A 56,127-nucleotide genomic window follows, 5' to 3' on the forward strand; every position below is an offset into this window, starting at 1 on the left:
CGCGCCCGGGGCGGGGGGCGGGGCCCCCCGCGCCCCCCCCCCGGGCTTTACCCCCCCCCCCCGCGGCGCGGCCCCGGCGGCGCCGCCCCCCCGGCCGGGCGACAGCGTCCGTTCGGCGTCTCCCGGGGGTGTGGCCGGGCGAGGGCCCCGGAGGTCGACCCGAACGGCCGCCCCGGTCTGCCGCCTTCGGGGCGACCGGGTCGGCCCTGCGGAACGGCGGAGCCGCCGCAGGGCTGTTATGACTCTCGTGGGTGGCATTTGTGCCGCTCATCCCGTTTACGAGGAGGCATCCTCATGGGTGCTGCGACAACGAGCGCCACCGAGACCGACGTGGTGCACATTCTCTGGATCAACGCGGGGCTCAGCTGTGACGGCGACTCGGTCGCGCTGACCGCCGCGATGCAGCCGAGCATCGAGGAGATCGTCACCGGAGCCCTGCCCGGTCTGCCGAAGATCGCCGTGCACTGGCCGCTGATCGACTTCGAGTGCGGCCCGGTGCAGGGCGCGGACAACTTCGTCGAGTGGTTCTTCAAGGCCGACCGCGGTGAACTCGACCCGTTCGTGCTGGTCATCGAGGGGTCCGTCCCCAACGAGACGATCAAGCCGGAGGGGTACTGGTGCGGCTTCGGCGACGACCCGGAGACCGGCCAGCCGATCACCACCAGCGAATGGCTGGACCGGCTCGCCCCGAAGGCCACGGCGGTCGTCGCCATCGGCACCTGTGCGACCTACGGCGGCATCCACGCCATGGCCGGCAACCCCACCGGCGCGATGGGCGTGCCCGACTACCTGGGCTGGGACTGGAAGTCCAAGGCCGGCCTGCCCATCGTCTGTGTGCCGGGCTGCCCCATCCAGCCCGACAACTTCGCCGAGACCCTGACCTACCTGCTCTACCAGCTGGCGGGCTCGGCGCCGATGATCCCGCTGGACGACAAGCTGCGCCCGACCTGGCTCTTCGGCGCCACCGTGCACGAGGGCTGCGACCGCGGCGGCTACTACGAGCAGGGCCAGTTCGCCACCGAGTACGGCGCGCCCGAGTGCCTGGTCCGGCTCGGCTGCTGGGGTCCGGTGGTCAAGTGCAACGTTCCCAAACGGGGCTGGATCAACGGCGTCGGCGGCTGTCCCAACGTGGGCGGCATCTGTATCGCCTGCACGATGCCGGGCTTCCCGGACAAGTTCATGCCGTTCATGGACCCGCCGCCCGGCTCCCACGTGTCGAGCAACGCCAGCTCCGCGTACGGCGCGGTGATCCGGCGGCTGCGCTCGATCACGGCGAACACGCTCGACAAGGAACCCAAGTGGCGCCACTCCGGCCGCCGGCTGACGACCGGCTACCGGGCCCCGTGGTGACCCGGCGGGCCGCGCCGAGGGCGCGGCCCGCCTTCGCTGACCTCCCCTACGCAGAAGGGCACGACAGACACGATGGCGACACCGACGACGAAGGCGGCCGGCGACGGCAGCGGCCTGGTGGAGATGTCCTGGGATCCGATCACCCGGATCGTGGGGAGCCTCGGCATCCACACGAAGATCGACTTCAAGCAGAAGCGGGTCGCCGAGTGCTACAGCACCTCGTCCGTGTTCCGCGGCTACAGCGTCTTCATGCGCGGCAAGGACCCGCGCGACGCGCACTTCATCACCAGCCGCATCTGCGGCATCTGCGGTGACAACCACGCCACCTGTTCGGTCTACACGCAGAACATGGCGTACGGGGTGAAGCCGCCGCACCTGGGGGAGTGGATCATCAACCTCGGCGAGGCCGCCGAGTACATGTTCGACCACAACATCTTCCAGGAGAACCTGGTCGGGGTGGACTACTGCGAGAAGATGGTCCGCGAGACCAACCCCGGCGTACTGGAGCTCGCCGAACGCACCGAGGCGCCGCACGCGGGTGACCACGGCTACCGGACCATCGCCGACATCATGCGCTCGCTCAACCCGATCGAGGGCGACTTCTACCGCGAGGCGCTCCAGGTCAGCCGCTACACCCGCGAGATGTTCTGCCTGATGGAGGGCCGCCATGTGCACCCCTCCACGCTGTACCCCGGCGGCGTCGGCACGGTGGCCAGCGTGCAGCTGTTCACCGACTACCTGACCCGGCTGATGCGGTACGTCGAGTTCATGAAGAAGGTCGTCCCGCTCCACGACGACCTCTTCGACTTCTTCTACGAGGCCCTGCCCGGCTACGAGGAGGTCGGCCGGCGGCGCGTCCTGCTCGGCTGCTGGGGCAGCCTCAACGACCCCGAGCACTGCGACTTCACCTACCGCAACATGACGGACTGGGGCCGCAAGATGTTCGTCACCCCCGGCGTGGTGGTGGACGGCAAGCTGGTCACCAACGACCTCACCGAGATCAACCTCGGCATCCGGATCCTGCTCGGCAGCTCGTACTACCAGGACTGGCAGGGGCAGGAGCTGTTCGTCACCCACGACCCGCTCGGCAACCCGGTCGACCCCCGGCACCCGTGGAACCAGCACACCATCCCCGCCCCGCAGAAGCGCGACTTCGACGGCAAGTACAGCTGGGTGATGTCGCCGCGCTGGTTCGACGGCAAGGACCACCTCGCCCTGGACACCGGCGGCGGCCCGATCGCCCGGCTCTGGTCCACGGCGCTCTCCGGCCTCGTCGACATCGGCTACATCAAGGCCACCGGCCACAGCGTCAAGATCAACCTGCCCCGCTCGATGACCAAGCCCGAGGTCACCTTCGAGTGGAAGATCCCGCAGTGGTCCAACGCCATCGAGCGCAACCGGGCCCGCACCTACTTCCAGGCCTACGCGGCCGCCGCCGCCCTGCACTTCGCCGAACAGGGCCTGGCGGAGGTGCGCGCCGGACGCAGCCAGACCTGGGAGCGGTTCGAGGTCCCGGACGAGTCCATCGGCTGCGGCTTCACCGAGGCGGTCCGCGGTGTGCTCTCGCACCACATGGTGATCCGCGACGGCAAGATCGCCAACTACCACCCGTACCCGCCGACCCCGTGGAACGCCAGCGTCCGCGACAGCTACGGCACCCCGGGTCCGTACGAGGACGCGGTGCAGAACACACCGATCTTCGAGGAGAACTCCCCGGAGAACTTCAAGGGCATCGACATCATGCGCGCCGTCCGCAGCTTCGACCCGTGTCTGCCGTGCGGCGTGCACATGTACGTCGGAGGCGGCCGCACGGTGCAGAAGATGCACGTCCCCACCGGTCTCAGCGGGCTCGCCTGATGACGGCGGAGCAGACCGGACAGCGGGTCCAGGAGGCCCTGGACACGCTGGCGGGCCGGGGCGAGGCCGCCGTGGCCGAGGACCTGGTCCGCGAGCTGATGGCCTTCTACGGCGAAGGGCTCGCCCGGATCGTCGCGCTGCTCCCGGCGGGCGCGCTGGAAGCGGTCCTCGACGATCCGGCGGCGGCCGGGCTGCTGGTCCTGCACGACCTCCACCCGGAGTCCGTGGAGGCGCGGATCGGGCGGGCGCTCGCCTCCGTGCCGGAGCACCCCGTCCGGCTGCTCGGCTTCGAGGCCGGGTCCGGCACCCTCCGGCTGCGCCGGGACGGCGACGGCGGGTGCGGCTGCGGCGGCACCGAACAGGCCGCGCGGGAGGCGATCGAGAGCGCGCTCGCCTGCCACGCGCCCGAGGTCACGGCGGTCGAACTGGACCGTGCCCCCAAGCTGCTGCAGATCGGCGGCCGCCCGCCGGTCGGGGCGGAGGCCCGGTGAGCGCCACCCGCCAGGCCGCCCGCCCCGGCACGGCGCTGCTCCGCAGACTGCGTGAGCCGGCGCCCCCGCAGCCCGAGCGCTGCGCCTTCTGCGGCCTGCACCTGCCGTCCGGGCACCAGCACCTGGTGGACACCGAGGAACGCTCACTGGCCTGCGCCTGTACCGCCTGCGGAATGCTGTTCCGGCAGGCCGGCGCGGCCGGCGACCGGTACCGCGCGGTGCCGGACCGCTACCTCTCCGACCCCGGCCCCGGTCTGGACGAGGCCGCCTGGGCGACCCTGCGGATCCCCGTCAGCACCGCCTTCCTGTTCCGCAACGCGGTGCTGGACCGCCTGGTCGCGCTCTACCCCAGCCCGGCCGGCGCGACCGAGAGCGAACTCGACGAGGAGACCTGCCGGGCGGCGCTGACCGGCACCCGCCTGGCCGGGATGCTGGAGCCCGACGTCGAGGCGCTGCTGCTGCGCCGGACCGGCGGACGGATCCAGTGCCTGCTGGTGCCGATCGACGTCTGCTACGAGCTGGTCGGGCGGATGCGGCTGCGCTGGCAGGGCTTCGACGGCGGGGCCGAGGCCCGCGCCGACCTCGACGCCTTCTTCCGGCGCGTGACCGGCCGCGCCAAGGCGCTGCCCGAGGAGGAGCCCGCGTGAGCGACCTCGGTTTCACCTGCACCGGGGTACGGGCCGACCCGTACGCGGCCGGGCCGACTCTGGTGTTCCGGCTGCGGATCACGGCGGCCGAGGGCCTTCGGGTGCACGCCCTCGCCCTGCGCTGCCAGCTGCGGATCGAACCGGGCCGGCGCGGCTACGGCGAGGCCGAGGGCGAGCGCCTGGCCGATCTGTTCGGCGAGCGCTCGCGCTGGGCGACCTCGATGCACCCCGTCCAGTTCGCCCACGTCCCCCTGATGGTCCCGGGCTTCACCGGCAGCACCGAGATCGACCTGCCGGTGCCCTGCACCTACGACCTGGACGTCGCCGCCGCCCGCTACCTGCGGGCGCTCGACGACGGGGAGATCCCCGTGCTGCTGCTCTTCTCCGGTACGGCCTTCGCCGGCCCGGGCGGATTCCAGGTCCTGCCGGTGCCCTGGGACCAGGAGGCCGCCGTGCGGCTGCCGGTCGCGGTCTGGCGGGACATGATCGAACAGCACTTCCCCGGCTGCGGCTGGCTGCGACTGCCGGGCGACCTGATCGATGCGCTGCTCGCCTACCGCTCCCGGCGCGCCCTGCCGTCCTGGGAGGCGACCGTCCGTGAGCTGCTGACCGCGGCCCGGATCGAGGAGGCGGTCCGGTGACGGTCATTCCGCCGGGCCTGGCGGCCCGCTTCACGGCCGCCCGGCAGATCGCCGACGCGGTCCTGCTGGAGGGCTACGTCCTCTACCCGTACCGGGCGTCGTCGGCCAAGAACCGGTTGCGCTGGCAGTTCGGCGTGCTCGTCCCGCCCGGGTACGGAAAGGACCGGGCCGAACACTCGTACCAGCGCACCGAGTGCCTGATGGAGCCGCGCGGCGGCGACCGCCTCGCGGTCGAGCTGCGGTTCCTGCGCGCCCAGCGCCGTACCGTTCAACAGACCACCGCCGACGGGTCGTTCGAGACGGTGGAGCGGCTGTCGCTGGCCGACCGGGTGCTGGTGCCGTGGGACGAGGGCGTCGAGGAGCGGATCGAACTCCTCCTGCCGGTCGACGAGTTGGCCGATGGCGAGGTGGTCCGGGCGTTCCGGCTGCCCGCGGGTGCGGACGAGGAGGCGGTCCGCGAGGACGGCCGCCAGGTCGGGCGGCTGCTGCGCCGCCGCGAACAGCTCGACGGCGTCCTGCGGCTGAGCACCCAGGAGGTGCCCGGCCCCTACCGGGCGGTGCGGCTGACGGCGGTGGTCGAGAACACGGCCGACTGGCGGCCGCCCGACGACACCGGCCGGGATGGCGCGCTGCCCCGCGCGCTGGTCTCGGCACACCTGCTGCTCGGGCTCGAACGCGGTTCCTTCCTCTCCGTCACCGACCCGCCCGAGTGGGCCAGGGCGGCCGTCGCCGAGTGCCGCAACGAGCACACCTGGCCGGTCCTGGTCGGCGGCGAGGGCCGTGACGACATCCTGCTCTCGTCGCCGATCATCCTGGAGGACCACCCCCAGGTGGCACCCGAGAGCCCGGGCGTGCTCTACGACGCGACCGAGATCGACGAGATCCTCGCCCTGCGCACGGCCGCCCTCACCGACCAGGAGAAGCGGGAGGCCCGGGGCACCGACGACCGGGCGGGCGCCGTGATCGACCTCGCCGACTCGATGCCCGCCGAGGTGCTGGAACGCCTGCACGGCACGGTCCGGGCGCTGCGCGAGGTCACCGCGCCCCCGGCCGGCCCCGACACGGACCGGCCCTGGTGGGATCCGGGAAACGACCCGGCCGTCGACCCGGACCACGACCAGGTGCTGGTCGACGGCCGGCAGGTCGGTGCGGGCAGCCGTGTCCTGCTGAAGCCCGGCCGCCGCCGCACCGACGCCCAGGACCTCTTCCTGCACGGCCGGACGGCGCTGGTGGAGGCGGTGCTGCACGACGTCGACGGCTCGGTACACCTGGCCGTCACCGTCGAGGGCGACCCGGGCGCCGATCTGTGGCGGGCCCAGGGCCGGTTCCGGTACTTCCAGCCCGACGAGGTCGAGCCACTGGAGGGAGCATGAGCGCGGACCGGGTCCTGGTCGCCGGGGTCGGCAACATCTTCCTCGGCGACGACGGCTTCGGCGTCGAGACCGTGGCCCGGCTGCGTGCCCGGCCGCTGCCCGAAGGGGTGGAGGTGGTGGACTTCGGCGTCCGCGGTGTCCACCTCGCCTACCAACTCCTGGACGGCTACCGGACGCTGGTCCTGGTGGACGCCACCGCCCGTGGTGGTCCGCCCGGCACCGTCTACCTGATCGAGGCGGACACCGGCCCGGTGGAGCCGGCGGACACGGCCCTGCTGGACGGGCACCGGATGGGGCCGGACGCCGTTCTCGCCCTGCTCGGCACCCTCAGCGCGGGCACCGGGGGCGCACCTCCGGGCCGGGTGCTCGTGGTCGGCTGCGAACCGCGGCTGCTGGAGGAGGGCATCGGTCTCAGCGCCCCCGTCGCCGCCGCCGTGGACCGGGCCGTCGAACTGATCCTGCGTGTCCTCGCCGAGCCGGAACAGGGCCGCGAGGACACCCGTCAAGCGGAGAGAAAGGTCTCACCATGCTGAAGAACCTGATCGGAGCGGCCGTGCTGGCCGTCCTCGCGGCCGCGGTCTGGCAGAGCCTGCCCGACCTGAAGCGCTATCTGCGGATCAGCCGGATGTGAACGAACCGGCGCTGCTGCGAAAGGGGTAGCCCCACCGGCGGTGGCGGCGCGGCTGCGGGCCGGCGCCGCCACCGCGGCCTGTAATGGGAGCCGTTGCCCACCGGACCCGCAGGGACGAGGCCGATGCACGAGATGTCGATCGCGATGGCCGTCGTGGAGCAGGTGGCGGAAGCGGCCGGCGCCCACGGAGCCCACCGGGTGGCGGCCGTCCGGGTCCAGATCGGCGAACTGGCCGGCGTGGTACCCGAGGCACTCGGCTTCTGCTTCGAACTCGCCTGCGCCGAAACACCGGTGGAGGGGGCGGAGCTGCACATCGAGAGCGTCGCCGGACGGGCGGGGTGCGCGGGCTGCGATGCCCGATGGCTGACCGGGATGCCGCCGGACCTGTGCTGCCCCCGCTGCGGCGGAGCGCGGACGGAACTTCTGGCGGGGCGCGAGTTGCAGATTCTCGGGGTCGACTGGGCGGACACCCCGGTCCCTGCCCCGGCCGACCAGGAAGGCTGAAGCCGATGTGCCGCACGGCCGATCTCCGACAGGCGATCCTCGCCCGGAACGACGACGGCGCCCGCGAGTTGCGGGCGGAACTGACGGCGCGGGGCGCCGCAGCCGTCAACCTGCTCTCCAGCCCCGGAAGCGGGAAGACCGCCCTGCTGGAGGCGGAGCTCACACTCGCCCGCGAGCGGGGCGTACCGGTGGCAGCCCTCACCGCCGACCTCGCCACCGAGAACGACGCCGTCCGGCTGGCCCGTTCCGGGGTCCCCGTCAAACAGGTCCTGACCGACGGACTCTGCCACCTGGAGTCGGCGATGCTCCGGAGCCACCTCGCCGGCTGGCTGCCCGATCAGACCCGCCTGCTGTTCGTGGAGAACGTCGGCAACCTGGTCTGCCCGGCCTCGTACGACCTCGGAGAGACGCTGCGCGTCGTACTGGCCTCCGTCACCGAGGGGGAGGACAAGCCGCTGAAGTACCCGACGGCGTTCGGGCTCGCCAACCTGGTGGTGGTCACCAAGACGGACATCGCCGAGGCGGTGGAGTTCGACCAGGACGCCTTCCTGGCCAACGTGCGGCAGGTCAACCCCGGGGTGGAGGTGGTGTTCACCTCGGCCAGGACCGGCGCGGGCGTCGGCGCGCTGCTGGACCGGGCGCTGGCCGTGCTGGACGGCGCCGAGGTGCACCGGCCGGTGATGGCTCAGGCGTCGGCTCACGGGCACTCGCACGGGCACTCGCACGGGCCCGGGGGTGGGCATTCACACTCGCACGAGCACGTGGACGGCGGCGGGCTTCTGGCGATCCAGGTGTCCGACCCGGTGGGGGAGCAGTTTTGACGGTGCGTCACCCGGAGGCGTCCGAGCGGCGCCGGGTCGTGGTGCGTGGCGTCGTCCAAGGGGTCGGCTTCCGGCCGTTCGTCTTCTCGCTGGCCACCGGGCTCGGGCTCGCCGGGCACGTGACCAACACCGAGGACGGGGTGCTCGCCGAGATCGAGGGGCTGCCGACCGCCCTGGAGGCTTTCTGCCACCGGGTGGCGAGCGAGGCGCCGCCGCTGGCCGAGGTGGTGTCGGTACACCACGAGACCGTCCCCGCCTCGGGCGCGGAGGGGTTCACCATCTCCCCGTCGCGCAGTGCCGGGCGAGGTCGCACGTTCGTCCCGCCCGACGTCGCCACCTGCGCGGACTGTCTGGCAGAGCTGGGCGACCCGGCCAACCGCCGCCATCGGCACCCGTTCATCACCTGCACCAACTGCGGGCCGCGCTTCACCATCGTGACCGGGCTGCCGTACGACCGGGCCGCCACCACCATGGCCGGGTTCCCGATGTGCCCCGACTGCGCCCGCGAGTACGCCGACCCGGCCGACCGGCGCTTTCACGCCCAGCCGATCGCCTGCCACGCCTGCGGTCCGCGGCTGGCCCTGGTGCTGCCCGGCCGGGCCGACCTCGCCCGGGAGGAGGCACTGGTCCGGGCCAGGGAACTGCTCGCGGCGGGAGCGATCCTCGCCGTCAAGGGGCTCGGCGGCTACCATCTGGCCTGCGACGCGCGGAACGCCGGGTCGGTCGCCCGGCTGCGCCGCCGCAAGAACCGCGGCGACAAGCCCTTCGCGGTGATGGCCGGCGAACCGGACGACCTGGACGGGATGGTCCATCTCGACCAGGAAGAACGGGAGTTGCTCACCTCGGCCGTCCGGCCGATCGTCCTGCTGCGGCGCCGGAGCGGAGCCGTCGCCGAGATGGTGGAGAAAATCGCCCCGGGCAGCCCCGACCTCGGTGTCCTGCTGCCCTACACTCCGTTGCACCACCTGCTGCTCGGTCTGCCCGGCGATCCGGCCGGGCCCCGGCTGCTGGTGATGACCAGCGCCAACAGCTCCGGCGAGCCCATCGTGACCGGCGACCGTGAGGCCCTTGAGCGGCTCGCGCCGCTCGTGGACGGCTGGCTGACCCACGACCGGCCCATCCAGGTGCCGGTGGAGGACTCCGTCCTGCGGATCGTCGACGGGCAGCAGCTGCCGCTGCGCCGCTCACGGGGCATCGCCCCGCTGCCGGTTCCGCTGCCCGTCCCGGTCCGTCCGTCGCTCGCGGTCGGGGGCGACCTGAAGAACGTGTTCGCCGTCGCCGAGGGCGGCTACGCCTGGCTCTCCGGCCATGTCGGGGACATGGACGACCTCGGCACCCTGCGGGCCTTCGACCGGGCCGTCGGGCAGCTGAGCGGGCTGACCGCCATCACGCCGGAGCTGCTGGTCGCGGACCGCCACCCCGGCTACCGCTCGGTCCAGCGGGCCTTGCGCGGCGCCGGGACCAGGCCGGTGGCGAGGGTGCAGCACCATCACGCGCATGTGGCGGCCGCGATGGCCGAACACGGACTGGACGGTTCCCGGCCCGTCATCGGCATCGCGTTCGACGGCACCGGATACGGGGACGACGGGGCGATCTGGGGCGGTGAGGCGTTGGTGGCCGACTACGACGGCTTCGAACGGTTCGGACACCTCGGCTACGCCCAACTCCCCGGCGGTGACGCGGCGGTGACGCGCCCCTACCGGATGGCGCTGGCCTGGCTGCGCCGGGCCGCACTGCCCTGGACGCCGGAACTGCCGTGCGTGCGCACCTGCCCGGCCGGCGAACTGGTCGTACTGGAAAAGCAGTTGGAGTGCGGACTGAACTGTGTGCCGACCTCCAGCATGGGCCGTCTCTTCGACGCCGTCTCCTCGCTGGCCGGCGTTTGTCACCGGGCCGGGTACGAGGCGCAGGCGGCGATCGAGCTGGAGGCGGCGGCCGTCGCGTACGGCCCGGTGCGGGGAGGCGGCTACCGCTTCGCGGTGACGCCGGGGGAGGAACCGTCGCGCGCGGACCCGGCCCCGGTGCTGGCCGGCGTGGTGGACGACCTGTGCGCGGGCGCGCCGACCGGACTGATCGCGGCCCGGTTCCACGACGCGGTCGCGGAGCTCGTCCGGAGCTGGTGCGGCGAGGCGCGGGACCGGTACGGGATCGGGCTGGTGGTACTGACCGGCGGGGTGTTCGCCAACGCGGTGCTCGCCTCGGCCTGCGCCCGGGGCCTGCGCGATGACGGGTTCAGCGTGCTGCGGCACCGCAGGGTGCCGCCGAACGACGGAGGACTGGCCCTGGGCCAGCTGCTGGTGGCGGCGAGAGTCACCACCTGAGACGGAGGAAGCCCATGTGTCTGGCGGTACCCGGCAGGGTGATGGAGATCGAGGAGCGGGACGGTACCCGGATGGCCGTGGTGGACTTCGGCGGCGTGGTCAAGGAGGTGTGCCTGGAGTACCTGCCGGACCTTGAGGTGGGCGAGTACGCCATCGTCCACGTCGGGTTCGCGCTGCAGCGGCTGGATGAGGAGTCGGCCCGAAGGACGCTCGACCTGTTCACCGAACTCGGCCTGTTGCAGGAGGAGTTCGGTGACCCGTGGGAGGCGGCTGGTGGTGCGCCCGGGGCGTTCGACGCGGCCGGGCCGTCCCGGTCCGAGACGAAGGAGGAGTGGCGGTGAAGTACCTGGAGGAGTTCCAGAACCCGGAGCTGGCCAGGGGCCTGCTCGACGACATCAGAGCGGCGGTCACCAGGCCGTGGGCGCTGATGGAGGTCTGCGGCGGTCAGACGCACACCATCATCCGGCACGGCATCGACCAACTTCTTCCAGAAGGAGTGGAGTTGATCCATGGGCCGGGGTGCCCGGTCTGCGTCACACCGCTGGAGGTGATCGACAAGGCACTGGAGATCGCCGCCCGGCCCGAGGTCGTCTTCTGCTCCTTCGGGGACATGCTGCGGGTGCCGGGCACCGACCGTGACCTGTTCCGGGTCCGGAGCGAGGGCGGCGACGTCCGCATCGTGTACTCGCCGCTCGACGCGCTGCGGATCGCCCGGGAGAACCCGGACCGTCAGGTGGTGTTCTTCGGCATCGGCTTCGAAACCACCGCCCCGCCCAACGCCATGGCCGTCTACCAGGCCCGGCGGCAGGGGCTGCGGAACTTCTCCATGCTGGTCTCGCACGTCCGGGTGCCGCCCGCGATCGACGCCATCATGGCTTCGCCGGACTGCCGGGTCCAGGGCTTCCTCGCCGCGGGCCACGTCTGCAGCGTGATGGGCACCGACGAGTACCCCGCGCTGGCCGCCCGCCACCGGGTGCCGATCGTGGTGACGGGCTTCGAGCCGCTCGACATCCTGGAGGGGATCCGGCGCACGGTGCGGCAGTTGGAACGCGGTGAGCACACCGTCGACAACGCCTACCCCCGGGCCGTCCGCGCCGAGGGAAATCCGGCGGCCCGCGCGATGCTCGCGGACGTCTTCGAGGTCACCGACCGTGCGTGGCGCGGTATCGGCGTCATCCCGCAGAGCGGCTGGCGGCTCTCGTCGCGCTACCGCGAGTACGACGCCGAGTACCGCTTCGACGTTTCGGGGATCACCACCTGCGAGCCTGCGCAGTGCCGCAGCGGCGAGGTGCTGCAGGGGTTGCTCAGGCCGAACGAGTGCGAGGCCTTCGGCACGACCTGCACGCCGCGTACGCCGCTCGGCGCCACCATGGTCTCCAGCGAGGGGGCCTGCGCCGCGTACTACCTCTACCGCCGGCTCGGCACGCCGGCCGGCGCCCGGGAGGCGAGTCCCGTTGCCTGACACCGACCTTGACATCGACCTTGACCTTGGTCCGGGCCCCGACGGAGGGCTGGACGGCGGCATCTCGCCGGGCGGCGGTGCCATCACGCGCACGGCTGTCGTCGATTCGGACGGCGCCGGGGCGGATGCCGCGCCGGACTTCGCCGGGTGGACCTGTCCGGTGCCCTTGCGGGACCACCCGAGGGTGGTGATGGGCCACGGCGGCGGCGGTGCGCTCTCGGCGGAACTGGTCGAGAACGTGTTCGCGCCCGCCTTCGGAAGCCGGACGCTCGCGGCCCTCGGCGACTCCGCCGTCCTCACCCTCGGCGGGGCCAAACTCGCCTTCTCCACCGACTCGTTCGTGGTACGGCCGCTGTTCTTCCCCGGCGGCAGCATCGGGGACCTCGCCGTCAACGGGACGGTGAACGACCTCGCCATGAGCGGGGCCCGGGCGGCGTACCTCTCCTGCGGGTTCATCCTGGAGGAAGGCGTCGAGATGAGTGTGGTCGGGCGGGTCGCCGAAGCCCTCGGCGCGGCCGCCAGGGCCGCCGGGGTCGAGGTGGTGACGGGCGACACCAAGGTGGTGGAGGCTGGCCGGGGCGACGGCATCTACCTCAACACCGCCGGAATCGGCCTGATCCCGGCCGGGGTCGACATCCGGCCCCAACGGGCCGTGCCGGGCGATGTGGTGATCGTCAGCGGGGAGATCGGCCTGCACGGCGTGGCGATCATGAGCGTCCGGGAGGGCCTGGAGTTCGGGGTCGAGGTCACCAGCGACTGCGCCGCCCTGGGCGGTCTGGTCGAGACGATGCTCGCCGTCACACCCGACCTCCACGTGCTGCGTGACCCCACCCGGGGTGGGCTCGCCGCCGCGCTCAACGAGATCGCCACCGCGGCCGGGGTCGGGGTGGTGGTGCGGGAACGCTGCGTCCCGGTTCCCCCGCAGGTGGCCAACGCCTGCGCGATCCTCGGGCTCGACCCGATGTACGTCGCCAACGAGGGCAAGCTCGTCGCCTTCGTGCCGCGCGAACACGCCGACGCCGTCCTCGCGGCCATGCGGGCGCACCCGCTGGGCGCGGCGGCCGCGGTGATCGGTGAATGCGTGCCCGACCACGCCGGGATGGTCGTGGCCCGGACGGCCCTCGGGGGCACCCGGGTCGTCGACCTCCCGCTCGGGGAGCAGCTTCCGCGGATCTGCTGAGCCCCGGGGAGCTCCGGAAGCCCTGGGAGACCTGGGAGCCCGGGGGCTTCGGGAACCTGGGGAGCTTCGGGTGGCGGCGTGCCGATGCGGTCGTCGGCGCGCCGCTTCGGCGGGTGGCGCGGGGGTGCTTTGTGGTGGGCGGGTCAGGGGGCGGTCTGGGGGCGTGACCTGGCGCCGGGGGCGTGCGACAAGGCGGGCACGCGGCGGACGGTTCCGGTCGCGAGCAGGCGGTGCCGCGGGAGCGGCGGCGCTCCAGGACGTGGCTCAGGGCCTGGACGCGGTCGGCGCCGCCACCTGACCGGGACCGGCATCACCCGTCCTGATCGGTCACACGGTGGGGTGGGAAGCCCGGCGCGGATCCGGCTTCGGAGGCCTCGTCGGCGGCGTCCGACGGCGCTTCAGTCGCTCTGGCCGACCGGACAGGTCCGCTGCGAAGAACCCGTCCGGCGCACGGAGCACGACGGCCCGCGGGGAGGCGGGATTCTTTGCGGCACCGGCCCGTTCCACAGGGGCCGAGGGCTCCCGCGCCGGATGACGTGGCGCGGTGGGAGCGCCCCCCGGTAGCGGGTCGCGTCGGCCGGTCGACGGCCGGAGCCGGTCGGGTGGTACGTGACGGCTGTGCGGGTGACTTTGCGGCGGCGTCGAAGGCGACGCGCCGACAGCGGTGTGCGTCGGTAATGGGGCGTCGCTCGCGGGCGGCGCTTGTCATGTCGTCGAACCTGAGAGTCGCCCATGCCTTCCAACACTCGTCTGCGCCGCCTCGTCCCCGTTGCCTTGTGCACCCTGGCCGCGGCCTTCCCCGTCTCGGCGGCCCAGGCCGCGCCGCCGGGCGGGCCGGCCGGCGGCGACGGGGGCGGCCCGGTGGACTGGCACCGGCTGGCAGCGTGTGAGAGCGGGGGGAACTGGCGCATCAACACCGGCAACGGTTACTACGGGGGACTGCAGTTCGACCAGCCGACCTGGCGGGAGAACGGCGGCCTCGGCTACGCACCGCGGGCCGACCTCGCCGCCCCCGAGGAACAGATCGCCGTCGCCCAACGGCTGGCCGCGCGACGGGGCCTGACCCCGTGGCCGGTCTGCGGCGCCACGGCCGCGCGCCACCACGCACGGCCCCCGGTCCGCCCGGTCGTGCCGCCGCCCGTCGACGATGCCGTCCACGACCGGAGCGGGACCGTCGAGGAGGCTCCTCTCCCCGACGGGGACGCCACCGGTGCCTTGCCCGGACCGGGGGAGGTGTGGACGGTCGGTGAGGGCAACACGCTCGGAGCCATCGCCGAGCGGCTGGGCCTGCCGGGTGGCTGGCCAGCGCTGTACGAGCTGAACCGGCTGGTCATCGGTGCCGATCCGGACCTGATCGAGCCCGGTGAGCAGCTGCGAATTCCCGGCTGAGCCGCCGCGTCGGCTTCCGGCGGCGAGGCGGTGCGGGCCCTGGGCGGGCGCGCCGGTCGATCTGACGGGGCGTCTGCCGGGTCTCGTCCCATGAGTCGGAGGCGGGCGCCGGGGCGGGGCGATGCCCGGACAGCCACTGTCCGGGCATCGCCCCGCTCGTCGTTGACGAGACCGGGTGCAGGGGCGGCGCCGGGTTCAGGGGGTTCTCGCAGCCGGTTCCTGGCGCGCAGTAGGGTCCGTTCCGGGAAGGGGATCAGGTGGAACGGATGCGGGTCCTGCTGTTGGACGCGGCTCCGGGAGAGTTGCTCGACCGGGAGCTGGAGCGTCTGCTGGGCCACGGGCTGGCCGTCACGCTGAACCTCCGGCGGGTGGCCGACCGGGCCGGCGCGCGGGCCGCCTGGTCGGGCCGGGTGGACTTCGCCGACGTCGACGCCTTCGACGAGTCGGCGCTGATCGCCGAGACCGCCCGGGACGGACGTGGCTACCACGCGGTCAAGTCCCGCGCGGGCGTGCCGCTGCGGGCGGCCTTCCTCGTGGCGGCGACCGATCCCGTGCTGGACCACCGACTACGGGTGATCGGCCGGGCGGAGCTGGCACTGATGCGGCCGGGGTCGATCCTGCTGAACACCGCCCGGGGCGGGATCGTCGACGAGCAGGCGCTGGCCGACGCGCTGAGCGATCCGGCGCACCCGCTCGCGGCGGCGGCCGTCGACACCTTCGAACACGAGCACGCCGCCTTCGCCTCACCGCTCTTCGGCCTGCCGAACGCGCTGCTGACCGCGCATGTCGCCGGGATGACCAGGAGGAGCGCCATGGCCACGGCCGCGATCCGTTGTGCGGATCGCATCGCCGCCCTGCTCGCCGACCGCCCGGACGGTGTGCCTGTGGTGACCGGCTGACACCTGCGGTCCACCGGCGTGTCCCGGATGGTGATCGCACGGCGAGCGTGTCCCGGTGCGGGGTCGGGTGGACCGGCCGTCCGGCGTTGCGCTTCGCTACGGTGCCGCGCCGTCCGTGGCTTCGGCGCGGTCGTGCGCGGCGCGGACCGCCGAGGTGTGTGGATCGGTGCGACGGTCGTACCGCCAGAGGGCGGGCAGGGCGGCGGTGAGGACGCCGGTGGAGGCGACGCAGGCCAGGCCGCCGGAGCGGAGAGCGGTCCGGATCCCGTAGCGGGCGGCGAGGCCGCCGGCCCGGATGTCCCCGAGGGCGGGCCCGGCGGATCCGATGAGCGTCTCCAGCCCGGCCGCGCGGCCGCGCAGTTCGGTGTCCAGTCCCCGGCGCTGTACTGGCACTTCAAGAACAAGCGGGAACTGCTCGACCTGATGGCGGAAGCCATGCTGGCCGAGGCCCTGCCACCCGACCGCCGACCGGCTCCGGAGAACTGGCCGGACTGGATCGCCCAGGACGCGCGCGCCAAGCGCCGCGCCCTGCCCGCCTATCACGACGGCGCCCGGGTGCACGCCGGAACTCTGCCTACTGAGGACGAACTTCCGGCCGTCGAAGCCCAGTTGAGTGCTCTCTGTCGAGCGGGCCTGCGGCCGCGCAGTGCGCTGCGGCTGCTGCTCGCAGTCGACCGGTACATCATGGGCTGGGTCACGGAGGAGCAGGCGTGGCGGCAGGACGCCGATGAGCGGGCCCGCCCGCCGTTCCCGGACGAGGCGCTGCGTGACCTGCCACTGCTGCGGGAGGCGGCTGACGTCCTGCGGATGACCGACCATGACGCCGACTTCGAGTACGGGCTGCGCATCCTCATCGAGGGGTTCCGGGTGGAGGAGGGGCGTGCTGAAGGCGCGCTGGAGTGAGGGGCCTGTGGAGTGAGGTCCTCGGGGTAGGGGGTGGGGGTTTCGGGGGTGGCGGCAGTCCGGGGTCAGGCCTTGCGGGTGCTGAGTGCGAGCGCCTCGCGCAGTCGTCCGTCCGATGCGGCGAGCAACCGGGCGGCGGTCGGTGCGTCCACGTCGGCGAGGACGACCAGGACTGCGTCCTTCGCCCTGCCGTCGGTGGCGGCCAGCGCACGCCGGACGGTCTTCTCGTCGGCGCCGGTGGCCTGGGCGACGATCCGCTCCGCCCGATCGCGCAACTTCTCGTTGCCCGCCCGGAGGTCGACCATCAGATTTCCGTATGTTTTGCCGAGGCGGACCATGACGGCCGTGGACAGCAGATTCAGCACGAGCTTCTGCGCCGTGCCCGCCTTCAGCCGGGTTGAGCCCGCCAGTACCTCGGGCCCGACCTCCACTTCGATGCCCAGCGCGGCCGCGGCCACCAGGTCCGACCCCCGGGTGCAGGCCAGCCCGAGTGTCAGGGCCCCCGTCGTGCGGGCGTGCCGGACGGCCGCCACCGCGTACGGCGTACGGCCTGATGCGGAGATGCCCACCACGGTGTCGTCCGGCGTCAGCTTGAGCTCTTCCAGGTCGGCGAGGGCGAGTTCCGGACGGTCCTCGGCGCCCTCGACGGCGGAGACCAGGGCCTGCGGGCCGCCGGCGAGCAGGCCGACCACCTGGCCGGGCGCGGTGTTGAAGGTCGGCGGGCATTCACTCGCGTCCAGCACGCCGATCCGTCCTGCCGTGCCCGCCCCCGCGTACACGAGTCGTCCGCCCCGGGTCATCCGGGCGACGACGGCGTCGACCGCGGCCGCGATCTGCTCCAGCTGTCCGGCCACGGCCTCGGGCACGCTGCGGTCCTCGCTGTTCATCAGCCGGACGAGATCGAGCGTGGCCATCAGATCGATCCCGGCCCACTCCGGCCGCACCGCCTCCGTCACCGGTAGGCGTTCTCGCTTCGCTTCGGGCAGGGGTTCCGGATCCATGCAGGCAGCCTCCCCCGTATGTCCTCCGCCAACCCGAGCGGTTGCCGAGGGGTGTGCCATCCGGCGCGCGCAGCTATAGAGGCGGGCGGGGCGGTAGAAGGCTGGACGTGAGGCTGCCTTTGGAATCGGGAGTGACGGCGTCCCCGGTGGCTCCCGGCGAGTGTCACGCCATCCAGAAGAAGACCGCTGTCATCCGCCGTTCCTCCAGAGCGGTGCCGTAGTAGGTGGTGGCGCTGTGGATGAGGTTGGCGTGGTAGAGGAGAAGGCGGTTGAAACGGTTGGGGACGCGGACGTCCTCGGTGAAGGCGTCGACGGGGACGTGCCGGGTGCCGAGTGCCTCGACCAGGTTGTTGTGCGGAGGGTTGACGATGTTTCCGCCGAGGCGGCCGCCGGGGAACTGCTGACGGTAGAAACTGGTGCCGGCCTCCTTGGGGGCGTCGGGGCTGAGATAGAGGACGGCGGCGTAGCGGCACAGCACGCGGGAGTCGGTGTGCGGGCGGGACTCCGACTCGCCGGCGCCGACGAGTTGGACGCAGTTGTGGTTGAGGGTGCCGCCACCGGGGGCGCTCTGGACCCAGAGCCGGGGCGCGCCGGTGGCCTTGCGGACCAGCGCCTCGACACGGGCCAGCTCGCCCGGCTCCAGACCGGGCATGGTGCGCAGCCCGGGCCAGCTCTCGGGACGGTAGGGGTAGCCCTCGGTCCAGTCGCCGCGAGCGAGGCAGCGCTCCCGAACGGCGTCCGGGTCGGGCAGGACGTCGTCCAGGGTCCAGTAGTCCCGGCCGGGGGTGGGTTTGCGATAGGGCAGGACCGGTAGGGCCACTCGCCTGGTGGGCTGTTGGGGCATGGGCCGACCATAGGGGGCGGGGTCGCCAACATTCTGCCGTGAACAGGTCAACCTTTCGTCAACTGCTGCTCCTCTCCGGTGCCTTTCGGCCTCTGTGTGGGTTTCGCCGGCTTCAGGCCGGAGGTCTGATGGCGTACCGGCCGAGCGCGCTCTCCAGCTGGTCGAAGGCGCGGACGGCGGCCGGGCGGACCGCGGCAGCCACCGCGGCATGCTTCTCGCCGGCCAGGATGCGGCGGAAGACCTCGGCGAACAGTGCCCGGTGGACGGCGGCGAGCAGGCCGGCGGCGACACGGGCGGTGAAGTCGGCGGGTGGGGAGTCGGTGGCCGCGGCGAGGGCGGCGGCCAGGGCGTCCTCGCTCTGCTCGTGGATCTCGCGCAGCCGCGCGAGCAGGGTGGGGCTCTCGGTGATGGTGCGTGCGAACGACGGCCCGGAGAAGCCGAGGACGGGGTCGTGCCGGTCGATCGCGGCCAGGCACTCGCGGCGCAGCGAGGCCAGCGCCGACTCGCCCGGTGTGCGCTCGGTGACGGTTCGTGCGAGGCGGGCGGCCATCTCCTCGTGCAGGTCGAGGAGCAGGTCCTCCTTGCGTGGGAAGTGGTTGGTGACGGTCATTTTGGCCACCCCGGCGGCCGCCGCCACTTCGGCGATCGTCGTCCGGTCGAAGCCCCGCTCGATGAAGAGCCCGGTCGCGGCCCGGGAGATCGCGTCGCGCGTGCGGCGCTTGTTGAGCTCGCGCAGGTTGGGGGTGTCCTCGGTCATGGGGTGAGCGTAGCGCAAGGAGTCTGGGTCGAGCACAGAAATTATGCTTGACCCAACGAGTGGGCCGGACCTAAGTTCTATGACGTCTCGCCGTGCCATCACCTTTGAGAGAAGGAGCACCCATGGTCACCAAGCCCCCCGCACTCCGTCTGCTGAGCGTGCACGCCCACCCCGACGACGAATCCAGCAAGGGTGCGGCCACACTGGCCCGGTATGCCGCCGAGGGGGTGGACGTGCTGGTCGCCACCTGTACCGGTGGTGAGCGGGGAACCGTTCTCAATCCGGCGCTCGACCGTCCTGAGGTGCGCTCGGACCTCGCGCGGATCCGCCGCCGGGAGATGGCGGCCGCGCGCGAGATCCTCGGCGTGGAGCAGCGTTTCCTCGGCTTCACCGACTCGGGCCTTCCCGGCGCCGGAGAACGGCTGCCCGACGGGTGCTTCGCACGTCAGCCGGTCGCGGTCGCCGCGGAGCCGCTGGTCGCCCTGATCCGAGAGTTCCGCCCGCACGTGGTCGTCACCTATGACGAGACGGGCGGATACCCGCACCCCGACCACGTGATGGCCCACCGGGTCACCGTCGAGGCCCTCGGGGTGGCGGCCGATCCCGACCGCCATCCCGAGCTGGGGGAGCCCTGGCAGGTGGCCAAGCTCTACTACCACCTGGCGCTGTCCCGGGCCTGGTTCCAGACCCTGCACGACGCGATGACGGCGCGGGGCGTCGAGTCGGCCATGGGCGAGCTGCTCGCCGGGTGGCCCGACACCCCGCCCGCGCTCGCCATCACCACCCGGATCGCCTGCGCCGAGCAGTTCGCCGTACGGGACGCCGCCTTGCTCGCGCATGCCACCCAGATCGAGTCCGGCGCGGGATTCATGGCGCACCCGCGTGACATCGAGCGCGAGGTCTGGCCGACCGAGGACTACCACCTCGCGCGGAGTCTGGTGGCGAGTCGACTCCCCGAGACCGACCTGTTCGCAGGTCTGCGCCCCGGGGAGGCCGGCGGATGAGGGGCTTCAGCGGTCAGGGCCGCAGCCGCGAACGGTGCGTGGTGGCGCTGTCCTCGGGCGTGCCGGTGGCGCCGTGGACGGTGCGGCCGCAGGCGGTAAGGCCGGCACCACTGTTGGCGCCGCTGTCAGCACTGGCCATCGGCGAGGACGAAGTGGCCGGGGCCGGTGACTGCCCGCCAGGTGAGCGTGACCGAGTCGCTGCCGGCGGCGGTGGCGGTCAGCGTGGTGGGGCGCCGACAGAACAGCCATGGGGACTCCTGGTAGGGAGGAGTTCGATCGGATGCCGTGCCGCGTACGGGCGACGGGAGGTGCGTGACAGTCAGCCGCGCTCCGGCCACACGTCATGGCCGATGCCGCCATGGCGCGGCCACCACCGTGGTGTGGAATCGCACTTGAGTGCCGCAGGAGAACAGGGCAGGTTGATGGCATGACGACTTATGAGCTCGGTGACGAAGCGTCCCTGATGGACCAGCAGCCGCGCACGCGCACCCATCAGTGGTCGGCCGGCCCGCCGGTGTCCGCGTTCCCGCATCTCACGGGGGAGGAGATCCTGCGGGAGATGCTCGCGGGCCGGATCCAGGCGCCGGCGATCGGGAGCACCCTGGGCTTCCGTCTGGTCGAGGCGGGACCGGGTACGGCGGTGTTCGAGGGTGAGCTCGGTGACCACCTGTACAACCCGATGAACACCGTTCACGGCGGCTACCTCGCCACCCTGCTCGATTCGGCGCTCGGCTGCGCCGTGATGAGTCGGCTGCCCGCCGGTATCGGCTATACGACCACGCAGCTGAACGTCCATATGGTGCGTCCGCTGTTCGCCGATTCCGGGGCGCTGCGTTGTGAGGGTGTCGCCCTGCACGTCGGCCGGATGGTGGCGACCGCCGAGGCGCGGGTGACAGGCGTCAAGGACGGCAAACTGTACGCGCACGCCACCACCACCTGCGCGGTCCTGGCCCCGCGGCCGGCCGCCTGAGCCCACGGCCCGAGTGGTGATCGCAGGCGGGCTGTTGCCGCACAGGCCGAGACAGAAGGGCTCCGGTCGCCACGGGCGCGTCCGGGGCCAGGAAGGGCGAGGGCGTCAGAGTACGGCGAGCACCCCGCACAGTGCGAGGAAGCCGCAGATACCGAAGTTGACCAACCTGTGGGAGAGGAACACTGCGGCGAACTCGCGGATCGTCGCGCTCGGCCAGTAGTAGGCGGCCGTGGGCGAGCCGAACACCTGACCGTTCACACCGGACTTACGGGCGGTCAGCGCGGCACGGAAGGCGTGGAAGTTGTTGGTGACGATCACACAGCGGTACTCGGGGTTGGCCTGCTCCATGATCACCTTGCTGTACAGCAGGTTTTCCTCGGTGGTGCGTGAGCGGTCCTCGCGCTCGATGTGCTCCTCCGGAAAACCGCGCTCAAGGAGGTAGTCGGCCATCGCATGCGACTCCGGCAGCTTCTCGTCCGGGCCCTGCCCGCCTGAGGTGATCAGCACCGGGGGGTTGCCGCGGGCGGCCTGCCTCTCGTAGACGTCGCGTCCCCGGTTCAGCCGGCTGGCCAGGAGTGGCGGCACCCGGTCGCCGCCGATCAGGCCGGAGCCGAGCACCACCACGAAGTCCACGTCCCGGCGCGGCCGGTGACGTCCGTAGAGGAAGGCGTAGCCGACGAAGCAGACGAACAGGAAGGAGATGTATCCGACCACCAGCATGGCGGTGCCCGCGAGAATGCCCAGCCGATAGGAGCGGGTGAGCAGCGCCGCGCCGAGCAGCCCGATCACCGCCAGGATGCCGAGGCCCGCGAGGAGTGAGAGCAGGTTGGCCGGCCTCCTGCCCTCCTTGCGGATCATGGTCAGTCCATTGGTGATCAGAAAGCCGATCAGCGCCAGGGTGCCGATCGTCGGCAGCAGAACGATCGCGGCCGCTGCCAGCTCGACGATCAGAGTGGGGGCCTTGCGCAGTTCGGTGAGCAGGGCCAGAGCGAGGAGGGAGACGGCTATGCCGAGCAGGACGGCGTTGCTGAACTGGCGACGGTCGCGCAAGACCCCGAACCCGCACAAGACGAAGAACAGGGCAGCTGGAGCGTAGGCGATCATGCTCGTATCGTATGGGCCCCGCAGTCGACGGATGATCCCCCTGGGAAACGGACGCTCCCGGTCTCTCAACTCTCCCCGGCCTGCTCAGCCTTGCGGGACTCCCCGGTCTCCCCGGTTCCTCCGGTCTCCCCGGCGGGCGGCGGCTGCCCAGCTCGTCCGGCCCGGCGTACGCCCGGGACCGCTGCCGTACCCGCGCAGGCCAGCATCACCAGAGCGGCGGTGACCAGCAGTGGTCCGGTGCTGCCCCAGGCGTCGGCGGCCAGCGGGGCGAGCGTGTAGCCGAGTGGCGCGGCGGCCAGCGAGAGCAGCCAGTCGTAGGAAGTGACCCTGGCCAGGACCTGTGCGGGGAACTCCTGTTGAACCACCGTCTGCCAGACCGGGCTGAGGAAGCCGAGGCCGGCCATCGCGAGCGCGTACGCGGCGACGGTGGCCGGAGCCGGGGCGGCCGCCGCGAGGGCGAGCAGTGGCAGGGCGTAGAGGGCGAGACCCAGGTTGGCCAGCAGTACCGGGCGGCGCGGCCGGACCCGTCCGGCGAGCAGTGAACCGGCGAGCATCCCGATCGCCCCGGCCTGTGTCAGCGCGATCCAGACACCGTCCCCGCCCAGCCGCTCGGTGGCGATCAGCGGGCCGAGGGTGAGCAGGACCGCGGCGGCGCCGTTCCACGTGCCATGAGCGATCAGACTGGTCCAGTACCAGTCCCGGGAACGTAGTTCGACCCATCCCTCGGCGAGATCGGTGAGGAGCGAGCGACGCTCGGCCGGGGCGTGCCGGACGGTGATCCGGGCCAGGAGTGCGGCACTGACGACGAAGGAGACGCCGTCCAGGACGAACGCCCAGCCGGCGCCCGCCGTGTACACCAGTACACCGGCCAGTGCGGGGCCGCCGAGCCGCGCTGCGCTGCTGGCGGAGGCCAGCAGTGCGTTGGCCCGCATTCGGTGCGGGCCTTCGACGGTGGCCGCGACCAGGGGGGAGGCGGTCGGCATGGCGAACGCGGAGGCGACGCCGCCGAGTGCCTCGGCGACGGCGATGTGGGTCAGGCTCGGCTCCCCGCCGAGCAGTTCGACGCCGACGAAGAGCTGCGCGGCGGCCCGGACCAGGTCGGTGGCCAGGGCCACCACCCGCGGGTTGAAGCGGTCCCCGATCACGCCACCCAAGGGGAGCAGCAGCAGCCGCGGCACCATCGCGCAGCCCAGGACCAGGGCGAGCGCACCGGAGGAGCCGGTGGCCCGCGTGATGGCTATCGCGAGTGCGGCGGGGACGACGGCATCGCCGAGAGTGGAGATGGTCCGGCCGATGAAGAGCAGCCGAAAGCCACGGAGCCTCAGTGGGTGGTGGGTCACGCGAGCAATGTATTTCGGTGTCAAAAGTTCTGCAATGAAATATTCGGTGCCGAATATCTTGGTGGTGGTCGGCGATGCTTAGACTCGTGCCATGGAACACCCCGAGCGGCGACCGGATGAACCGCGTGACTGGACCGACGGTCACGTCGACCGCTGGCGGCCCGTCCTGCCCCACCTCGATCCCGACATCGAGGGAGCCGTCACCCGGATGAGCAAGCTCTCCCGGCACCTGGGACGCGTCCGGGAGGAGGGGGTCGCCGACTACGGCCTGCAGAAGCACGAGTTCGACACCCTCCATGTTCTCGCCGGTCGCGGTGGCCACGCCGCCCCGTCCGAACTGCGGGTCGACCTCAACCTGGCGCCCGCCTCGGTGACCGGCCGTCTGGAGGCCCTGGAACGCCGGGGGTTCGTGGTGCGCACGCCCTCCACCGAGGACCGCCGCCGGGTCGATGTCGGGCTGACCGAGGCCGGCCGGGCGGCCTGGCGGGAGGCCCTGGACGTCGTCGGCCGGGAGGAGCGCCGACTGCTCGGCGTCCTGGCGCCCGACGAGCGCCGACAGCTGTCCGACCTGCTGCGCCGGGTGCTCCTGGCGCAGGAAGCGTCCTCGGCCGAAGGCCGCCGGACGCGCCACCGTCGGGCCGGGCGGCACTCCTCCGGCCCCAACGTGGCGGACCAGGACTGATCAAGATCGCGCCGGGTCGCCCGGCGCTGCCGTCGGTGCGCGCCGTTGACAAGGCGTCACTGTTCGCGGCGGCCGGGTTCGGGTGTCGCGAACCGCTCGATCGCCTCGAAGATCGCCTGCCGCATGGCCGGGCTGCCGGTGTGGCCGGATTCCTGGATGACCGTCAACTCGGCGTCCGGCCAGGCCTTTGCCAGCGACCAGGCGGTGTACAGCGGGGAGCCGAGATCCAGCCGGCCGTGGATCAGCGCGCCCGGGATGCCGGCCAGCCTTCCGGCGTCGCGCAGGAGTTGGCCGTCCTTCAGGAAGGCGTCATGGGCGAAGTAGTGCGCGGTGATCCGGGTGAACGCCATCAGCGCGTCGTCGGGCCGGTCGGTGTACGCGTTCGGCTTGCCGAGCGACTCGTGCGCGATCACCGCGTCCTCCCAGGTCGCCCAGGACTTCGCGGCCTCGGACCGGACCGCGTCGTCCGGGCTGTTGAGCAGTCGGCTGTACGCGGCCACCAGGTTGCCGTCCTGTTCGCCGGGCGGCAGCGCGGCCCGGAACGCCTCCCAGGGACCGGGCAGCAGCCGGCCGACACCCCGGTACAGCCAGTCGATCTCTTCCGGGCGGGTCATGGTGACCCCGCAGATCACGATCTCCGACACCCGCTCGGGATGCGCCTGCGCGTACGCGAGGATCAGCGTCGAGCCCCATGAACCGCCGTACAGCAGCCAGCGGTCGATGCCCAGATGCTCGCGCAGCCGTTCCATGTCCGCGATGAGGTGCGCGGTGGTGTTGTGCGCCAGTCCGGTCGCCGGGTCGGCCGCGTGCGGCCTGCTCTGCCCGCATCCGCGCTGGTCGAACAGCACGAGGTGGTACCGCTCCGGATCGAAGTACCGCCGGTTGCCCGCGCTGAGCCCGGACCCGGGCCCGCCGTGGACCACCACGGCGGGCTTGCCCTCCGGGTTGCCGGACACCTCCCAGTGGATCTCGTTGCCGTCACCGACCTCCAGCAGCCCCTGTGCGTACGGTTGGCCGAGCGGATACAGGTCGGACATGGCGGAAGACCTCCGGGAGCGGGCGGCGGGACGCCCGTGAGGCTACCCGGGCCGCCCGAGATCCGTCGACGCCGAGGAGGGAGCGGAGCCCGGAGGCCGCGGCGTTCTCAGAGGCCGGAACCGAGGTCGAGCGCCGTGCCGAAGGAGGCGTAGCCGAGGCAGGCGAGCAGCCAGAGGCCGAGTCCGCCGGTGACGGCGGCGGAGCGGCGGCCGAGGCGGGTGCGCTGTTCCTTGGGGCGTCGGAGCCGGCGGATGCCGTGGGCCACGCCGAGTACGGCGAGCGCGGCGAAGGCACAGGACGCTGCGGGGCTGTGTCGGCGGGCCAGTTGGGCGAGGACGAAGACGGCGGCCAGGGAAGCGGTGGTGGCGACGCCCAGCACCACGGTGCCGACCGCCTCGATCGTCAACTCGCCGAGGAGGTGGAGACAGCCTTTCGCGGCCCCGGTGGCCAGTCCGGTCTGGCCGCCCTGCACGGGCGTCGGGTCGCCGGGCATCATGGGGCCGGCCGGCGGTTCGGCAGTCGGACGGGCCGACGGGTCGCCGGGCGAAGGGCCGGGCTGGGCAGTCCGCGCCGTGGAGTCCTCGTGCATGGCAGTCGCCCCCGTTTCCGCATCAACCCTCTTGGGCCCGGCGATCATACAGATGATCGGATCAGCGGTGGTCTGCCGGTGGCAGCAGGGTGGCGAGTCCGTCGAGGACGCGTTCGAGGCCGAACGCGAAGCGGGCGTCCATCGAGGGTTCGGTGAGGTCGTCGGCCAGGGCGACCAGGTTGGGAAAGGCGTCCGGCGGCAGTGCCCGGAAGCGGTTCGCAGCGGCGGCGGCGATGTCCCGGCGGCTCGTTCCCGTCGTCTCGTCGGCGGAGATCGGTGACTGTTCCTGGAGCACGAAGCCCTGGACGTAGGCGCCGAGCAGATAGGTGGCCAGGGCCGCGTCGGCGTTGGAGAAGCCGGCCTCGCGCAGCCGGTCCAACTGGTCCTCCAGCAGCCGCAGCAGGTTGGGGCCGGGGGCGAGGCGACCCGCGACGACCTTGGCGGCGTCGCGTCGGCTCAGCAGGAGTTGCCGGTAGCGCCGGCAGTACTCGCGGAACTGGCCGCGCCAGTCGCCCTCGCGTGGCGGCGGCTCGCCGCCGGCCATGATCGCGTCATTGAGGAGGTCGAGCAGTTCCTCCTTGTTGCGGACGTGCCAGTACAGCGAGGCCGCCTTGACGCCGACCTCGGCGGCGACCTTCCGCATGGACAGGCCCGCGAGGCCTTCCCGTTCCAGGACCCGCAGGGCCGCCTGGGCCAGGGTCTCCCTGGTCAGGCCGGGCTGGGTGTCGTTGTTCTCCGGCATGGATGTGTGTCGCCTCCTGCGGATCCGGAAATCCCGCTTGCAATCTAACACCGTTAGGGGCAGTCTGTGCGTGCCGGTCAGCCCCTAACGGTGTTAGGGGTCCATCTGGGGGAGAGGTTTCCGATGGAGGGGTCGAGCGCCCGACGCAAGAGGCTTGCGCTCTTGACGCTGTGCGTCACCATGTTCATGTCCATGCTGGACAACGTCATCGTCAACAACGCCCTGCCCCGGATCGGGCAGGACCTGGGGACCGGCATCAGCGGCCTTCAGTGGGTGGTCGAGGGCTACAGCCTCGTCTACGCGGGTCTGCTGCTCACCGGCGGCGCGCTCGGTGACCGGTACGGCCGTACCCGGGTCTTCCGGCTCGGCCTCGCCCTGTTCACCCTCGGCTCGGCGTGCGCGGCGCTCGCCGGGACGATCGGTGTGCTCATCGCCGCCCGCATGCTCCAGGGGGTGGGGGCCGCGCTGCTCACCCCGGGCAGCCTGGCGATCCTGGGGCACGTCTTCACCGACCAGCGGGAGCGCGCCCGGGCGATCGGTCTCTGGTCGGGCGTCTCCGCGCTCGGCCTGTCGGTCGGGCCGGTGGTCGGCGGGCCCATGGTCGAGGCGTTCGGCTGGGCCAGCGTGTTCTGGATCAACGTCCCGATCGGCGTGGGCGGGCTGCTGCTGGCGGGCCGGGTGCTGCCGGCCATCGCGCCGCGCGAGCGCCGCGTCGACCTCGCCGGGCTCGCGCTCTCCGCCGCCGGCCTGGGGGCGCTGGTCTACGCACTGATCGAAGGTCCGGCCCGGGGCTGGACCGACACCCGGGTGCTCGTCTGCGCGGTGGCGGCGGCGGTGCTGCTGGTCGCCTTCGTGCTCCTCGAACTGCGGGTGGCCGAGCCCATGCTGGAGCTCCGGCTGTTCCGTGACCGGGTGCTCGGCGGCGCCATGCTCAGCGGTTTCGTGGTCAGCTTCGGGATGTTCGGCGCGCTGTTCTTCCTGCCGCTGCTGATGCAGGACGTGCTGGGCTGGTCGCCGTCGGCCGCCGGCTATGCCGGGCTGCCGATGACCGCGATGATCGTCCTCGCGGCGCCGCTCTCCCAGCGGCTGACCACCCGTTACGGTCCCCGGCTTCCCGTGGCACTGGGCCTGACGCTGTGCGCCTTCGGCCTCGGCGGCCTCGCCCTGTACGGCGGGCAGGCCCGCTACCCCGAATACCTGTGGACCCTGTTCGCGATGGGTCTGGGCATGGGCCTGACGTTCACCCCCGTCTCCATCGCCGTCCTCCAGCGGGTCGAGCCGCCGCAGGCCGGCATGGCCTCCGCGACCATCAACACCCTGCGCGAGCTCGGCGGAGTGGTCGGCGTCGCGGTCTTGGGCGCCGTCCTGACCTACCGTCTGAACGGAGCCCTCACCGAGAACCTGGGCCGGCTCGGCATCCCGCCCGGCGCGGTCGGGCCGGCCGCCGACGCGCTGGCCGGTGCGGGCGGTGGGAGCGGTGTCCAGGGTTCCGGCGCGGCGGCCGAACTGCCGGGCCCGGTCCGGGCGGCAGTGGAGGGCGCCTTCGTCGAGGGCGTGCACCTCGCGGTGCTCTGCGGAGCGGGGGTGCTGGCCGTCACCGCCCTCCTGGTCACGGTCCTGCTCCGCCCGGCCGTCCGGCCCGCGGTGCCGGACCAGGGCGGTGAGCCGGCGTTGGCGCCGCTGACGGACGCCCGGCGCGGCTGACCGGCGCTACTGACCCGCGCTATTGACCGGCGCGGCCGGGCGAGGCTCATCGAGCGGCGTCCTCCACGGCGGTCTGGGCGGAGCGGGCCAGTTCCCGGCGGGCCGCCCACCGGGGGTGCGACGCGGAGGGGGCCTGGGCGGGGGCCTGGATCGGAGGCAGGAAGTCCACCTCCGCCACCAGCCCGCGCACCGCGACCACCCGGGCGAGCGAGGTGAGCAGACCGTCCTCGCCGACGAAGGCGGGCGCGCTGGTCGGCCGTCCGTCCGCCAGCCGGTAGCGGATCGTCACCGGCTGGACGGGGGCGCCGACCTGGACCGCGGCCTGGAAGAGGGCCGGGCGGAACCGGCCGCTCTCCCTTCCGCACCAGGTGGAGCCCTCCGGGAAGACGATCACGGGGTGGCCGGCCCGCAGCTCCCCGGCGACCGTGTCGACGGTGGCCGGGAGGGTGCGCAGCCGGTCGCGGTCGAGGAAGACGGTGCCGCCCCGGGCGATCAGCGCCCCGAGAACGGGCCAGTGCCGTACCTCGGTCTTGGCCAGCGACCGGCCGGGCCGGCCGGTCGCGATCAGCGGAATGTCCAGCCAGGAGACGTGGTTGGCGACCACGAGCACCCCGCCCCCGGCGGCGGGTGCCGGCCCGGGCCGGAGGGTGACCCCGAGCGAGCCCAGCAGGGTGCGCGCCCAGAGCCGGACCAGCCGGTCGCGTGCCGCGCGGGGGAGGGCGCGCACCGGAGGGATGAGCGCCAGGCCCGTGACCAGGACGGCCAGGCAGGCGGTCAGCCGCAGCGCCCGCCGGGGGAGGGCGACCACCGGGCCCGGCTCGGCCAGGCACGCCTCCGGGGTGCAGGGCGCGGTGGGCAGCCAGACGCTCATGAGGCCGGGTGCGCGGGCCGGGTGGCGAGCCCGGAGAGGAAGTGCCGCAGGTAGCGCGGGTCGGTGCGTTCGAGCGACAGCAGCACGTAGAGGTCGGCGGTGGCGAAGTCCGGGTCGTGCGCGGGGGCGCCGCAGACCCAGGCGCCGAGCCGCAGGTAGCCGCGGAGCAGGGCCGGCAGCGGCGCCCGCTCGGCCCGTGGCACACCGGTCGCGTCCCAGGGGCGGTGCGGGGTCACGCGGTACTCCTCGGGGGCGAGGTGCTTGGCGCTGACGGTGTCCCAGACCCGGGCCGCGGTGGCACCGCCGTCGTCCAGCGATATCGAGCAGCAGCCGCCGACCCAGGTGTTGCCGGTGTCGGCGAGGTAACGGGCGATGCCGCCCCACATCAGGTTGATGACGGCGCCGTTGCCCCGGTGGTCGGGGTGGATGCAGGAGCGGCCCAGCTCCACCAGGCCGGGACGGAGCGGCGCGAGGCCGGCCAGGTCGAACTCGCCGTCGGAGTAGAGCCGGCCGGCCCGTCGCGCGGCCTCGGGGCGCAGCAGACGGTAGGTGCCGACCACGGCGCCGTCCTCGCCCTCGCGGACCAGCAGGTGGTCGCAGTACGCGTCGAACGGGTCGACGTCCAGGCCCGGGACCGGGCTGTGCAGCACGGCGCCGAGTTCGGCGGCGAACACCTGGTGGCGAAGCCGCTGGGCGGCGCGGACGTCGTCCTCGTCCCGGGCGAGCGCGACGGTGTACCCGGCGCCCGGCTGGGGCTGGGGCTTGGGCTGGGGCGGCTGGAGGGCGCCCGGTCGGACCGGGCGCGGGACGGGCGCGGCTGCGGCGTGGCCGGGGGCGACTGCGGACGGAGTGTACGTGGGGACGGTGGTCATGGCGCGGACCCTCCAGGGCAGTACGGACGGAGGTGCCACGGGTCGTCGTGGCACCGGGCCCGGCTCGCACGGCTGGACGGGCGCGGCGAGCCGGTATCCGTATGTTTTTCCGAGCCGGCTGGCGTTCACGTTGCGGTTCGGCGGAGGGTAGATGTGCAACTGCTGAATGGGGCCACCCGGTATCCACAGGACACCTGACGGGCACCCGGGGGTTGCCGCCCGCTTCCCGGCGAGGGGTGGACAAGGGGGGGCACTGGTGGTGCGGCGGGGGCGCGCGCCGCGTCACCAGTGCCCCTGCGGGCCTCGGGCGTCAGCCCGCGCGCCACCCCTGCGGGTCGACGCCGCCCGGAACGACGGGGGCGGGGCCGTACGGTTCGCGGGTGAGCACGAAGGAGCCCAGGTCCAGATGGCTCACCGAGCCGTCGGCGGCCCGCACCACGCGCAGTGTCTCGCCCGCGTAGTAGTTGTCGAGCCCCGTCCAGCTGCCGTCCGGCTCGGGGCGGAAGGACGAGCTCCGGCCGCCGCCGCCGGCGAGCGAGGCGAGCTCCAGGACGCGGTCGGCCTTGAGCCGCAGTGCGTGGGCGGTGGCGCCCCAGTACCACGGGCCGGTGAGCGCCAGCAGTTCCTCGTCCACGCTGGGCAACGGCCGCCAGGGCTCCGGCAGCCGCGGCTCGTGCTTCGCGGTGAGGGCGATCAACTCCGCGGCCACCAGCGGGGTGTTGGCGCCGCCGGTCGCGTTGCTCAGCGCCAGCGCGGCCAGGCCGTCCGCCTCGCTGATCCAGAGTCCGGCGGTGAACCCGGGCATCGAACCGGTGTGGCCGTACAGCACCCGGCCCTCGTGGCGGAACAGCTGCAGGCCGAGGCCGTAGGCGCCGGACCAGTCGGCGCTCTCCGGGCCGACGGCGGGCCGGCGCATCTCGGCCAGGGTGGCGGCGGCCAGCACCTTCTCGTCGCCGCCGGCCAGGAAGGCGGCCCAGCGGGCCAGGTCGGTGGCGGTGGACCAGAGCTGCCCGGCCGGGGCCATCAGACCGGTGTCGGTGAGCGGCTCGGGCAGCATGACGTCCGCCCAGGGGTGGACGGCGAAGCCGCCCGCGTGCGGGTGCTCGGGGAGCAGGGTGGTGCGGTCCATGCCGAGCGGCTCCAGCACCTCGTACCGCAGCACCTCGCCCCACGGCCTGCCGCGCAGCCGTTCCACCAGGGCGCCGAGCAGGGCGTAGCCGGGGTTGGAGTAGTGGTGGCGCCGGCCGGCCGGGTGCTTGAGCGGGGCGTCGGCCTCCAGGATGTCGTCCAGAGCCGGGCGCAGCGAGCCGTCGGTCCGCTCCCACCAGGGCCCGGGTGTCTCGGCGGCGAGACCGGCGGAGTGCGCCAGCAGCTGGGCGATGGTGGCCCCGCCCGCCGGGGTGCCGGGAAGATGGCGTTCGAGCGGGTCGGCCAGGTCGAGCAGGCCCTCGTCGCGCAGTCGCAGCACCAGCACGGCGACGAAGGTCTTGGTCAGCGAGCCGATCCGGTACTGCACCCCGGGAGTGGGGGCATGGCCGTCGATCATGCTGCGGGCGCCGCTCCAGACCAGTCGGCCGTCCCGGACCACCGCGGCGATCAGGGACGGTGTGCGGCCTTCGGCCTGCGCCACCGCGATCCGGTGCAGCAGGGCACGGCGGGTGGCGGGGAACAGCTCGTCAGGCTGGTCGGTCATCTGATCCTCTGAATTCCTCGGCGGCATCGGGTGGTTGTGAGCGTGGCCGACGCACCGCCGGTGAATCACCGGTATGCACCGCGGTGTCACGCGCGAGCCGGACGGCGCCCCCAACCTAGCCCGGTCATCGTCTCCGCTCCACCCCTTTTCACCGGTGCCGTCCTGGAATGTCGGCTGCCCGGACCCGGACCTGCCCCACCGTTCATCCGCCGGAGGGCAGTTGGCCCTGGACATCGGTCCAGGGCCCAACACGCCGCTTTCCCGGCGTCAGCCGGCCGGGAGCGGTGGCAGCTCGGGGCGGTGGAGCCAGGCGTCGAGCAGAGGCCCCAGCGGGGCGTCCGTGTAGCGGGAGACGTGCGCGGTGAGGCCGGCGGTGCTGACGACACCGTGGCGGTTGAGGGTGGCCCAGTCCTTGAGCATGCGAAAGAAGGACGGGTCGCCGAGGGCCTGCCGCAGGGCGTGGACGGCGAGGCCGCCGCGCTGGTAGAGGCGGTCGTCGAACATCAGCTTCCGGCCGGGGTCGGCGAGCCGGAGGTCCTGCGGGAGCCCGGCCAGGAGGGTGTGCGCGGCGGCGGCGCGGGTGGCGGCGGTCGGGCCGCCGGCGTGCTCGGACCAGAGCCACTCCGCGTACTTGGCGAAGCCCTCGTTGAGCCAGATGTGGCTCCAGTCGGCGATGGTGAGGCTGTTGCCGAACCACTGGTGGGCCAGCTCGTGGGCGATCAGGCGCTCGCGGTCCCAGCCCCCGCCGAGGTGGTTGGTGCCGAAGGTGGCGACGCCCTGCGCCTCGACCGGGACGTCCAGCTCCTCGTCGGCGACGACCACCGCGTACTCGCCGAACGGGTACGGTCCGAAGACCTCCTCGAAGTACTCCATCATCCGCGGCTGCTGGTCGAAGCCCGCGCCGAACCCGTCCGCCAGCCGCTCCGGCAGGTAGCCGGTCTGCGGGACGGCGGGGCGCTCGGCGAACCGGACCGCCCGGTACTGGCCGATCGAGACGGTGACCAGGTAGGTCGAGGTCGGCTCGCTCTGCTCGTACACCCAGGTGGTGCTGGACGCCCGGGTCGTCCGGGTCAGCAGCCGGCCGCCGACCACCACGGTGTACGGGGACGGTGTGGTGATCGCTATCTGGTAGCCGGCCTTGTCGGCGGGCCGGTCGTTGCACGGGAACCAGGACGGCGCTCCGACGGGCTGGCTGGCCACCAGCGCGCCGTCGGTCAGCTCCTCCCAGCCGAGGCCGCCCCACGGGCTGCGCACCGGGCGGGGGTTGCCGGTGTAGTGCACCTCGACGGTGAACGCCGCACCGGCGGCGAGCGCCTTCGCCGGGCGGATCCGCAGCTTGCCGCCCCGGTGGGTGTACCGGGCGGCCCTGCCGTCGACCAGGACCCGGCCGATCCTGAACTCACCGAGGTCGAGCGCGAACTCGGCCAGGGCGACGCCCGCGACGGCGCTGAGCCGGGCGGTGCCGCCGAGTCGGTTGGGGCCGGGACGGTAGTCCAGGGCGAGTTCGTAGCGGTGGACCCGGTAGCGCGGATCCCCACTGTTGGGGAAGTAGGGGTCCGGGGCGGCGCTGGGGGCCGCCGGGGCGTGCTCGGGCTGCACGGGGCGGGGTTTCACCGGGTCGTGTGCTCCCTGTGAGATGGCGGACGTGGGGGGACGGGGGACGTGCGGGGTGTCGGGGACGCCGCCAGCGGGGCGGATGGTCATGGCGTGGTCTGCCACGCCTCGATCGGGTTGCCCAGCCACCGCGTGTCGGCGGGGACGGACTCGGCGCGCATCACCAGCGAGGCCGGGCCCAGCGTGCTGCGCGCGCCCACCGTGCTGCCGGGCAGCACGATGCCGCCCGGGCCCAGAGTGGCGCCCTCGCGGAGGACGACAGTATCCATCCGCATGATCCGGTCGTGGAAGAGGTGGGTCTGCACCACACAGCCCCGGTTGATGCTGACCCCGTCCCCGAGAGTGACCAGGTCGGCCTCCGGCAGCCAGTAGCTCTCGCACCAGACGCCCCGCCCGATGCCCGCGCCGAGCGCCCGCAGCCAGACGTTCAGCAGCGGTGTGCCGGGCACCGAGCCGACCAGCCATGGCACCGCCAGCACCTCGACGAAGGTGTCCGCGAGCTCGTTGCGCCACACGAAGCCGCTCCACAGCGGATGCTCCACCGCCCGGAACCGGCCGACCAGCAGCCACTTCGCCGCCACCGCGACCAGGCAGGCCACCCCGCCGGCCGCCAGCAGCACCAGACCGGAGAGCAGCGCGGCCACCGCCGGCGACCAGCCGTCGGCCAGCCAGGACAGCGTTGCCAGCGTCAGCGCGCCGAGCGCCCCGGACGCCAGCACCGGCAGCAGCCGGGCCACCTCGACCAGCCCGCGCGCCCAGAGCAGCCGGGCCGGCGGCTCGTAGGTGAGGCTCTGGTCGGCCTCGTCGGCCGAGCGCGGCAGGCGCATCGGCGGCATGCCCAGGTACGAGCCGCCCTTCTTCGCCTTCTTCGGCGTCGCCGACAGGACGCCCACCAGGCCGCGGGCCGGCACGGCCCGCCCGGGCGCGGTCATCCCCGAGTTGCCGAGGAAGGCGCGCTCGCCGACCTTCGCCTCGCCGAGCCGCACCCAGCCGCCGCCCAGCTCGTACGGGGCGATCAGGGTGTCGTCGGCCAGGAACGCGCCGTCCCCGACCGTGGTCAGGCTGGGCAGGGCCAGCACCGTGGACACCTCGGCGCCCCGGCCGACCTTCATCCCGAGCGCCCGCAGCCAGAACGGGGTGATCAGACCGGCGTACAGCGGGAACAGGATCTCGCGGGCCTGGTCCATCAGCTGCGTGACCGTCCAGGCCTGCCAGCCGACCCGGCCGTGCAGCGGGTGCACCCCGGGCGTCAGGCCGATGCTCAGCAGCCGTACCGCCGCCACCAGCTGCGCCGCGTACAGCAGGCCGTACGCCAGGGTGGCGGGCAGCAGGGCGAGCAGGGCGCCGCCGAGCGCGGTGCCGAGGCCGCCGCCGGGGTGGACGAAGCGGGCGAGCACCGCGAGCGCGGCCAGCGCGGGCAGCACCGGCTGCAGGCTGAGCGCCGTGCCGCTGACCCCGTAGAGCACGGCCCAGCGGACCTGGCGCGCCGGGCGTTCCTTGGGCCAGGCCCGTTCGGCACGGCCCAGTTTGACGGCGGGTGCGCCGCCCCAGCGCTGGCCGGTCGGGACCTGTGCGGTCACGCTGGAGCCGGCCACCACCTGGGCGCGCTTGCCGACCCTGGCACCGGGGAGCAGCGTCGAGCGCGTCCCGACCACGGCGCCGGAGCCGACCTTGATCTGGCCGACCTCCAGACGGTCGCCGTCCAGCCAGTAGCCGCAGAGGTCCACCTCGGCCTCCACCGCACAGCCCCGGCCCAGCTTGAGCATGCCGGTGATCGGCGGCAGCGAGTGCAGGTCCACCTCCGGGCCGACCCTGGCGCCGAGCGCCCGCGCGTAGCGCACCAGCCAGGCCCCGGAGAGCCCGGTGGCGCCGCTCATCTCGGCGAGCCGTTCGGCCGTCCAGAGCCGCAGATGGGTGCCGCCGCCGCGCGGATAGCTGCCCGGTCGCAGACCGCGCAGCAGCAGCCGGGCGCCGCCGGCCGCGATCGCCAGCCGGCCCGCCGGGGTGTACAGGGCGAGTGCGCCCGCGCCCACCGCCCACCAGGACGCGGTCGGCGCCCACGGGTAGTCGCCGAGGTGGGTGAGGACGTTGCCGAGCGCCAGCAGCGCGACCGTCCAGCGCAGTCCGACCACGGTGAACAGCGGGATCAGCAGGAGCAGCTGGAGCAGTTTGGCCCTGGTCGGCACCAGGGCGATGGTGCGGGTCTCACCGCTGTCGGCCGCCGTGCGCTCCAGGTGGCGGGCGAGCTTGCGCAGCGTCGGCTGCTGGTAGATGTCCAGCACCGCGGCGCTCGGGTAGCGGGCGCGCAGCAGGGTGGTGAGCCGGGCCGCTGCCAGACTGCCGCCGCCGATGGCGAAGAAGTCGTCGCGCGGGCCGCTCACCGGCACGCCCAGGATCTCGCTCCACTGCTCGGCCAGCCAGGCCTCGGTGCCGTACAGCTGCTCGGTCGGCCCGGCGGTCTCCAGGCCGGGCAGCGGCCAGGGCAGGGCGTTGCGGTCGACCTTGCCGGAGGTACGGGTGGGCAACGAGTCGACGGGCGCGAGGAGCGGCACCAGGGCGGCCGGGAGCTCGGCGCGCAGCCGTTCGACGGCCTGTTCGCGGTCCCAGCCGTCCTTGGTGACCAGGTAGCCGACGAGCAGCTGGTTGCCGCCGCGCGCGGTGCGGACGGCGGCCGCCGCCCCGGCCACGCCGGGCAGGGCCTGGAGTGCCGCGTCGACCTCGCCCAGTTCGATCCGGCGGCCGCCGAGCTTGATCTGCTCGTCGGTGCGGCCGAGGAAGAGCAGGCCCGCCGGATCGGCCTGGACGAGGTCGCCGCTGCGGTAGGCGCGGTCCCAGCCGAGCGAGGGCAGCGGTGCGTACTTCTCGGTGTCCTTGACCGGGTCCAGGTAGCGGGCCAGGCCGACGCCGCCGATCACCAGCTGGCCGGTGCCGCCCGGCGTGACCGGGGTGCCCGCCTCGTCGACCACGGCGAGGTCCCAGCCGTCCAGCGGCAGGCCGATCCGGACCGGACCCTCGCCCGTCAGCAGCGCCGCGCAGGCCACCACGGTGGCCTCGGTCGGGCCGTAGGTGTTCCAGACCTCGCGGCCCTCGGTGACCAGGCGCTGCACCAGCTCGGGCGGGCAGGCCTCGCCGCCGAAGATCAGCAGCCGGACCTCGTTCAGCGCCTCGGCGGGCCAGAGCGCGGCCAGGGTCGGGACGGTGGAGACCACGGTGATCTCCTGCTCGGCGAGCCAGGGGCCGAGGTCGGCGCCGCTGCGGACCTGGGAGCGGGGGACGGGCACCAGGCAGGCGCCGTAGCGCCAGGCGAGCCACATCTCCTCGCAGGAGGCGTCGAAGGCGACGGAGAGGCCGGCCATCACGCGGTCGCCGGGGCCGATCGGCTCGTCCTGGAGGAACAGCGCGGCCTCGGCGTCCACGAAGGCGGCGGCGTTTCGGTGGGTGACGGCGACGCCCTTGGGGCGGCCGGTGGAGCCCGAGGTGAAGATGATCCAGGCGTCGTCGGAGGGGTCCGGACGGCCGGGGCCGACGGGCTGCCGGTGCTCTCCGGTCACGGTCAGCGCGCGTTCGGCGCCGAGCACGGCGGCGACCGCGGCCTCCTCGAAGACCAGCTGTGCGCGTTCGTCCGGGTCCTCGGCGTCGACGGGCACGTAGGCGGCGCCGGCGGCCAGGACGGCGAGGATGGAGACGTAGAGGTCGTTGGTGCCGGACGGGACGCGGACGCCGACCCGGTCGCCCGGGCCGACCCCGGCGGCGGCCAGCCGCCGGCGCAGCTGCTCGACCTCGGCGGCGAGCGCGCGGTAGCTGAGCACGGTGTGACCGTCGTCCAGGGCCGGCTCGTTCGGGTGGGCGCGGACGGTGGCGTCGAGGACGTCGACCAGGGTGCGCGGGGCGGCGGCCGGGCGGCCGGGGAAAAGGGCCTGCGGTACCGGTGGGTGCTGGTTCGTCCGGCTCGGTTCAGCGGTCATGGCAGTCCGTGCGCTCCTTGTCCTCGCCCCGTCCCGACCGATGTCCGGTCCCTGGGGGCGGTGGGGGCACTCGTCTGACGGGTGACCCCACTCCGGGGCCGGAACGGGCAACCCGACCGATGCTAGTCCTGGGTGGTGAGGGCCGTACTGCCTGACACTCCACCCAACTTGCTCTGGAATGACTGAATCTGATTGTTTGTCAGTCAATAACTGAGCCTCCGTTGAGTCGACATGACGGCTCATCAGTAGAATTGACGGATCGTCAGTTCGGTTTTTCGGCAGTGATCCACGCCACACCGGATTCGCGCTCCCTCCGGGTGGCGGGCCCGCCTTCCGGGGCCGTGCTCGGATCTGTCCGGCCGTTCGTCGGGCCCGCCGTGGTGTGCGGAGGGGTCAGTGGAACCGGTCCAGGTGCTCGCGGAGGAACGCCTCCAGGGTGCGCGGGGCGCGGCCGGTCAGCCGGGTGGCGATGTCGTCGGGGACCTCCGGCCTGGCCGCCGCGAGCTGCTGGATCTCCACGACATGGGCGGCCAGCCAGTCCGGCATGCCGGCCCGCTGGACGAGGTGCGCGTGCAGCTCCCCGGGTGCCAGGTCGAGATAGCGCACCGGCCGGCCGAGCAGCTGGCTCAGCAGCCCGGCGAGTTCCGGGTGGCTGTACGCCCGCCCGCCGGTCAGGTGGTACGTCCCGCCGGCGATCTCCGGCCGGGTGAGTGCGGCGGCGGCCACGTCGCCGATGTCCCGGCAGTCGACGTAGTTGCACGGGGCGTCTCCCATCGCGCCGTGCATCAGGCCGGCCGCCGCTATGCCGGGTGCCAGGAGCAGCAGCTTCTGCATGAAGGCGTACGGACGCAGGATCGTCGCCGTGACGCCCGAGGCCCGCAGGTGTTCCTCGATCCGGTGGTGGCCCCGCGAGACGGCGACGGGGGAGTCCGGCTCGGCGGCGGGCGCGGAGATCTTGACGATGTGCTGCACGCCGCCGGCCACGGCCAGGTCGATGGCCCGCAGTTCGTGTTCGACCTGCTGGGGCCCGTTCGCCATGGTGAGGAACAGCTGGCGGGCGCCCTTGAAGGCCTCGCGCAGGGAGCCCTGGTCCCCGGCGTCGGCGAACACCGGCTCGACCAGTCGGCGGGTGTGGTCGGTGAGGCCGGCCGCGAGGCGGCCCGGGTCGCGGCCGAGTGCGCGGCTCGGCACGCCGAGTTCGGCGAGACTCCGGAGTGCGGCGCCGCCGGTGGCGCCGGTGGCGCCCATGATGACGATCATGTCGTCTGCCTTTCGAGTGGGGCTGAAATGGATCCGGATCGGATCCGGAAGGGGCCCGGAGGGTGCGGTCGGTGGGGTCAGTGCTGCCGGCGGCGGTGTGCGCGGGTGCCGCGCCAGCGCCAGGTGATCATGGTGGCGGCGATCGCCGCCGACACCGGCAGGTCGAAGCGGAGCCGCCCGGGCCACGGGCTTGCGGCCAGGGCCGGGATCCCGGGCAGCCAGTGCGCGCCGGACCAGCCGAGCAGCAGTCCGAGCGCCGCGGCGCCGAGCCCGAACCCGGCCGCCAGCAGGATGCGCGGCACCCGCACGGTCCAGGAGCGTGCCGGGCGGCGGCGCAGTCGCGAGCCGACCAGGGCCGCGACCGCGGCCGAGGTGCCGGCGATGGTGGTGCCGGCCGCGATCATCAGCTCCGGTCGGCGGGTCGCGATCCCGCCGATCCCGGCCATCACGGCGGGCATGGCGTAGGCGACCAGGACCTCGCGCCAGAGCACGAAGGGGGGTGGTGTGCCGGGGGCTTCGGCGGGGCTTTCGGTGAGCGTGTCCTGCCGTCGGGGCATGGGGGTCTCCTCGCCAGGTGATTAGGTGGCTAAGTGTTGGTGTTTAGGTGGCTAACTATTGGGGCGTGAGAAGGACGGGCCGCCTGTCGTGCGCAAGGCGGCCCGCCGGGTCGGGTCGGGCCGGGTCGGCGTCAGTCGGCGGTCAGGGCGTTCATGCCCTCGACCAGCCGGGCCAGCAGGCCGAGAAAGACCGTGCGCTCCTCGACCGAGAGCCCGCCGACCATGGCCTGCATCCGCTCGAAGTGCTCCGGTGCCATGTCCCGCAGGCGCTGGGCGCCGCGGGTCGTCAGCATCACCACGTTGCCCCGGCCGTCATCGGTGGACGGTCGGCGGGCGACCAGGCCCTCGCGTTCGAGTCCGTCGACCAGCCCGGTCACGGTCGCCCGCGAGACGCCGAGACTGGCCGCCAGCTGGGAGGGTGACTTCTCTCCGTTGTGGTCCTCCAGGTCGGCCAGCAGCCGGTAGCGGCCGGTGGACAGGCCGAAGCGGGAGAAGTGTGCCTCTCCGGCCTGGCCGAGCCGGGCGCCCGCCGCCATCAGCCGCACCGCGACCAGTACCGCCTGCGGGTCGGCCGTCAGGCCGTAGCGGGCGATCTGTCGTCGTGCCTGGTCGAGCGTGGGTGCGCCGCTTTCGGCCGGGTGCTGCTCCATGGGAGTAATATGGCGCCTAATCAGTTGATCGGTCAAGCCTGGGCGATGGGTGTCGTTCGAAGCCGCTGTGGTCCGCCCCGGCAAGGGCGGACCACAGCGGCTCCGGTGCAGTCCCAAGGGGGGCCTGTCCGTGCTCGTCAGGCGCGGGTCGTGCTCGGGATGATCCGCGGCGGTGTCCAGTCGGCGTGCCGCAGAACCGTACGGATCATCACGCCGGGTGGGGTGAACCGGATCGCCGCGTTGCGCGCGGCGACGGCCAGCGGATGGGCGAGCTGCTGTCCCGTCCGGCCCGCCCGGCGCGCGTCGCGGGCCACCGTTCGGCTGTGCGGGCGCCGCTCGGCGTCGTAACGCGCGAGAGCCGCCTCCACCGTCGGCGCCGAGCCGAGCGCGGCGGCCATGGTCACCGCGTCCTCCAGTGCCTGGCACGCGCCCTGGCCGAGGTGGGGCGTCATGGCGTGTGCCGCGTCGCCGAGCAGCGCGACCCGGCCCACCGCGAACGAGAGCGGCGGCGTGACCAGTTCGTTGACGTCGTGGTGCAGGACAGCCTCCGGGCGGGCGGCGCCCGCTGCGCGGTGCTTCGAGGAGGGGCGTACCGTACCGCCGTGCAACTGATCGAGATCTCCGACCTGATCGTCGCCCACGACCCGCGCACCCGCGAGCGGCTGCCCGTCCGGCGTGCCGATGTCGTCGAGCGGCTGCGGCGAACCGGGCAGCACCGCGCGGCCAGGATCGCCGAGGGCCTGCCCGCGGCCGGCGGAATCCTCGACCCGGCCGCCGTCGACCGCCGACTGGTGGCCGTCCACACCGAACTCCAGCGCCTCAGCGAGGAACTGCGTCTCGGCGACCGGCTCGCCGCCCTGCTGCGCCCGCTGCTCGACGCCGTCCGCCAGACCCGGCCGGGACCGGTACGGATCGTCGACATCGGCTGCGGCCTCGGCTACCTCGTCCGGTGGATCGCCGCCACCGGCGTCCTCGGACCGGACGTCGAACTGCTCGGCGTCGACCTCAACGCCACCCTGGTCGCCGAGGCCGAACGGCTCGCCCGCGCCGAACACCTGCCCTGCCGCTTCGTCCACGGTGACGCCTTCCAACTCGACGAACCCGGCACGGTGTACGTCTCCACCGGGCTGCTCCACCACTTCCGCGACGCCGACCTCGACGCCTTCTTCGCCGCCCAGGGCCGGCCCGGTACGGTCGCCTTCTGCCACTACGACATCGCCGCCACCGGCCTCGCCCCGATCGGCGCCTGGGTGTTCCACCGAGCCCGCATGCGCGACCCCCTCGGACGCCACGACGGCGTGGCGTCCGCCCGCCGCGCCCATGACGACGCCACCCTGCTGCGTGCCGCCGCCCACGCCCGAGGCCTCGTCCCGCTGCTCTACGAACCGCGCGGCCACAGCAACCCGTTCTGCACGACCCTGCGTCCGGTGCTCGGCGTGCTTCCCGAACTCGTCGCCCCACTGAGCGCCGCCCTGGACCGGAACGCCCGCCGCCTCGTCGGAGCCGCCGGGTGAGCGCCGTCCTGCTTCTCCTCCTCGGCCTCCTCGACGCGGCCTTCGCCGGCTTCCGCGCCTCCAACGGGCGCGACGGCCGGATCCGCCGTGCCGTCGGCAACCGCCGGGCCGCCCTGCGCGGTCTCGCTCACGGCGCGCCCGGCCTGCTCGCGGCGGCCGCCGTCGCCGGGGCGGTCCTGCTCGGGTCGGACGACCCGGCGGCCCGCTACCGCGAACTCGACGAGGCGGGCCTGCGAATGCTCGTGGTCTACGGGCCGTACAGCGCGCTGGTCCTGGGCAGCCTGGCCTGCTACCTGGTCGGACCGTTCCGGCTCAGCACCCTTGCCATGATCATCGGTCTTGGCCCGCTCACCCTGTTGCGCCCGCCGGTCGTCGTCGCCGGTGCGGTGGCGGCCGCCTGGCAGAGCCTTCCGGCGGCCGTGGTCGCTCTCACGGCGGGCGTCGCCGTTCTTCTGGTGGAGCCCGTCGTCCACCGCCGCTGGTACACCGAGCCGCTCTGACGGTCACTCCGGCGCCGTGTCCGGTCTCGGTTCTGACGTCCGAGCGGCGTCGAGCCTGCGGCGGGTACGGGGGCGGGGCTGGATTCGGGGCCTGCCCGGTGGTGTCTGTGGTGCCCAGGGGGTGGTCGGGTCGGCGGGTATGACGCCGCATGGCTTCCTCCTCGGTGGCTGGTCCCGAGCTTCTGCTCGACCGGGTGACGGGACATTAAACGGTGCCACTGACAATGCGGCGGGGAAGGCACTTCGGAAGATTCCAAGAAAAGGACGTACTGTCACATTAATTCGTATAGGGATTCCCTTGCTCAAACGCCCGTGCTAGCGTGCGGCCGTCAGCTTCTCAGAGTCGAGAAAGTGGGGTCCTGGCATGGGGCAAGAGTTCTCCCGTCGTGGATTCCTCGGCAGCGCCGGAATGGCCACGGTCGGGGTTTCCGGCGCCTCGCTGGGCCTGGCGGACGTCACCGCCGCCGCCGAGGTGGCGGCGGTGCCCGAGGGGCAGTCCGTGCTGCCGGACGACTCTCGCTACCAGACGCTCAGTCAGGGCTTCAACCAGCGCTGGGGCAGCCGGCCCGCCTACATCCGGCTGGTGGGAAACGAGGCGGACGCGGTGGCGGAGCTGAGGGCGGCGCTCGACAGCGGTCTGCGGCCGACGATCCGGGGCGGCGGGCACTGTTACGAGGGGTTCGTCGACAATGACAAGGGCGTCATTCTTGACCTCAGCACCATGCGCGGCGTCCACGCGGCGAGGGACAAGTTCGGCAGGCCGAGTTACTGCGTGGAGGGCGGTGCCACCAACTGGGACATCTACACCACCCTCTTCCGCAAGCACGGTGTCACGCTGCCCGCCGGCTCGTGCTACTCGGTCGGTGCCGGCGGCCACATCTGCGGGGGCGGGTACGGGGTCCTGTCCCGGCGGCACGGGTTGACGGTCGACCACCTGGTCCAGGTCGACGTGGTGACCGTCCGGGGCGGCACGGTCGAGGTGGCCAGGGCCCACCGGGACGACGGCGAGGGCTCGCCGGAGAAGGATCTCTTCTGGGCGCACACCGGAGGTGGTGGCGGGAACTTCGGGGTGGTCCTGCGCTACCACTTTGCCCGGAACATCCCAAGGCCGCCGCCGAGGGTCTGGCTGAGCAGCGTCGCCTGGCCCTGGGAGGACTTGGTGAACCGCCCTGAGGATTTCCGCACACTGCTGGACAACTTCGGCGCGTTCCTGATGGAGCACAGTGGAAAGGAGGAGCAGGTCTATCAGGGGTTGTTCTCCATTCTCATGCTCACCCACCGGTCGAACGGGAACGTCGTTCTGTTCAGCCAGTGGGACGAGGACGATCCGGCGCCATTGGAGGAATTCCTGGCCGCCATGGAAAGGGGGATCAGGACCAGATCGGTCGTTCAGACCCACGTCGCTGGAGGACTTTTCCTGCCCTATCCGGACAAGCGCCGTCAGATGCCGTGGTTCCAGGCCACCATGACGCTCAACTCATCCGGTGACAACCAACGAGGCAAGTACAAGTCGGCCTACCATCGCCGACCCTTCACCACTGCCCAGATCGGGGCCTTCTGGGCAGGTCTGACGAGGGACGTCCCGGGCGTCGACCTCGGGCGGACGCTGGTGCAGATCGACTCCTACGGCTGCAAGGTGAACGACCGGCTGCCTGCGGACACCGCCGTGCCGCAGCGGGACTCGATCATGAAGCTGCAGTACCAGACGTACTGGACGGACCCGGCCCATGACGCCGCCCACCTGGGCTACCTCAGGGGCCTTTACCGGGACGTCTACCGGGAGACCGGTGGCATCCCGGAGATCGGTGCCGACACCGATGGTGCCTATGTCAACTACCCGGACGTCGATCTCGGCCTGGCCGGCCAGGCCGACCCCGCCTACCAGCGCCTCTACTACAAGGAGAACTACGCCCGGCTGCAGCGGACCAAGAAGATCTGGGACGAGGGGGAGGTGTTCCATCACGCGCAGTCGATCACGCTGCCGAAGCCCTGACCGTCCGCATACTTCGCTGGGGCTGGGGCTGGGGCCGGGGCCGGGAGTCCGGGCTGGGTCGGCGCATCCGGTACGGCCGGGATGCGGACACTGCCGCCGGGGCGCAGGGTCGAGGTATGAGCGGAGTGATCGTGCTGGTCGAGCTGGAGTCGGCCACGGAGGTGCTGGACGCGGGAGAGGTCGACGTGGGTGCCCGGGTGCGCTGGGTGCACGCGGCGCCCTCCGATCCGGATGTACCGGAGGACCCGGGGCCACTCACATTCTGCGGAATCGACACCGGTGACCTCGAACGGGAGCCGTACCGGCCGACCGGACCGGGCCGGCCCTGGTACCCGCCGTCGCAGCGGACTCGGCGGTGCCGGGCGTGCGAGGCGGCACTCAGGGCCCGCTGACCGCGGCCCGCCCGACCGCGACCGAATCTGCGGTGTGGTGCGGCAGGGCAGGGCAGGGCATGGCGCGGCACGACGCAGTACGGCCGTGGCCCGTCCTCCGGACCGACCCGACCGACTGGGTCGACCGACCGACCGGGCCGGCCGGACAGGCCAGGGCCGAAGTGACCTCCCGGGGGCCGCTCCGCGCGGGGTTGGGCTGCGACGGTGGGGCACGCTCCTACCGGACCGGACCGGGCCGGGCCGGGCCGCGGCAGCCGAGGCCGCTCGGTGTCTCCGGCGTGGTCACGCGATCAGGAGGCCCCCTCGATGAGTCGGCCGTCGCGGAGCTCGACCACCCGGTCGGCCAGCTCGATCAGGTTCTGGTCGTGGGTCGCGACCAGAACGGTGACGCCCTCGCTGCGGACGACCGCGCGCAGCAGCTGCATGATCGAGCGGCCGGTCTCGGAGTCCAGCTGCCCGGTGGGCTCGTCCGCGATGATCAGGTCCGGTTCGTTGGCGAGCGCGCGGGCGATGGCGACGCGCTGCTGCTGCCCGCCGGACAGCTCGCCCGGGCGCTGGTTGGCGTGGTCCGCGAGGCCGACCAGCGCCAGCAGGGTGTGGGCGCGCTCCTCGCGCTGCGCGGCCGGGATCTTGCACAACCGCATCGGCACCCCGACGTTCTCGGCGGCGGTGAGTACCGGGAGCAGGCCGAAGGACTGGAACACGAACCCGATCCGGTCCCGGCGCAGCGCGAGCCTTCCGTCTTCGTCCAGGCCGGCCATGTCGGTGCCGTCCAGGCTGATGGTGCCGCTGGTCGGGGTGTCCAGCCCGCCGACCAGGTTGAGCAGGGTGGTCTTGCCCGAGCCCGACCGCCCCTTCAGGGCGGTGAGTTCGCCGCGCCCGATGGTGCACGAGACGCCACGCAGCGCGTGCACGGTTCGCTCCCCGGTGCCGAAACTGTGCCAGAGGTCGGTGACGGTCACCATGGGAGCGGTGACGGTGCCGACCGGTTGCTGCGTCATACGGCGGCCCCCTGGATGTGTTCCTCGGCTCTGCGGTCCGAGGTGTGGTGTGAGGTGTGATGCCTGGATGGTTTCAGGCGTATTGCATGATGTGTCCATGGCGTATTGACGGTGTGTCATGCGGGCTGACGTCGTCAATGCCGAGAATTTGCTCACTACTTACATGTTTCGCGCAAGTCCCTTCCGTTCTTGCAGTGAATCTGACAGCATCGTCCGCTATCCGGTGATCAAGCGCCGGTGATCACTGCCTCGGTGCGTGACAGGCATTCATCCCTGGCCGGAATCTGTCCGGAACAGGCAGCCGCGCGGAACCGGGACGAACCAGGGGGAGGAACGGGATGCTCGGCTTTGTCGTGCGCCGTCTGCGCGGGCGACTGTCGTTGGCCGCCGCTGTCCTGGTCACCATGCTGATCACCACGGCGGTGCTCACCGCGCTGGTGGCGTTCAACAGCACGGTCGGCGAAGCGGGCCTGCGCCAGGCGCTGCAAGGGGCCGGCCGCAACAGGGCCAACGTGCTGGTCACCAGCGAACACGGCCTCGACGGGCGGGCCAAGGACGACGAGGCGATCGGCGTCTACGGCGGCAGGCTCTTCGGCGACTTCCCGGTCCACACCGAGAGCCTCACCCGCAGCCGCTCGTACGGACTCCCGAGCAACGGCACCCCCCGGCCGGCCGACACCGCCGGGACGCCGTCGGGCACCGGTGGCCAGCCGGACCTCACCCTGTTCGCCAACCTCGACCACGAGCACGTCCGACTGGTCGCCGGCAGTTGGCCCGCCGCAGGGCAGGGGAATGTCCAGACGGCCGTCCCGCAGACCGCGCTGGCCCGGCTCGGCCTCACCGCCGACGCCCTGCCCGCCGAGGTCCGGCTCGACGACCGCTTCGGCGGCCCGCCGCTCACCGTCCGTGTCACCGGCGTCTACCGCGCCACCGACACCGCCGACCCGTACTGGGGGCTCGATCCTCTGGGCGGGCGTGAGATCCAGGCGGGCGGCTTCACCACCTACGGTCCGCTGCTGGTCGACGACAGCGCCTTCACCGCCGCCGGCGTCGTGCAGGACGGCCGCAGCTGGCTGCTCAGCCCGGACCTCGCCGGCATCAGCGCTTCCGAAGCTGCCGCCCTCCGTGACCGGGCCACTCTCCTCGCCGACCAGTACAAGGGCACCACCGGCCTCCAGATCAAGAGCGAACTACCCACTCTGCTGACTGAATTGGAGTCCAGCGCCCTCGTCGCCCGCTCCACTCTGATGATCGGTGCCCTGCAGCTGAGCGTGCTCGCGGCCGCGGTTCTCCTTCTGGTCGTCCATCTGATGGCAACCCGGCAGGAGAGCGAGAACGCCCTGCTGGCGGCCCGCGGTGCCTCCAGCGTCCGTCTCAGTGTCTTCACCGCCACCGAGTCGCTGCTGCTCGCCCTGCCCGCAGCGCTGCTCGCGCCCCTGTTCGCTCCGCTCCTGCTGCGCGCCCTCGCCAGCTACGGGCCGCTCGCCCGGGTACCCCTCGACACCGGCGTGAGCCCTGCGCTCTGGCCGCTCGCGGCCGCCTGCGCCCTCGCCTGCGTCCTGCTCACCATCACACCCACCCTGTTGCGCGGCGCCGGCCGCGCAGTGCTGCGCCGCGCGGGACGGCGCCAGACGGCCGTCACCAACGCGGTCCGCTCCGGCGCCGACCTCGCGCTGCTCGTCCTGGCGGGCCTCGCCTACCAGCAGCTCAGCCAGTACAGCGGCGGGCTGTCGACGGACGCCTCGGGCCGACTCGGTCTCGACCCCGTCCTGATCGCCGCCCCCACCCTGGCCCTCTGCGCCGGCACCCTGCTGGTACTGCGGCTGCTGCCGTTCGCCGCCCGGCTCGGCAGCCGACTGGCCGCCCGTGGTCGCGGTCTGGCACCAGCCCTGGTCGGCTGGCAGCTGGCCCGCCGCCCCGGCCGGGCCACCGGCCCCGTCCTGTTGCTGGTGCTGTCCGTCTCCACCGGTGTGCTGGCGCTCGGCCAGCACAGCACCTGGTCCGCCTCCCAGCACGACCAGGCCTCCTTCGCCACCGCCGGCGGCCTGCGGATATCCGCCTCGGAGACGGCCCCGATGGGACAGGGCGGCCGTTACGGCTCCCTGCCCGGAGGCGACCGGCTGATACCCGTGACCCGCGAGGAGCGGAGGCTGCCCGACGGCAGCACCGGGCACCTGCTCGCCCTGGACGCCGCCGGGTTCGCCGACCGCGTCCCGGTCCGTTCCGACCTGCTCGGCGGGAAGAGCCGCCAGGAGGTGTTCGCCCCGCTCGCCCAGCCCGCGCCCACCGGGCCACAGGCCGGTCTGCCGCTGCCCGGCCACCCGCTGCGTATCGAGGCCGACATCAACATCAGCCCGAGCAAGCCGTCGGACGAACACCCGCAGCTCTGGGCGCTGATCCGCGACCGCTTCGGCAGCACCTACCGCATCATGCTGTCCGGCGTTCCCGCCGACGGCGACGCCAAGGTCACCGCGGACCTCACCGCGCTCACCGACGCCCCGCTCGGCTCCGCCGCAGCGCCGCTCACCCTGTCCGGCGTGGTCGTCGGGTTTGACGCGCAGTACGGCGGTGCGCTCCACGGCAAGCTGACCGTCCGCCGGATCGCCGTCGCCGACACCGCGCCCGGCCCGGCCACGGTGGTTCCCGTACCGGCCGACCTGACCTGGAGCGCCAGCGCCTTCGTCCAGGACGGCCCTCCCCTCTCCGCCGTCCTGCCCACGGAGACCGGCGGCCAGCAGCTGTTCAAGCTCGAGTACGTGCCGGGCAGCCTGTCCGCCCGCAGCCAGCGCGTCACCGTCGTTCCCGCCGGTGCCCCCGCTCCGGTGGAGGTCCCAGGCGTCGCCACCCACGCCTATCTGGCCGCCGTCGGCTCGGCCGTCGGCGAAACCATCCGCGTTCCCCTCGGCAGCGCCGACCTGCCGGTCAAGATCACCGCCGCGGTCGAGGCGCTGCCCGTGGCGGGCACAACGGCGCTTGCCGTCGACCTCGCCACCGCCGGCCGCTTCCTCGCCGCCGGGGGCAAGGAACTGCCGGGACCCACCGAGTGGTGGCTGCCCGCCACCGGCCCGGACGACCGGACACCTGGCGAGGCCGCCGCCGTGCTGCGGACCACCCCCGGTGCACAGAACCTGCAGCTGCGGGACGAGGTGGCCGACGATCTGCTCAGCGACCCGCTCAGCGCCGCCCCGCAGAGCGCGCTCGCCGCCATCGCCCTGGTCACCGCCGTCCTCGCCTCGATCGGCTACGCCGCCGCCTCGGCCGCCTCCGCCCGCGAGCGCTCCGGCGAGTTCGCGGTGCTGCTCGCCATCGGCACACCCCGGCGGTGGCTGCGACGGACGGCCGCCGCCGAACAGGCCCTGCTGGTGGGACTCGGAAGCGTCGTCGGCCTCGGCCTCGGCGCCCTGATCGTCCAGCTGATCGTCCCGCTCGTGGTGCTCACCCCCGCGGCCCGCAGGCCGGTGCCCGAAGTCCTGGTCGACCTGCCGTTCGGCTGGGCCGTGCTGCTCGCGGGCGCGATCACCGCCGTTCCCCTGTTGTCGGCCTTCGTCAGCGGACGCCGTCGTCGAGACGTGGCCGCCCGGCTGCGGCACGTGGAGGAGATGTGACCAGCCCGGCCGGTACCGGCGCGCCCGCCCCCGCCGACGCCCACCCGAAGACCGACTACCGCCCCGCGCCCTGGGTGCGCACCCGGCTGCGTTCGGCGCCGCTCGCCGCACTGCTCATGGCGGCGCTCGCCTTCGGCACCGTTTTTCTGGCCGTCGCGTTCCCACGAGTGCTCGACCGGGGGAACGACGACGCGCTGCGCGAGTTGCTGCGCAGCCGCGGCCCGGGCTGGACCAGCATGGTCGCCACCTCGAACCACCGTTTCGGCACGGCGGACCTCGACCAGGTGGCGGTGAAGCTGGCCGCCCGCACGGGAAAGACGTTTCACTACGAGTCGAGCGGCCTGGTCTACGGCGTGCGCAGCAACACGACACGCCCGCTGGTCAATCCCGGACTCGCCAAGATCGACGAGGCGGCGACCAAGCTCAACCTGCTCTATCTGAACGGCCTCACCGAGCACGCCACCCTGGCGTCGGGCCGATGGCCCGGCGGGGGCACCGAGACCGGACCGGTCCCGATCGCACTCAGCACCAACGCCGCCGCCACGATCGGCGCCAAGCTCGGCGACATCCTCGAGACCGGCGGCCCCGAGGAACCCCAGGCCGAGGTGGTCGGCCTGTACACCCCCAACGACCTGCACGACCCCTACTGGACCGATCTGTCCTGCGCCGAAGCCGCCTGCCTGTCCACCAAGGGCGGCTGGCAGACCGCCGGTGTCGTCGGCGGTGACGCTCTGTCCCGGATCGAGGTGTGGGGGTACGGAGCGGTGGACTTCTGGCGGATGCCCGTCGACACCGCCGCCCTGCGCGCCGATCTGCTGCCCGAGACCAACGCGGAGGTCGCCTCCTTCCTGGCCGGCCCCACCGGCGTGGGGCTGGCCGTCTACACCGGCCGACAGGACCTGGCCATCAACTCCACGTTGCCCCAGCTGTTCAAGCAGGCCACCGCCCAGCAGGCCGCCGCCGCTCCGGTCGCCGCGATCGGCCCGGCCGGCCTGGCCGGAGTCGCCGCCGTGGTGCTCTGTCTGGCCGCCGCTCTCACCGCCGACCGGCGCGCCGCCGAACTACGGCTGCTCCAGGCCCGCGGCGGATCGCGCGGAGGTGTGCTGCTGCGTCTGCTCGGTGAGGGCGCGGTGGTCCTCCTGCCCGCCGCGGCGGTCGCGACGGCGCTCGCCCTCGTACTGTTTCCCACCCCGCGCTGGACCGGCGCCGTCCTCGCGGGCCTCGCCACCACCCTGCTCGCCCTGCTGAGCTTCCCGGTCCGCGCGTCCGTGCTCTGGTCCGCGCCGCGTGCCCTCGGAGGACGGCGCCGGCTGGTCGCCGAGTCCGCCGTCCTGGCCGTCACCGTCGCGGCCGTGCTGGCGGTCCGGCGACACGGGGTCGCCCCGCCCGGGGAGGGCCTGGACCCGCTGCTGGTCGCCGCTCCGCTGCTGCTCGCCCTGACCGGCGGACTGCTGCTCGCCCGGCTCCAGCCGCTGCTGGTCGGAGCGCTCGCCCGGCTGGCCGGCCGTCGCCCCGGGCTCGTCGGATTCCTCGGTCTGGCCCGCGCCGCCCGTGGCACCGGCGGTCGCACGGGCCCCCCGATGCTGCCGCTGCTCGCGCTGCTGCTCGCGGTCACCACCGCGGGCTTCGGGGCCACCGTGCTGGACACGATCGACAGCGGACGGCTGCGTTCCGCCCGGATCGCCACCGGCGGCGACGCCTCCCTCGCCGTACCGATCGGCGTCAACCTGTCGCCCGGCTTCCTTGCGGCGGCGGCCGCGCTGCCCGGAGTGCGGACGGCCGTGCCCGCCTACACCGAGTCCGAGGGATTCCTCCTCGGTACCGGTGACGGGTCCACCCGGACCACCGTGGTGGTCGTCGAGCCCGAGGCGTACGCCGAGCTGTCCCGCACCGTCGGGCGCGGCGAGTTCGACCCGGCCGTGCTCGCGGGCGGAACCGGCGGCGCCGACTCGCCCGTTCCGGCCCTCTTCAGCACCGAACTCGCGAAGAAGGGCATGGACGGTAACCACCGTCTGCGCCTGCCCAACGGTGGCGAACTCGTCACCACCGCGGCAGGAACGGTCGACGGCACGCCCGCGCTCCCGGGCCTGGGCCGACGGTTCGTCGTGCTGCCGGCCGGACCGGCGGTCGCACGGGTTCCCGAACTCGGCCACCTGAATGTCTGGCTCGCCACGGGCGACGTGGACGAGCGGCAGCTGAAGGGACTGGTGCGCACGCTGGCGGCCTCGATCAAGGAGGGCGCCGCGGCCGCGGCGGACTGGTCCCAGGCGGTGGCGCCTGCCTCGTTGCCCACCTCCGGTTCTGCCAAGCCGTCGGTGCCCGCGTCGTCCGCGCCGGCTCCGGCGTCCACGTCGGCGTCCTCCGCGTCCGCCCCGGCCCCCGCGAGCGCCGACCCCGACGCCGTACCCAACGGCTACCTGGTGAAGACCAGCGCGACCGTGGCCGCCGAACTCGCCGCCGACCCGCTCCAGCGCTCGGCGAGCCGGCTGTTCTGGGTCGCCGTGATCGGCGCCGCCGCCTTCGCCCTCCTCGCCGTGCTGCTGACGCTGCTTCGCGCCGCCCCCGAACGCGTCGCCCTGCTCGCCAGGCTGCGCACCATGGGCCTGCGGCCCCGGCAGGGTCTGGCGTTGATCGTCGCCGAGACACTGCCGCAGACCCTGGTCGCCGCCTTCGGCGGCGGACTGGTCGCCCTGGCCGCGGTCGCCCTGCTCGGGTCGGCGTTCGATCTGTCGGTGCTGATCGGCGCGGACGTCCCGGTCGGCCTGCGGCTCACCGTGATGCCCGTTCTGGTGCAGACACTCGGGCTGGCCGCCCTGGTGTCCGTCGGCGTACTGGCCGAGGCGTTCGTCTCCGGCCGGCGCCAGATCACCACCGAACTGCGGGCGGGGGACCAGCGGTGACCACCACCCCGGAGACGCCATACCCGGACGGTACGGGAATCAGCTCGCGGCAACCGCGACCAGGAGCGCGCCCAGGCGCAGCGGTGACAGGAGACCAGTGGTGAACAGCGCCCCCCAGACCCGGCCGGACGGCCAGACCCCCACCTTTCAGGAGCTCCAGGACCAGGCACGCGCCGCCGCGGCACCGAAGGCGTACGGCGCGGGCGCGGCCATCGTCTGCGACCGTCTGGTCCGTATCTTCAGCGCCGAGGGAATCGAGGTGCAGGCGCTCCAGGGGCTGGAGCTGACCATCCGGCAGGGCGACCTGGTGGCTCTGGTCGGTGCCTCCGGCAGCGGCAAGTCGACCCTGCTCACCATTCTGGCCGGGCTCGACGTCCCGACCGCCGGCAGCGCGGCCGTGGCCGGCTGCGAGCTGCTGGACATGTCCCCCCGTGAACGCCTGCGCTACCGCCGTGAGGTGGTCGGCTTCATCTGGCAGCAGACCGCCCGCAACCTGATGCCCTTCCTCACCGCCGCCGAGAACGTCGCGCTGCCGATGCAGCTGCGCGGCCGCCGGGGCGGGCCGGGCGGGGCGAAGCAGCAGGCCGCCCGGGTGGCGGAGCTGCTGGAGGCGCTGGAGATCGGCCAGCTCGCCCACCGCCGCCCCGCCGAGCTCTCCGGCGGACAGCAGCAGCGGGTCGCCATCGCCGTGGCGATGGCCAACAACCCGCCCGTCCTGCTCGCCGACGAGCCGACCGGCGAGCTCGACTCGGAGACCGCGGCCACCATCTTCGAGGCGTTCCGCACCGTCAACCGTGAACTCGGCACCACCGTCGTCATCGTCACCCACGACCCGATGGTGGCGGGTGAGGTGCGTCGCACGGTCGCCATCCGGGACGGCCGGACCAGCAGCGAGGTGCTGCGCCGCACCATCACCGACGAACACGGCGAGGAGTCGATCAACGAGCGCGAGTACGTGATGCTGGACCGCACCGGCCGGGTGCAGCTGCCGGTCAAGTTCCTGGAGGCGCTCGGCATGGAGCACCGGGTCGCCGTCGATCTGGCCGCCGACCACATCGCCGTCAGCCCGGACGACCTGGCCGGCCACGGAGCGGACGGGCCCTGAGACGGGCAGCCGCCGGTACGGGCGTGCGGCACTGATGCGGCGGGCGGCTGGCGGACGGCCCTGGGCATCCTCGGGGCGGGTGGCGATGGGATGCTGAGGCCGACGTTCCGGGTGAGAGGTGCCGCATGAGCAGCCGAGTGAGGGTGCTGAGGAAGCAGAACCGGCTCAGCCTGGAGGCGCTGGCGGCGCGGGTCGGGGTGACCAAGAGCTACCTCTCCAAGGTGGAGCGCGGTCTCAGCGACCCGTCGATCTCGACCGCGCTGAAGCTCGCGCACGCGTTGAACGTCGATGTCAGCCGGCTGTTCTCGGACGAGGTGGAGCCCGAGCTGGTCACCGTGGTCCGGGCCGGCGAACGGACACCGATGGCGGACGGGGCCGGCCCCGGCGCCCCGCGCTACGAGGGCATCGCGACCGGCCTCAGCGGCAAGCGGATGGTGCCGTTCATGATGTACCCGCCGATCGAGCCGGCCGACTCGCCGTTCAAGTCCCATGCGGGTGAGGAGTTCTTCTTCGTCCATGCCGGGACGGCCGAGCTGGGGTTCCCCGAACGGACCGTCCGGCTCGGCCCGGGCGACAGCGTCTACTTCAACTCGGCGCTCCCGCACCGCTGCCGGAGCACCGGCGCCGAGCCGGCCGCGATCCTGGTGGTGATCCACGACGATCCGGCCGGCCCGGCGGACCGGGTGCCGACGCTGCCCTGACCACCCGTCAGCGTGCGGTCGTCGGCAGCAGGCCGGCCTTGATTGTGGCGGGGGTCCCGCCGCGAACCGGGCGCGTCGTGCGTAGTAGCCGAAGGAGGCCTGGCCGCGCTTGGGCGTGGAGATCCCTCCTTCGTGCGGGAACGCCGGGGAGCGGTGCGCCGCAGGGCGTGCGGCGTCGCCGGTGCCGCACGCCGAAGCACGTGAGGAGACGTTGTCTACTTCAGGACACCTTGTGTTCTTGCGTCGAGCCGTCAACTACCGTCGCCCGTACGCTGGATCAGTCCGCTGTGCTCGGCCTCCTCCCGGAAGTCGTCCCGGGGCGCGCCCCGGTCGCCGCGGTCACGGCGGTCGCCCCTCGCCGCGGCGGTGCAGAGGGCGAAGACGAGCAGGGCGCCGGCCGCCACGGCGAGGATGCCGAGCGCGGTCAGGACGCGAAGCCAGGTCACGGAGGGCGCCTCCTGGGGGCGGTGCAAGGGAGCGTCGCCGGGAATATCGGCAGACCGGCCCGCACGGTCGAGTGTCCACGGACGGCTCCGCGGAACGCCCGCCGCACGGGGGAGCGCGCACGCGGGCGGGCGAAGCGCCAGAGGCGCGCGAAGCCTCACCGCGCGCCCCTGAGGTGCCCGCCGGCGGCCGCCGGTTCTCTAGGGCTTGTCGCCCGCCGTCGCCGCGCCTCCGACCTGCGCCCGCAACGCCGCGAGGTCCGGCTTCCCGGTCTCGCTCAACGGAATGCCCGGCAGGACCAGGATCGTCGACGGATCACAGAGCGGCCCGCTGCGTTCGAGCACCCACCGGTGCAACTCGGCCGCCGTGACCGTCGCCCCGGGCTCCGTGGTCACGGCCGCGTGCACCCGCTCCAGCCGGTCCCGGCCGGTGGTGGAGAACATCACCGCCTGGCGCACCCGAGGGTGCGCCAGCAGCGGCTGCTCGACATCCCGGGGAAACACGTTGTGCGCGTCCACGACCGCCATCGCCTCCCGTCGACCGGTCACCGTCAGATACCCGGCCGCGTCCAGGAAGCCCAGGTCGCCGGTGTGCAGCCAGCCGTTTCGCAGCACCCGCGCCGTCAGCTCCGGATTGCGCCAGTACCCCGACATCGCCGTCGGAGTCCGTGCGCAGATCTCCCCGGTCCGGCCGGGCGGCAGCGGCCGGCCCTCCTCGTCCAGGATCCGTACCTCGGTGTCCGGGAAGGGGCGTCCGGCGGTGGTCAGCAGCCCCGGGGCGAGATGTTCGTCCGGCGTGAGCCGGGTGACCGGCCCGCACTCCGTCAGGCTGTACGTCTGGTGCAGCACCCGCCCGATCCGGCGGGTCGCCTCCGCCAGCCGTTCCGGCGACGGCAGGCAGCCGGTGTACGTGACCCGGCGCAGACTGCCGAGGTCGGTCCGGCCCAGCCCGGGGTGGTCCAGCACCTGGTAGAGCAGATGCGGCGGCAGGTACGCCCGCGACACCCGGTACCGCTCGACCGCCGCCAGTACCGCCCCCGCCGCGAACCCGTCCTGCAGCACCACCGAGCCGCCCGCCGCCAGCGCCAGATCCGCCGTGGTGCCGCCCCCGTGGCAGAGCGCCGTGCAGAGCAGGAAGGCGGACGCGGCCACCAGCGGCGGCCGGGGCGGACGGGCGAAGTGGCGCAGCACGCCCTTCGGCCGCCCGGTCGAACCGCCGGTGAACCGCACCGCCATGACGTCGCCCGGCCGGTATCCGGGCGCCAGCGGCGCCGGCGAGAGCGGCGCCGCCAGCCCCAGCAGATCCTCCCCGAGCGGGGTCGGGCCCAGCGCCAGCAGGACCGCCCCGGGCAGCGCCCCGGCGATCCGGCCCGCCGCCGCGCCGAACCGGTCCGGGTCGAAGACCAGCGCGGCCGTCTGCGCCTCCTCGGCCATCGCGACCTGGTCCGCCACCGGGCGGTCCGTGTACAGCATCGCCACCCGGCAGCCGATCTGGTTCGCCGCCAGCCGCACCAGCACCGCTTCCGGCCGGTTCCCGGACAGGACCGTCACCCCGTCACCGGGCCCGAGGCCGACGGCGAGCAGCGCCCGCGCCGTCCGGTACACGTCGTCCAGACACTCCTGCGCCGTCAGTGCCCGCTCCCCGTACCGGATCGCCACCCGCCCCGGATCCCGCGCCAGTCCCTCCAGCACCATTCCGGTGAGCGTCGCCGCCCCGGATCCCGCGCCCGCGTCCGGCCCGGCCGTTCCCAGCGTCCCCGTCACGTCACGCCCTCCACCGATCCCGATACGCCATGCCGACTCCGGCTCCCGCACCGATGCCGACGCCATTGCCCGAACGCCAAATTCTGACGGTCCATCACATCGGCGCCCACCCTAGGGCACTCGGTGGCGGGGTCCGGACCGGCTGCTCCCCGGTCCGGCGGCAGTTGTTATCGTTCCGGGTCGGGCACGGACGGGGATGAGTGAGCACAATGGACAGGCCGACCACGCGGGGCGGGCAGACCGCGGTACGCCAGGGCGCGCAGGCGCGGGGCGCGGAACAGGGGGCGCAGGCCGGGATGGAGCCGCGAGGCCTGGTCGACCTGCGGGGCGCTGCCGGGGCGCCGTTCACCGCCCACTACCCGGCGGACGCCGTCGTGGTCATCTCGGGCCTCCCCGGCAGCGGCAAGAGCACCCTGCTGCACCGTTGGTCCGCCCAGGCTCCCGGGGCGGCCACCGTCGACCCGCGCGCCGTCCACGAGGCCT

51 protein-coding genes and 1 pseudogene (1 of these 52 running past the window's edge) are annotated in these 56,127 nt (G+C 73.1%); 30 read left to right on the forward strand and 22 right to left on the reverse strand.

The features are described from left to right. Positions 1–294 precede the first annotated feature (294 nt). The 16 genes from ACIO5D_RS19025 (at position 295) to ACIO5D_RS19100 (ending at position 15,566) form a co-directional block, all read left to right on the forward strand. Entirely contained in the window at positions 295–1,350 is a 1,056-nt protein-coding gene (locus ACIO5D_RS19025; RefSeq protein ID WP_400796493.1) for a hydrogenase expression protein HypE, read from the forward strand. A gap of 72 nt (positions 1,351–1,422) precedes the next feature. Further along, on the forward strand, positions 1,423–3,207 hold the full coding sequence (locus ACIO5D_RS19030) for a nickel-dependent hydrogenase large subunit (RefSeq protein ID WP_363613669.1): 1,785 nt from the start codon (positions 1,423–1,425) through the stop codon (positions 3,205–3,207). Continuing rightward, positions 3,207–3,698 (forward strand): hypothetical protein, encoded by a 492-nt coding sequence (locus tag ACIO5D_RS19035; RefSeq protein ID WP_363613671.1) that lies wholly within the window; start codon positions 3,207–3,209, stop codon positions 3,696–3,698. Before ACIO5D_RS19030 ends, ACIO5D_RS19035 begins: the two co-directional genes overlap by 1 nt. Beyond that, positions 3,695–4,345, forward strand: coding sequence for a DUF5947 family protein (locus ACIO5D_RS19040; protein ID WP_400796497.1), 651 nt, complete (start codon positions 3,695–3,697; stop codon positions 4,343–4,345). The genes ACIO5D_RS19035 and ACIO5D_RS19040 overlap by 4 nt, the downstream gene beginning before the upstream one ends. Then, on the forward strand, positions 4,342–4,986 hold the full coding sequence (locus ACIO5D_RS19045; protein ID WP_363613673.1) for a DUF6084 family protein: 645 nt from the start codon (positions 4,342–4,344) through the stop codon (positions 4,984–4,986). Before ACIO5D_RS19040 ends, ACIO5D_RS19045 begins: the two co-directional genes overlap by 4 nt. Beyond that, positions 4,983–6,359 (forward strand): hypothetical protein, encoded by a 1,377-nt coding sequence (locus ACIO5D_RS19050; RefSeq protein WP_400652875.1) that lies wholly within the window; start codon positions 4,983–4,985, stop codon positions 6,357–6,359. The genes ACIO5D_RS19045 and ACIO5D_RS19050 overlap by 4 nt, the downstream gene beginning before the upstream one ends. Next, positions 6,356–6,892: a hydrogenase maturation protease gene (locus tag ACIO5D_RS19055; protein ID WP_363613677.1), complete on the forward strand. Its 537-nt coding sequence runs from the start codon at positions 6,356–6,358 to the stop codon at positions 6,890–6,892. The genes ACIO5D_RS19050 and ACIO5D_RS19055 overlap by 4 nt, the downstream gene beginning before the upstream one ends. Beyond that, entirely contained in the window at positions 6,886–6,990 is a 105-nt protein-coding gene (locus ACIO5D_RS19060) for a DUF6893 family small protein (RefSeq protein ID WP_400652878.1), read from the forward strand. Before ACIO5D_RS19055 ends, ACIO5D_RS19060 begins: the two co-directional genes overlap by 7 nt. A gap of 123 nt (positions 6,991–7,113) precedes the next feature. Then, complete coding sequence (hypA, locus tag ACIO5D_RS19065; protein WP_363613679.1) at positions 7,114–7,494, forward strand: hydrogenase maturation nickel metallochaperone HypA; 381 nt, start codon at positions 7,114–7,116, stop codon at positions 7,492–7,494. Positions 7,495–7,499: 5 nt separating this feature from the next. Next, positions 7,500–8,315 carry a hydrogenase nickel incorporation protein HypB gene (gene hypB, locus ACIO5D_RS19070; protein ID WP_400652881.1) on the forward strand — a complete coding sequence of 272 codons (816 nt, stop codon included), beginning with the start codon at positions 7,500–7,502 and terminating at the stop codon, positions 8,313–8,315. 2 nt (positions 8,316–8,317) lie between these two features. Further along, positions 8,318–10,636, forward strand: coding sequence for a carbamoyltransferase HypF (gene hypF / locus ACIO5D_RS19075; RefSeq protein ID WP_400796665.1), 2,319 nt, complete (start codon positions 8,318–8,320; stop codon positions 10,634–10,636). Positions 10,637–10,650: 14 nt separating this feature from the next. Continuing rightward, a complete protein-coding gene (locus tag ACIO5D_RS19080; RefSeq protein ID WP_400652883.1) occupies positions 10,651–10,977 on the forward strand; it encodes a HypC/HybG/HupF family hydrogenase formation chaperone in 327 nt (108 codons plus the stop codon). After that, a complete protein-coding gene (gene hypD, locus ACIO5D_RS19085) occupies positions 10,974–12,098 on the forward strand; it encodes a hydrogenase formation protein HypD (protein WP_400652885.1) in 1,125 nt (374 codons plus the stop codon). The genes ACIO5D_RS19080 and hypD overlap by 4 nt, the downstream gene beginning before the upstream one ends. A gap of 82 nt (positions 12,099–12,180) precedes the next feature. Continuing rightward, positions 12,181–13,278, forward strand: a complete 1,098-nt coding sequence (gene hypE / locus ACIO5D_RS19090; protein WP_400796667.1) for a hydrogenase expression/formation protein HypE — start codon at positions 12,181–12,183, stop codon at positions 13,276–13,278. Between the two features lie 732 nt (positions 13,279–14,010). Then, a complete protein-coding gene (locus ACIO5D_RS19095; protein WP_400652887.1) occupies positions 14,011–14,667 on the forward strand; it encodes a transglycosylase family protein in 657 nt (218 codons plus the stop codon). A 266-nt stretch (positions 14,668–14,933) separates the two neighbouring features. Further along, on the forward strand, positions 14,934–15,566 hold the full coding sequence (locus ACIO5D_RS19100) for an NAD(P)-dependent oxidoreductase (RefSeq protein WP_400796670.1): 633 nt from the start codon (positions 14,934–14,936) through the stop codon (positions 15,564–15,566). Between the two features lie 96 nt (positions 15,567–15,662). On the opposite strand, the gene ACIO5D_RS19105 is transcribed toward ACIO5D_RS19100, so the two are convergent. Beyond that, positions 15,663–15,959 (reverse strand): hypothetical protein, encoded by a 297-nt coding sequence (locus ACIO5D_RS19105; RefSeq protein WP_400652889.1) that lies wholly within the window; start codon positions 15,957–15,959, stop codon positions 15,663–15,665. Between the two features lie 30 nt (positions 15,960–15,989). Between ACIO5D_RS19105 and ACIO5D_RS19110 the strand changes: the two genes are divergently transcribed. Next, on the forward strand, positions 15,990–16,469 hold the full coding sequence (locus ACIO5D_RS19110) for a TetR/AcrR family transcriptional regulator C-terminal domain-containing protein (protein ID WP_400796500.1): 480 nt from the start codon (positions 15,990–15,992) through the stop codon (positions 16,467–16,469). A gap of 65 nt (positions 16,470–16,534) precedes the next feature. Here the strand turns inward: ACIO5D_RS19110 and murQ are convergent, their stop codons facing one another. From murQ to ACIO5D_RS19125, 3 genes are all read right to left on the reverse strand, one after another. Then, a complete protein-coding gene (gene murQ / locus ACIO5D_RS19115) occupies positions 16,535–17,470 on the reverse strand; it encodes an N-acetylmuramic acid 6-phosphate etherase (RefSeq protein ID WP_400796503.1) in 936 nt (311 codons plus the stop codon). Between the two features lie 163 nt (positions 17,471–17,633). Next, positions 17,634–18,314 carry a DUF6445 family protein gene (locus ACIO5D_RS19120; protein ID WP_363613008.1) on the reverse strand — a complete coding sequence of 227 codons (681 nt, stop codon included), beginning with the start codon at positions 18,312–18,314 and terminating at the stop codon, positions 17,634–17,636. A gap of 112 nt (positions 18,315–18,426) precedes the next feature. After that, a complete protein-coding gene (locus ACIO5D_RS19125; RefSeq protein WP_363613006.1) occupies positions 18,427–19,071 on the reverse strand; it encodes a TetR/AcrR family transcriptional regulator in 645 nt (214 codons plus the stop codon). A 122-nt stretch (positions 19,072–19,193) separates the two neighbouring features. Here ACIO5D_RS19125 and mca point away from each other — a divergent pair, with 122 nt between their 5' ends. Further along, on the forward strand, positions 19,194–20,075 hold the full coding sequence (gene mca / locus ACIO5D_RS19130) for a mycothiol conjugate amidase Mca (RefSeq protein ID WP_400652894.1): 882 nt from the start codon (positions 19,194–19,196) through the stop codon (positions 20,073–20,075). Between the two features lie 13 nt (positions 20,076–20,088). On the opposite strand, the gene ACIO5D_RS19135 is transcribed toward mca, so the two are convergent. Then, positions 20,089–20,214, reverse strand: a complete 126-nt coding sequence (locus tag ACIO5D_RS19135) for a hypothetical protein (protein ID WP_363613002.1) — start codon at positions 20,212–20,214, stop codon at positions 20,089–20,091. A 288-nt stretch (positions 20,215–20,502) separates the two neighbouring features. Between ACIO5D_RS19135 and ACIO5D_RS19140 the strand changes: the two genes are divergently transcribed. Continuing rightward, positions 20,503–21,045 (forward strand): PaaI family thioesterase, encoded by a 543-nt coding sequence (locus ACIO5D_RS19140; protein ID WP_400652897.1) that lies wholly within the window; start codon positions 20,503–20,505, stop codon positions 21,043–21,045. Positions 21,046–21,150: 105 nt separating this feature from the next. Here the strand turns inward: ACIO5D_RS19140 and ACIO5D_RS19145 are convergent, their stop codons facing one another. Next, on the reverse strand, positions 21,151–22,149 hold the full coding sequence (locus tag ACIO5D_RS19145) for a YdcF family protein (protein ID WP_363612998.1): 999 nt from the start codon (positions 22,147–22,149) through the stop codon (positions 21,151–21,153). A gap of 65 nt (positions 22,150–22,214) precedes the next feature. Continuing rightward, a complete protein-coding gene (locus ACIO5D_RS19150) occupies positions 22,215–23,489 on the reverse strand; it encodes an MFS transporter (RefSeq protein ID WP_400652899.1) in 1,275 nt (424 codons plus the stop codon). Positions 23,490–23,580: 91 nt separating this feature from the next. On the opposite strand from ACIO5D_RS19150, the gene ACIO5D_RS19155 reads away from it, so the two are divergent. Beyond that, the gene (locus ACIO5D_RS19155) at positions 23,581–24,171 is read left to right on the forward strand and encodes a MarR family transcriptional regulator (protein ID WP_363612994.1); all 591 of its coding nucleotides are present in this window, start codon (positions 23,581–23,583) and stop codon (positions 24,169–24,171) included. Positions 24,172–24,227: 56 nt separating this feature from the next. On the opposite strand, the gene pip is transcribed toward ACIO5D_RS19155, so the two are convergent. The 3 genes from pip to ACIO5D_RS19170 form a co-directional block, all read right to left on the reverse strand. Further along, the gene (gene pip, locus ACIO5D_RS19160) at positions 24,228–25,208 is read right to left on the reverse strand and encodes a prolyl aminopeptidase (RefSeq protein ID WP_400652902.1); all 981 of its coding nucleotides are present in this window, start codon (positions 25,206–25,208) and stop codon (positions 24,228–24,230) included. Between the two features lie 107 nt (positions 25,209–25,315). Then, positions 25,316–25,798: a hypothetical protein gene (locus ACIO5D_RS19165; RefSeq protein ID WP_400652903.1), complete on the reverse strand. Its 483-nt coding sequence runs from the start codon at positions 25,796–25,798 to the stop codon at positions 25,316–25,318. A 61-nt stretch (positions 25,799–25,859) separates the two neighbouring features. Further along, the gene (locus ACIO5D_RS19170) at positions 25,860–26,540 is read right to left on the reverse strand and encodes a TetR/AcrR family transcriptional regulator C-terminal domain-containing protein (protein WP_363612988.1); all 681 of its coding nucleotides are present in this window, start codon (positions 26,538–26,540) and stop codon (positions 25,860–25,862) included. Between the two features lie 162 nt (positions 26,541–26,702). Between ACIO5D_RS19170 and ACIO5D_RS19175 the strand changes: the two genes are divergently transcribed. Next, positions 26,703–28,244, forward strand: a complete 1,542-nt coding sequence (locus tag ACIO5D_RS19175) for an MFS transporter (RefSeq protein ID WP_400796506.1) — start codon at positions 26,703–26,705, stop codon at positions 28,242–28,244. Between the two features lie 46 nt (positions 28,245–28,290). Here the strand turns inward: ACIO5D_RS19175 and ACIO5D_RS19180 are convergent, their stop codons facing one another. From ACIO5D_RS19180 to ACIO5D_RS19220, 9 genes and pseudogenes are all read right to left on the reverse strand, one after another. After that, the gene (locus tag ACIO5D_RS19180; protein WP_363612984.1) at positions 28,291–29,115 is read right to left on the reverse strand and encodes a lysophospholipid acyltransferase family protein; all 825 of its coding nucleotides are present in this window, start codon (positions 29,113–29,115) and stop codon (positions 28,291–28,293) included. Beyond that, positions 29,112–29,987 carry a GNAT family N-acetyltransferase gene (locus ACIO5D_RS19185; RefSeq protein ID WP_400796509.1) on the reverse strand — a complete coding sequence of 292 codons (876 nt, stop codon included), beginning with the start codon at positions 29,985–29,987 and terminating at the stop codon, positions 29,112–29,114. The genes ACIO5D_RS19180 and ACIO5D_RS19185 overlap by 4 nt, the downstream gene beginning before the upstream one ends. Positions 29,988–30,297: 310 nt before the next feature. Next, positions 30,298–31,680 (reverse strand): serine hydrolase domain-containing protein, encoded by a 1,383-nt coding sequence (locus ACIO5D_RS19190; RefSeq protein WP_400759441.1) that lies wholly within the window; start codon positions 31,678–31,680, stop codon positions 30,298–30,300. Between the two features lie 267 nt (positions 31,681–31,947). After that, positions 31,948–33,294, reverse strand: coding sequence for a M1 family metallopeptidase (locus ACIO5D_RS19195; protein ID WP_400796512.1), 1,347 nt, complete (start codon positions 33,292–33,294; stop codon positions 31,948–31,950). A gap of 86 nt (positions 33,295–33,380) precedes the next feature. Next, on the reverse strand, positions 33,381–37,259 hold the full coding sequence (locus tag ACIO5D_RS19200; protein WP_400796514.1) for a Pls/PosA family non-ribosomal peptide synthetase: 3,879 nt from the start codon (positions 37,257–37,259) through the stop codon (positions 33,381–33,383). A gap of 393 nt (positions 37,260–37,652) precedes the next feature. Beyond that, entirely contained in the window at positions 37,653–38,519 is an 867-nt protein-coding gene (locus ACIO5D_RS19205) for an NmrA family NAD(P)-binding protein (protein ID WP_400796516.1), read from the reverse strand. 77 nt (positions 38,520–38,596) lie between these two features. After that, positions 38,597–39,076 carry a hypothetical protein gene (locus ACIO5D_RS19210; protein ID WP_400652916.1) on the reverse strand — a complete coding sequence of 160 codons (480 nt, stop codon included), beginning with the start codon at positions 39,074–39,076 and terminating at the stop codon, positions 38,597–38,599. Between the two features lie 131 nt (positions 39,077–39,207). Beyond that, positions 39,208–39,726 carry a MarR family transcriptional regulator gene (locus ACIO5D_RS19215; RefSeq protein WP_363612970.1) on the reverse strand — a complete coding sequence of 173 codons (519 nt, stop codon included), beginning with the start codon at positions 39,724–39,726 and terminating at the stop codon, positions 39,208–39,210. Positions 39,727–39,863: 137 nt separating this feature from the next. After that, positions 39,864–40,286: pseudogene (locus ACIO5D_RS19220) on the reverse strand (FAD-dependent monooxygenase); the annotation flags it as partial. 42 nt (positions 40,287–40,328) lie between these two features. Between ACIO5D_RS19220 and ACIO5D_RS19225 the strand changes: the two are divergent. The 4 genes from ACIO5D_RS19225 (at position 40,329) to ACIO5D_RS19240 (ending at position 44,125) form a co-directional block, all read left to right on the forward strand. Beyond that, entirely contained in the window at positions 40,329–41,240 is a 912-nt protein-coding gene (locus ACIO5D_RS19225) for a class I SAM-dependent methyltransferase (protein WP_400796518.1), read from the forward strand. Next, positions 41,237–41,740: a hypothetical protein gene (locus ACIO5D_RS19230; protein WP_400796520.1), complete on the forward strand. Its 504-nt coding sequence runs from the start codon at positions 41,237–41,239 to the stop codon at positions 41,738–41,740. The genes ACIO5D_RS19225 and ACIO5D_RS19230 overlap by 4 nt, the downstream gene beginning before the upstream one ends. Positions 41,741–42,104: 364 nt before the next feature. Then, positions 42,105–43,733, forward strand: coding sequence for an FAD-binding oxidoreductase (locus ACIO5D_RS19235; protein WP_400796522.1), 1,629 nt, complete (start codon positions 42,105–42,107; stop codon positions 43,731–43,733). A 116-nt stretch (positions 43,734–43,849) separates the two neighbouring features. After that, entirely contained in the window at positions 43,850–44,125 is a 276-nt protein-coding gene (locus tag ACIO5D_RS19240; RefSeq protein ID WP_363612962.1) for a hypothetical protein, read from the forward strand. Between the two features lie 290 nt (positions 44,126–44,415). Here ACIO5D_RS19240 and ACIO5D_RS19245 read toward each other — a convergent pair whose 3' ends face one another. Then, positions 44,416–45,126: an ABC transporter ATP-binding protein gene (locus ACIO5D_RS19245; protein WP_400796524.1), complete on the reverse strand. Its 711-nt coding sequence runs from the start codon at positions 45,124–45,126 to the stop codon at positions 44,416–44,418. Positions 45,127–45,464: 338 nt separating this feature from the next. On the opposite strand from ACIO5D_RS19245, the gene ACIO5D_RS19250 reads away from it, so the two are divergent. From ACIO5D_RS19250 to ACIO5D_RS19265, 4 genes are all read left to right on the forward strand, one after another. Further along, positions 45,465–48,731 carry an ABC transporter permease gene (locus tag ACIO5D_RS19250; RefSeq protein WP_400796526.1) on the forward strand — a complete coding sequence of 1,089 codons (3,267 nt, stop codon included), beginning with the start codon at positions 45,465–45,467 and terminating at the stop codon, positions 48,729–48,731. Beyond that, positions 48,728–51,631 (forward strand): hypothetical protein, encoded by a 2,904-nt coding sequence (locus tag ACIO5D_RS19255; RefSeq protein WP_400796529.1) that lies wholly within the window; start codon positions 48,728–48,730, stop codon positions 51,629–51,631. Before ACIO5D_RS19250 ends, ACIO5D_RS19255 begins: the two co-directional genes overlap by 4 nt. 100 nt (positions 51,632–51,731) lie before the next feature. Next, complete coding sequence (locus tag ACIO5D_RS19260; RefSeq protein WP_363612954.1) at positions 51,732–52,736, forward strand: ABC transporter ATP-binding protein; 1,005 nt, start codon at positions 51,732–51,734, stop codon at positions 52,734–52,736. A gap of 125 nt (positions 52,737–52,861) precedes the next feature. Beyond that, complete coding sequence (locus tag ACIO5D_RS19265; RefSeq protein WP_400796532.1) at positions 52,862–53,437, forward strand: helix-turn-helix domain-containing protein; 576 nt, start codon at positions 52,862–52,864, stop codon at positions 53,435–53,437. Between the two features lie 251 nt (positions 53,438–53,688). Here ACIO5D_RS19265 and ACIO5D_RS19270 read toward each other — a convergent pair whose 3' ends face one another. Together ACIO5D_RS19270 and ACIO5D_RS19275 are read right to left on the reverse strand one after the other, a co-directional pair. Then, positions 53,689–53,883: a hypothetical protein gene (locus tag ACIO5D_RS19270; RefSeq protein WP_363612950.1), complete on the reverse strand. Its 195-nt coding sequence runs from the start codon at positions 53,881–53,883 to the stop codon at positions 53,689–53,691. 198 nt (positions 53,884–54,081) lie between these two features. Continuing rightward, a complete protein-coding gene (locus ACIO5D_RS19275) occupies positions 54,082–55,644 on the reverse strand; it encodes an AMP-binding protein (RefSeq protein ID WP_363612948.1) in 1,563 nt (520 codons plus the stop codon). A gap of 209 nt (positions 55,645–55,853) precedes the next feature. Between ACIO5D_RS19275 and ACIO5D_RS19280 the strand changes: the two genes are divergently transcribed. After that, a protein-coding gene (locus tag ACIO5D_RS19280) for an AAA family ATPase (protein ID WP_400796535.1) crosses the window boundary here: on the forward strand, positions 55,854–56,127 show its 5' portion. The gene runs 437 nt beyond the window's last position; only the first 274 of its 711 coding nucleotides appear in the window; its start codon is at positions 55,854–55,856; its stop codon lies off the right edge, out of view.

Origin of the sequence: Kitasatospora sp. NPDC087315 (assembly GCF_044744345.1) — a bacterium.
In the GTDB taxonomy this organism is placed as follows: domain Bacteria; phylum Actinomycetota; class Actinomycetes; order Streptomycetales; family Streptomycetaceae; genus Kitasatospora.

Excerpts from the sequence above, each read along its gene's own strand:
- ACIO5D_RS19265 (WP_400796532.1), top strand. The coding sequence starts at position 52,862 with ATGAGCAGCCGAGTGAGGGTGCTGAGGAAGCAGAACCGGCTCAGCCTG.
- ACIO5D_RS19200 (WP_400796514.1), bottom strand. The coding sequence starts at position 37,259 with ATGACCGCTGAACCGAGCCGGACGAACCAGCACCCACCGGTACCGCAG.
- ACIO5D_RS19025 (WP_400796493.1), top strand. The coding sequence starts at position 295 with ATGGGTGCTGCGACAACGAGCGCCACCGAGACCGACGTGGTGCACATT.
- mca (WP_400652894.1), top strand. The coding sequence starts at position 19,194 with ATGGTCACCAAGCCCCCCGCACTCCGTCTGCTGAGCGTGCACGCCCAC.
- ACIO5D_RS19140 (WP_400652897.1), top strand. The coding sequence starts at position 20,503 with ATGACGACTTATGAGCTCGGTGACGAAGCGTCCCTGATGGACCAGCAG.
- ACIO5D_RS19190 (WP_400759441.1), bottom strand. The coding sequence starts at position 31,680 with ATGACCGACCAGCCTGACGAGCTGTTCCCCGCCACCCGCCGTGCCCTG.
- ACIO5D_RS19110 (WP_400796500.1), top strand. The coding sequence starts at position 15,990 with ATGGCGGAAGCCATGCTGGCCGAGGCCCTGCCACCCGACCGCCGACCG.
- ACIO5D_RS19235 (WP_400796522.1), top strand. The coding sequence starts at position 42,105 with ATGGGGCAAGAGTTCTCCCGTCGTGGATTCCTCGGCAGCGCCGGAATG.
- ACIO5D_RS19250 (WP_400796526.1), top strand. The coding sequence starts at position 45,465 with ATGCTCGGCTTTGTCGTGCGCCGTCTGCGCGGGCGACTGTCGTTGGCC.
- ACIO5D_RS19080 (WP_400652883.1), top strand. The coding sequence starts at position 10,651 with ATGTGTCTGGCGGTACCCGGCAGGGTGATGGAGATCGAGGAGCGGGAC.
- hypA (WP_363613679.1), top strand. The coding sequence starts at position 7,114 with ATGCACGAGATGTCGATCGCGATGGCCGTCGTGGAGCAGGTGGCGGAA.
- ACIO5D_RS19145 (WP_363612998.1), bottom strand. The coding sequence starts at position 22,149 with ATGATCGCCTACGCTCCAGCTGCCCTGTTCTTCGTCTTGTGCGGGTTC.
- ACIO5D_RS19185 (WP_400796509.1), bottom strand. The coding sequence starts at position 29,987 with ATGACCACCGTCCCCACGTACACTCCGTCCGCAGTCGCCCCCGGCCAC.
- ACIO5D_RS19205 (WP_400796516.1), bottom strand. The coding sequence starts at position 38,519 with ATGATCGTCATCATGGGCGCCACCGGCGCCACCGGCGGCGCCGCACTC.
- hypB (WP_400652881.1), top strand. The coding sequence starts at position 7,500 with ATGTGCCGCACGGCCGATCTCCGACAGGCGATCCTCGCCCGGAACGAC.
- ACIO5D_RS19060 (WP_400652878.1), top strand. The coding sequence starts at position 6,886 with ATGCTGAAGAACCTGATCGGAGCGGCCGTGCTGGCCGTCCTCGCGGCC.
- ACIO5D_RS19125 (WP_363613006.1), bottom strand. The coding sequence starts at position 19,071 with ATGACCGAGGACACCCCCAACCTGCGCGAGCTCAACAAGCGCCGCACG.
- ACIO5D_RS19135 (WP_363613002.1), bottom strand. The coding sequence starts at position 20,214 with ATGGCCAGTGCTGACAGCGGCGCCAACAGTGGTGCCGGCCTTACCGCC.
- ACIO5D_RS19055 (WP_363613677.1), top strand. The coding sequence starts at position 6,356 with ATGAGCGCGGACCGGGTCCTGGTCGCCGGGGTCGGCAACATCTTCCTC.
- murQ (WP_400796503.1), bottom strand. The coding sequence starts at position 17,470 with ATGGATCCGGAACCCCTGCCCGAAGCGAAGCGAGAACGCCTACCGGTG.
- ACIO5D_RS19245 (WP_400796524.1), bottom strand. The coding sequence starts at position 45,126 with ATGACGCAGCAACCGGTCGGCACCGTCACCGCTCCCATGGTGACCGTC.
- ACIO5D_RS19035 (WP_363613671.1), top strand. The coding sequence starts at position 3,207 with ATGACGGCGGAGCAGACCGGACAGCGGGTCCAGGAGGCCCTGGACACG.
- ACIO5D_RS19215 (WP_363612970.1), bottom strand. The coding sequence starts at position 39,726 with ATGGAGCAGCACCCGGCCGAAAGCGGCGCACCCACGCTCGACCAGGCA.
- ACIO5D_RS19170 (WP_363612988.1), bottom strand. The coding sequence starts at position 26,540 with ATGCCGGAGAACAACGACACCCAGCCCGGCCTGACCAGGGAGACCCTG.
- ACIO5D_RS19240 (WP_363612962.1), top strand. The coding sequence starts at position 43,850 with ATGAGCGGAGTGATCGTGCTGGTCGAGCTGGAGTCGGCCACGGAGGTG.
- pip (WP_400652902.1), bottom strand. The coding sequence starts at position 25,208 with ATGTCCGACCTGTATCCGCTCGGCCAACCGTACGCACAGGGGCTGCTG.
- ACIO5D_RS19155 (WP_363612994.1), top strand. The coding sequence starts at position 23,581 with ATGGAACACCCCGAGCGGCGACCGGATGAACCGCGTGACTGGACCGAC.
- ACIO5D_RS19180 (WP_363612984.1), bottom strand. The coding sequence starts at position 29,115 with ATGAGCGTCTGGCTGCCCACCGCGCCCTGCACCCCGGAGGCGTGCCTG.
- ACIO5D_RS19030 (WP_363613669.1), top strand. The coding sequence starts at position 1,423 with ATGGCGACACCGACGACGAAGGCGGCCGGCGACGGCAGCGGCCTGGTG.
- ACIO5D_RS19095 (WP_400652887.1), top strand. The coding sequence starts at position 14,011 with ATGCCTTCCAACACTCGTCTGCGCCGCCTCGTCCCCGTTGCCTTGTGC.
- ACIO5D_RS19210 (WP_400652916.1), bottom strand. The coding sequence starts at position 39,076 with ATGCCCCGACGGCAGGACACGCTCACCGAAAGCCCCGCCGAAGCCCCC.
- ACIO5D_RS19165 (WP_400652903.1), bottom strand. The coding sequence starts at position 25,798 with ATGCACGAGGACTCCACGGCGCGGACTGCCCAGCCCGGCCCTTCGCCC.
- ACIO5D_RS19100 (WP_400796670.1), top strand. The coding sequence starts at position 14,934 with ATGCGGGTCCTGCTGTTGGACGCGGCTCCGGGAGAGTTGCTCGACCGG.
- ACIO5D_RS19120 (WP_363613008.1), bottom strand. The coding sequence starts at position 18,314 with ATGCCCCAACAGCCCACCAGGCGAGTGGCCCTACCGGTCCTGCCCTAT.